General features: G+C 37.1%; 62 protein-coding genes and 3 pseudogenes (2 of these 65 only partly in view). 20 read left to right on the top strand and 45 right to left on the bottom strand.

Annotated elements, in window-relative coordinates:
• The 11 genes from AC3A54_RS18075 to AC3A54_RS18025 form a co-directional block, all read right to left on the bottom strand.
• A protein-coding gene (locus AC3A54_RS18075) for an acetaldehyde dehydrogenase (acetylating) (RefSeq protein ID WP_487655557.1) crosses the window boundary here: on the bottom strand, positions 1 to 651 show its 5' portion. Its footprint begins 246 nt before the window's first position; 651 of the gene's 897 nt are visible here — the first part of the coding sequence; the start codon lies at positions 649 to 651; the stop codon falls past the left edge of the window.
• Between the two features lie 14 nt (positions 652 to 665).
• Positions 666 to 1,439 (bottom strand): 2-keto-4-pentenoate hydratase, encoded by a 774-nt coding sequence (locus tag AC3A54_RS18070; protein ID WP_487655596.1) that lies wholly within the window; start codon positions 1,437 to 1,439, stop codon positions 666 to 668.
• Between the two features lie 270 nt (positions 1,440 to 1,709).
• Complete coding sequence (locus AC3A54_RS18065; protein WP_487655556.1) at positions 1,710 to 3,179, bottom strand: aldehyde dehydrogenase; 1,470 nt, start codon at positions 3,177 to 3,179, stop codon at positions 1,710 to 1,712.
• Complete coding sequence (locus AC3A54_RS18060; RefSeq protein WP_487655555.1) at positions 3,169 to 3,645, bottom strand: RidA family protein; 477 nt, start codon at positions 3,643 to 3,645, stop codon at positions 3,169 to 3,171. The genes AC3A54_RS18065 and AC3A54_RS18060 overlap by 11 nt, the downstream gene beginning before the upstream one ends.
• 19 nt (positions 3,646 to 3,664) lie before the next feature.
• Positions 3,665 to 4,675 (bottom strand): amidohydrolase family protein, encoded by a 1,011-nt coding sequence (locus tag AC3A54_RS18055; protein ID WP_487655554.1) that lies wholly within the window; start codon positions 4,673 to 4,675, stop codon positions 3,665 to 3,667.
• Positions 4,660 to 5,199: a 3-hydroxyanthranilate 3,4-dioxygenase gene (locus AC3A54_RS18050; protein WP_487655553.1), complete on the bottom strand. Its 540-nt coding sequence runs from the start codon at positions 5,197 to 5,199 to the stop codon at positions 4,660 to 4,662. The genes AC3A54_RS18055 and AC3A54_RS18050 overlap by 16 nt, the downstream gene beginning before the upstream one ends.
• 16 nt (positions 5,200 to 5,215) lie before the next feature.
• Positions 5,216 to 5,410 carry a tautomerase family protein gene (locus tag AC3A54_RS18045; protein WP_487655552.1) on the bottom strand — a complete coding sequence of 65 codons (195 nt, stop codon included), beginning with the start codon at positions 5,408 to 5,410 and terminating at the stop codon, positions 5,216 to 5,218.
• Between the two features lie 4 nt (positions 5,411 to 5,414).
• Entirely contained in the window at positions 5,415 to 5,981 is a 567-nt protein-coding gene (locus tag AC3A54_RS18040; protein WP_487655551.1) for an NADPH-dependent FMN reductase, read from the bottom strand.
• Between the two features lie 24 nt (positions 5,982 to 6,005).
• Complete coding sequence (locus AC3A54_RS18035; RefSeq protein ID WP_487655595.1) at positions 6,006 to 6,569, bottom strand: FAD synthetase; 564 nt, start codon at positions 6,567 to 6,569, stop codon at positions 6,006 to 6,008.
• 31 nt (positions 6,570 to 6,600) lie between these two features.
• Complete coding sequence (locus AC3A54_RS18030; protein WP_487655550.1) at positions 6,601 to 8,079, bottom strand: 4-hydroxyphenylacetate 3-hydroxylase family protein; 1,479 nt, start codon at positions 8,077 to 8,079, stop codon at positions 6,601 to 6,603.
• Positions 8,080 to 8,452: 373 nt separating this feature from the next.
• A complete protein-coding gene (locus AC3A54_RS18025; protein WP_487655549.1) occupies positions 8,453 to 9,817 on the bottom strand; it encodes an MFS transporter in 1,365 nt (454 codons plus the stop codon).
• A gap of 427 nt (positions 9,818 to 10,244) precedes the next feature.
• Here AC3A54_RS18025 and AC3A54_RS18020 point away from each other — a divergent pair, with 427 nt between their 5' ends.
• Complete coding sequence (locus AC3A54_RS18020; protein WP_487655548.1) at positions 10,245 to 10,838, top strand: Crp/Fnr family transcriptional regulator; 594 nt, start codon at positions 10,245 to 10,247, stop codon at positions 10,836 to 10,838.
• Positions 10,835 to 11,491 (top strand): Crp/Fnr family transcriptional regulator, encoded by a 657-nt coding sequence (locus AC3A54_RS18015; RefSeq protein WP_487655547.1) that lies wholly within the window; start codon positions 10,835 to 10,837, stop codon positions 11,489 to 11,491. Before AC3A54_RS18020 ends, AC3A54_RS18015 begins: the two co-directional genes overlap by 4 nt.
• Before the next feature lie 58 nt (positions 11,492 to 11,549).
• On the opposite strand, the gene AC3A54_RS18010 is transcribed toward AC3A54_RS18015, so the two are convergent.
• Positions 11,550 to 12,356 (bottom strand): rhamnogalacturonan acetylesterase, encoded by an 807-nt coding sequence (locus tag AC3A54_RS18010; protein WP_487655546.1) that lies wholly within the window; start codon positions 12,354 to 12,356, stop codon positions 11,550 to 11,552.
• A gap of 14 nt (positions 12,357 to 12,370) precedes the next feature.
• Between AC3A54_RS18010 and AC3A54_RS18005 the strand changes: the two genes are divergently transcribed.
• Positions 12,371 to 12,778, top strand: coding sequence for a YczF family membrane protein (locus AC3A54_RS18005; protein WP_487655545.1), 408 nt, complete (start codon positions 12,371 to 12,373; stop codon positions 12,776 to 12,778).
• On the opposite strand, the gene AC3A54_RS18000 is transcribed toward AC3A54_RS18005, so the two are convergent.
• From AC3A54_RS18000 to AC3A54_RS17955, 10 genes are all read right to left on the bottom strand, one after another.
• On the bottom strand, positions 12,679 to 13,749 hold the full coding sequence (locus AC3A54_RS18000) for a GerAB/ArcD/ProY family transporter (RefSeq protein WP_487655544.1): 1,071 nt from the start codon (positions 13,747 to 13,749) through the stop codon (positions 12,679 to 12,681). The genes AC3A54_RS18005 and AC3A54_RS18000 overlap by 100 nt on opposite strands.
• Before the next feature lie 62 nt (positions 13,750 to 13,811).
• The gene (locus AC3A54_RS17995; protein ID WP_487655543.1) at positions 13,812 to 14,996 is read right to left on the bottom strand and encodes a Ger(x)C family spore germination protein; all 1,185 of its coding nucleotides are present in this window, start codon (positions 14,994 to 14,996) and stop codon (positions 13,812 to 13,814) included.
• On the bottom strand, positions 14,986 to 16,524 hold the full coding sequence (locus AC3A54_RS17990; RefSeq protein WP_487655542.1) for a spore germination protein: 1,539 nt from the start codon (positions 16,522 to 16,524) through the stop codon (positions 14,986 to 14,988). Before AC3A54_RS17990 ends, AC3A54_RS17995 begins: the two co-directional genes overlap by 11 nt.
• A 165-nt stretch (positions 16,525 to 16,689) precedes the next feature.
• A complete protein-coding gene (locus AC3A54_RS17985) occupies positions 16,690 to 16,854 on the bottom strand; it encodes a hypothetical protein (protein WP_487655541.1) in 165 nt (54 codons plus the stop codon).
• Between the two features lie 73 nt (positions 16,855 to 16,927).
• The gene (locus AC3A54_RS17980) at positions 16,928 to 17,164 is read right to left on the bottom strand and encodes a hypothetical protein (RefSeq protein WP_487655540.1); all 237 of its coding nucleotides are present in this window, start codon (positions 17,162 to 17,164) and stop codon (positions 16,928 to 16,930) included.
• A gap of 198 nt (positions 17,165 to 17,362) precedes the next feature.
• Entirely contained in the window at positions 17,363 to 18,067 is a 705-nt protein-coding gene (gene chbG, locus AC3A54_RS17975; RefSeq protein WP_487655539.1) for a chitin disaccharide deacetylase, read from the bottom strand.
• Complete coding sequence (locus tag AC3A54_RS17970; RefSeq protein WP_487655538.1) at positions 18,060 to 18,374, bottom strand: PTS lactose/cellobiose transporter subunit IIA; 315 nt, start codon at positions 18,372 to 18,374, stop codon at positions 18,060 to 18,062. The genes chbG and AC3A54_RS17970 overlap by 8 nt, the downstream gene beginning before the upstream one ends.
• Before the next feature lie 22 nt (positions 18,375 to 18,396).
• On the bottom strand, positions 18,397 to 19,710 hold the full coding sequence (locus tag AC3A54_RS17965; RefSeq protein ID WP_487655537.1) for a 6-phospho-beta-glucosidase: 1,314 nt from the start codon (positions 19,708 to 19,710) through the stop codon (positions 18,397 to 18,399).
• Between the two features lie 27 nt (positions 19,711 to 19,737).
• Positions 19,738 to 21,108, bottom strand: coding sequence for a PTS sugar transporter subunit IIC (locus AC3A54_RS17960; RefSeq protein ID WP_487655536.1), 1,371 nt, complete (start codon positions 21,106 to 21,108; stop codon positions 19,738 to 19,740).
• A 5-nt stretch (positions 21,109 to 21,113) separates the two neighbouring features.
• Positions 21,114 to 21,422 (bottom strand): PTS sugar transporter subunit IIB, encoded by a 309-nt coding sequence (locus tag AC3A54_RS17955; protein ID WP_487655535.1) that lies wholly within the window; start codon positions 21,420 to 21,422, stop codon positions 21,114 to 21,116.
• A 303-nt stretch (positions 21,423 to 21,725) separates the two neighbouring features.
• Here AC3A54_RS17955 and AC3A54_RS17950 point away from each other — a divergent pair, with 303 nt between their 5' ends.
• Positions 21,726 to 22,454 (top strand): GntR family transcriptional regulator, encoded by a 729-nt coding sequence (locus tag AC3A54_RS17950; protein ID WP_487655534.1) that lies wholly within the window; start codon positions 21,726 to 21,728, stop codon positions 22,452 to 22,454.
• A 98-nt stretch (positions 22,455 to 22,552) separates the two neighbouring features.
• On the opposite strand, the gene hpt is transcribed toward AC3A54_RS17950, so the two are convergent.
• Positions 22,553 to 23,080 (bottom strand): hypoxanthine phosphoribosyltransferase, encoded by a 528-nt coding sequence (gene hpt / locus AC3A54_RS17945; protein WP_487655533.1) that lies wholly within the window; start codon positions 23,078 to 23,080, stop codon positions 22,553 to 22,555.
• A 360-nt stretch (positions 23,081 to 23,440) separates the two neighbouring features.
• Positions 23,441 to 25,819 (bottom strand): polyprenyl synthetase family protein, encoded by a 2,379-nt coding sequence (locus AC3A54_RS17940; protein WP_487655532.1) that lies wholly within the window; start codon positions 25,817 to 25,819, stop codon positions 23,441 to 23,443.
• A gap of 175 nt (positions 25,820 to 25,994) precedes the next feature.
• On the opposite strand from AC3A54_RS17940, the pseudogene AC3A54_RS17935 reads away from it, so the two are divergent.
• Both AC3A54_RS17935 and AC3A54_RS17930 read left to right on the top strand, forming a co-directional pair.
• Positions 25,995 to 26,237 (top strand): annotated as a pseudogene (locus AC3A54_RS17935) (NIPSNAP family protein); the annotation flags it as partial.
• Positions 26,238 to 26,318: 81 nt separating this feature from the next.
• A complete protein-coding gene (locus AC3A54_RS17930) occupies positions 26,319 to 26,768 on the top strand; it encodes an NUDIX hydrolase (protein WP_487655594.1) in 450 nt (149 codons plus the stop codon).
• A gap of 69 nt (positions 26,769 to 26,837) precedes the next feature.
• Here AC3A54_RS17930 and AC3A54_RS17925 read toward each other — a convergent pair whose 3' ends face one another.
• The 6 genes from AC3A54_RS17925 to AC3A54_RS17900 all read right to left on the bottom strand — a co-directional run bounded on the left by AC3A54_RS17925 (position 26,838) and on the right by AC3A54_RS17900 (position 32,824).
• Positions 26,838 to 27,143, bottom strand: coding sequence for a Dabb family protein (locus AC3A54_RS17925; RefSeq protein WP_487655531.1), 306 nt, complete (start codon positions 27,141 to 27,143; stop codon positions 26,838 to 26,840).
• A gap of 22 nt (positions 27,144 to 27,165) precedes the next feature.
• Positions 27,166 to 28,113, bottom strand: a complete 948-nt coding sequence (locus AC3A54_RS17920; protein WP_487655530.1) for an aldo/keto reductase — start codon at positions 28,111 to 28,113, stop codon at positions 27,166 to 27,168.
• A 238-nt stretch (positions 28,114 to 28,351) separates the two neighbouring features.
• Positions 28,352 to 29,275, bottom strand: a complete 924-nt coding sequence (locus AC3A54_RS17915; protein WP_487655529.1) for a phytanoyl-CoA dioxygenase family protein — start codon at positions 29,273 to 29,275, stop codon at positions 28,352 to 28,354.
• Positions 29,276 to 29,322: 47 nt separating this feature from the next.
• The gene (locus AC3A54_RS17910) at positions 29,323 to 30,273 is read right to left on the bottom strand and encodes a substrate-binding domain-containing protein (protein ID WP_487655528.1); all 951 of its coding nucleotides are present in this window, start codon (positions 30,271 to 30,273) and stop codon (positions 29,323 to 29,325) included.
• A 20-nt stretch (positions 30,274 to 30,293) separates the two neighbouring features.
• Positions 30,294 to 31,304: an ABC transporter permease gene (locus tag AC3A54_RS17905; protein ID WP_487655527.1), complete on the bottom strand. Its 1,011-nt coding sequence runs from the start codon at positions 31,302 to 31,304 to the stop codon at positions 30,294 to 30,296.
• Complete coding sequence (locus tag AC3A54_RS17900; protein WP_487655526.1) at positions 31,301 to 32,824, bottom strand: sugar ABC transporter ATP-binding protein; 1,524 nt, start codon at positions 32,822 to 32,824, stop codon at positions 31,301 to 31,303. Before AC3A54_RS17900 ends, AC3A54_RS17905 begins: the two co-directional genes overlap by 4 nt.
• Positions 32,825 to 33,198: 374 nt before the next feature.
• On the opposite strand from AC3A54_RS17900, the gene AC3A54_RS17895 reads away from it, so the two are divergent.
• Positions 33,199 to 34,083 carry an AraC family transcriptional regulator gene (locus AC3A54_RS17895; RefSeq protein WP_487655525.1) on the top strand — a complete coding sequence of 295 codons (885 nt, stop codon included), beginning with the start codon at positions 33,199 to 33,201 and terminating at the stop codon, positions 34,081 to 34,083.
• Positions 34,084 to 34,129: 46 nt separating this feature from the next.
• Here the strand turns inward: AC3A54_RS17895 and AC3A54_RS17890 are convergent, their stop codons facing one another.
• On the bottom strand, positions 34,130 to 34,477 hold the full coding sequence (locus AC3A54_RS17890; RefSeq protein ID WP_487655524.1) for a hypothetical protein: 348 nt from the start codon (positions 34,475 to 34,477) through the stop codon (positions 34,130 to 34,132).
• A gap of 174 nt (positions 34,478 to 34,651) precedes the next feature.
• Between AC3A54_RS17890 and AC3A54_RS17885 the strand changes: the two genes are divergently transcribed.
• Positions 34,652 to 34,906, top strand: a complete 255-nt coding sequence (locus AC3A54_RS17885) for a hypothetical protein (protein ID WP_487655523.1) — start codon at positions 34,652 to 34,654, stop codon at positions 34,904 to 34,906.
• Between the two features lie 110 nt (positions 34,907 to 35,016).
• On the top strand, positions 35,017 to 35,316 hold the full coding sequence (locus AC3A54_RS17880; RefSeq protein ID WP_487655522.1) for a DUF3243 domain-containing protein: 300 nt from the start codon (positions 35,017 to 35,019) through the stop codon (positions 35,314 to 35,316).
• Between the two features lie 60 nt (positions 35,317 to 35,376).
• On the opposite strand, the gene AC3A54_RS17875 is transcribed toward AC3A54_RS17880, so the two are convergent.
• Positions 35,377 to 35,616 carry a hypothetical protein gene (locus AC3A54_RS17875; RefSeq protein ID WP_487655521.1) on the bottom strand — a complete coding sequence of 80 codons (240 nt, stop codon included), beginning with the start codon at positions 35,614 to 35,616 and terminating at the stop codon, positions 35,377 to 35,379.
• Positions 35,617 to 35,983: 367 nt separating this feature from the next.
• Between AC3A54_RS17875 and AC3A54_RS17870 the strand changes: the two genes are divergently transcribed.
• Both AC3A54_RS17870 and AC3A54_RS17865 read left to right on the top strand, forming a co-directional pair.
• On the top strand, positions 35,984 to 36,919 hold the full coding sequence (locus tag AC3A54_RS17870) for a DMT family transporter (RefSeq protein ID WP_487655593.1): 936 nt from the start codon (positions 35,984 to 35,986) through the stop codon (positions 36,917 to 36,919).
• Positions 36,920 to 36,934: 15 nt separating this feature from the next.
• Positions 36,935 to 37,507, top strand: a complete 573-nt coding sequence (locus tag AC3A54_RS17865; protein WP_487655520.1) for a cysteine dioxygenase — start codon at positions 36,935 to 36,937, stop codon at positions 37,505 to 37,507.
• Between the two features lie 54 nt (positions 37,508 to 37,561).
• On the opposite strand, the gene AC3A54_RS17860 is transcribed toward AC3A54_RS17865, so the two are convergent.
• The 5 genes from AC3A54_RS17860 to AC3A54_RS17840 all read right to left on the bottom strand — a co-directional run bounded on the left by AC3A54_RS17860 (position 37,562) and on the right by AC3A54_RS17840 (position 42,487).
• Positions 37,562 to 39,172, bottom strand: a complete 1,611-nt coding sequence (locus tag AC3A54_RS17860; protein ID WP_487655519.1) for a DUF4352 domain-containing protein — start codon at positions 39,170 to 39,172, stop codon at positions 37,562 to 37,564.
• Positions 39,169 to 40,038, bottom strand: coding sequence for an ABC transporter permease subunit (locus tag AC3A54_RS17855; RefSeq protein ID WP_487655518.1), 870 nt, complete (start codon positions 40,036 to 40,038; stop codon positions 39,169 to 39,171). The genes AC3A54_RS17860 and AC3A54_RS17855 overlap by 4 nt, the downstream gene beginning before the upstream one ends.
• A 194-nt stretch (positions 40,039 to 40,232) precedes the next feature.
• The gene (locus AC3A54_RS17850) at positions 40,233 to 40,904 is read right to left on the bottom strand and encodes a GNAT family N-acetyltransferase (RefSeq protein WP_487655517.1); all 672 of its coding nucleotides are present in this window, start codon (positions 40,902 to 40,904) and stop codon (positions 40,233 to 40,235) included.
• 16 nt (positions 40,905 to 40,920) lie between these two features.
• Complete coding sequence (locus tag AC3A54_RS17845; RefSeq protein WP_487655516.1) at positions 40,921 to 41,592, bottom strand: GNAT family N-acetyltransferase; 672 nt, start codon at positions 41,590 to 41,592, stop codon at positions 40,921 to 40,923.
• A gap of 31 nt (positions 41,593 to 41,623) precedes the next feature.
• Positions 41,624 to 42,487 carry a carbon-nitrogen hydrolase family protein gene (locus AC3A54_RS17840; RefSeq protein ID WP_487655515.1) on the bottom strand — a complete coding sequence of 288 codons (864 nt, stop codon included), beginning with the start codon at positions 42,485 to 42,487 and terminating at the stop codon, positions 41,624 to 41,626.
• A 244-nt stretch (positions 42,488 to 42,731) separates the two neighbouring features.
• Between AC3A54_RS17840 and AC3A54_RS17835 the strand changes: the two genes are divergently transcribed.
• Genes AC3A54_RS17835 through AC3A54_RS17825 form a run of 3 tightly spaced genes read left to right on the top strand, consistent with a single transcriptional unit; the run spans position 42,732 to position 46,430 of the window.
• A complete protein-coding gene (locus AC3A54_RS17835; protein ID WP_487655514.1) occupies positions 42,732 to 44,213 on the top strand; it encodes a spore germination protein in 1,482 nt (493 codons plus the stop codon).
• Between the two features lie 7 nt (positions 44,214 to 44,220).
• Entirely contained in the window at positions 44,221 to 45,342 is a 1,122-nt protein-coding gene (locus tag AC3A54_RS17830; protein ID WP_487655513.1) for a GerAB/ArcD/ProY family transporter, read from the top strand.
• Positions 45,339 to 46,430 (top strand): Ger(x)C family spore germination protein, encoded by a 1,092-nt coding sequence (locus AC3A54_RS17825; RefSeq protein ID WP_487655512.1) that lies wholly within the window; start codon positions 45,339 to 45,341, stop codon positions 46,428 to 46,430. Before AC3A54_RS17830 ends, AC3A54_RS17825 begins: the two co-directional genes overlap by 4 nt.
• A 61-nt stretch (positions 46,431 to 46,491) precedes the next feature.
• Here AC3A54_RS17825 and hxlR read toward each other — a convergent pair whose 3' ends face one another.
• A complete protein-coding gene (gene hxlR / locus AC3A54_RS17820; protein WP_108669074.1) occupies positions 46,492 to 46,857 on the bottom strand; it encodes a transcriptional activator HxlR in 366 nt (121 codons plus the stop codon).
• Positions 46,858 to 47,007: 150 nt separating this feature from the next.
• Here hxlR and AC3A54_RS17815 point away from each other — a divergent pair, with 150 nt between their 5' ends.
• Entirely contained in the window at positions 47,008 to 47,997 is a 990-nt protein-coding gene (locus AC3A54_RS17815; protein ID WP_487655511.1) for an NADPH:quinone oxidoreductase family protein, read from the top strand.
• Between the two features lie 42 nt (positions 47,998 to 48,039).
• Here the strand turns inward: AC3A54_RS17815 and rpiA are convergent, their stop codons facing one another.
• From rpiA to AC3A54_RS17795, 4 genes and pseudogenes are all read right to left on the bottom strand, one after another.
• Entirely contained in the window at positions 48,040 to 48,708 is a 669-nt protein-coding gene (gene rpiA, locus AC3A54_RS17810) for a ribose-5-phosphate isomerase RpiA (RefSeq protein WP_487655510.1), read from the bottom strand.
• A gap of 57 nt (positions 48,709 to 48,765) precedes the next feature.
• Positions 48,766 to 49,773: a DUF3231 family protein gene (locus tag AC3A54_RS17805; protein WP_487655509.1), complete on the bottom strand. Its 1,008-nt coding sequence runs from the start codon at positions 49,771 to 49,773 to the stop codon at positions 48,766 to 48,768.
• A gap of 279 nt (positions 49,774 to 50,052) precedes the next feature.
• Positions 50,053 to 50,535, bottom strand: a complete 483-nt coding sequence (locus AC3A54_RS17800; protein WP_487655508.1) for a hypothetical protein — start codon at positions 50,533 to 50,535, stop codon at positions 50,053 to 50,055.
• Positions 50,536 to 50,660: 125 nt separating this feature from the next.
• Positions 50,661 to 50,807, bottom strand: a pseudogene (locus AC3A54_RS17795) (phosphogluconate dehydrogenase (NAD(+)-dependent, decarboxylating)); the annotation flags it as partial.
• A gap of 256 nt (positions 50,808 to 51,063) precedes the next feature.
• Here AC3A54_RS17795 and hxlA point away from each other — a divergent pair.
• The 4 genes from hxlA (at position 51,064) to AC3A54_RS17775 (ending at position 53,713) form a co-directional block, all read left to right on the top strand.
• Entirely contained in the window at positions 51,064 to 51,696 is a 633-nt protein-coding gene (gene hxlA / locus AC3A54_RS17790; protein ID WP_487655507.1) for a 3-hexulose-6-phosphate synthase, read from the top strand.
• Positions 51,697 to 51,704: 8 nt separating this feature from the next.
• Positions 51,705 to 52,262 carry a 6-phospho-3-hexuloisomerase gene (gene hxlB, locus AC3A54_RS17785; RefSeq protein ID WP_487655506.1) on the top strand — a complete coding sequence of 186 codons (558 nt, stop codon included), beginning with the start codon at positions 51,705 to 51,707 and terminating at the stop codon, positions 52,260 to 52,262.
• Positions 52,263 to 52,376: 114 nt separating this feature from the next.
• Positions 52,377 to 53,096: a 3-ketoacyl-ACP reductase gene (locus AC3A54_RS17780; RefSeq protein WP_487655505.1), complete on the top strand. Its 720-nt coding sequence runs from the start codon at positions 52,377 to 52,379 to the stop codon at positions 53,094 to 53,096.
• A 188-nt stretch (positions 53,097 to 53,284) separates the two neighbouring features.
• On the top strand, positions 53,285 to 53,713 hold the full coding sequence (locus tag AC3A54_RS17775; RefSeq protein WP_487655504.1) for a cell wall hydrolase: 429 nt from the start codon (positions 53,285 to 53,287) through the stop codon (positions 53,711 to 53,713).
• A 90-nt stretch (positions 53,714 to 53,803) separates the two neighbouring features.
• Here AC3A54_RS17775 and AC3A54_RS17770 read toward each other — a convergent pair whose 3' ends face one another.
• The 3 genes and pseudogenes from AC3A54_RS17770 to AC3A54_RS17760 all read right to left on the bottom strand — a co-directional run.
• Entirely contained in the window at positions 53,804 to 53,962 is a 159-nt protein-coding gene (locus tag AC3A54_RS17770) for a YuzK family famiily protein (protein ID WP_487655503.1), read from the bottom strand.
• A gap of 242 nt (positions 53,963 to 54,204) precedes the next feature.
• Positions 54,205 to 55,416, bottom strand: a complete 1,212-nt coding sequence (locus tag AC3A54_RS17765) for a GNAT family N-acetyltransferase (protein ID WP_487655502.1) — start codon at positions 55,414 to 55,416, stop codon at positions 54,205 to 54,207.
• Positions 55,417 to 55,559: 143 nt separating this feature from the next.
• Positions 55,560 to 56,156 (bottom strand): annotated as a pseudogene (locus AC3A54_RS17760) (DNA-3-methyladenine glycosylase); the annotation flags it as partial.
• Between the two features lie 181 nt (positions 56,157 to 56,337).
• On the opposite strand from AC3A54_RS17760, the gene AC3A54_RS17755 reads away from it, so the two are divergent.
• Positions 56,338 to 57,010: the 5' portion of a peptidylprolyl isomerase gene (locus AC3A54_RS17755; protein ID WP_487655501.1), read on the top strand. It continues 188 nt past the right edge of the window; the window shows 673 of its 861 coding nt (coding positions 1-673); the start codon lies at positions 56,338 to 56,340; its stop codon lies off the right edge, out of view.

Raw genomic sequence — 57,010 nt, 5'->3', positions numbered from 1 at the left:
AATGCGGTCCTTTTCCAAATGTTTCACTTCGCAAAAAACAGTATCACGCATAATTACAGGCGGTTCAGCTGGATTTAAAATAATAATTGCTTTCCCTTGATCAGCTCCCCCAACCTCTTCAATCCCTCTTCGGGTAGTAATGGTAAACTCATCGATATTTGCCCTAGTTCCCGGTCCTGCGCTCTTGCTGGAAATGGTAGCTATGATTTCTGCATATGTAACATCTGCCACACGGTTAATAGCATGAACGATCGGAATTGTCGCTTGACCGCCACATGTGATCATATTTACATTTGATTCATTTAGATTACTATCAATATTTACAGCAGGGCATACAAATGGACCTCTAGCAGAAGGAGTAAGGTCAATGGCATGTTTCCCTAATTCTTTTAATATTTTGGCATGTCTAACATGTGTTTTAGCAGAAGTAGCATCAAAAACGATGTCTGCAAGATCAGGTGAATCTACTAATGCCTGAATTCCATTTGAAAAGACTTGAAGTCCTCGGTCCTTTGCACGTTTCAAGCCATCCGATTCTCTGTCAATCCCAATCATGGCCGTTAATCCTATCCAATTACTTTTTTCAAGCTTATACATAAGATCCGTACCAATGTTACCAGAACCAATAATTGCCGCTTTTATTTTTTCCATGATTAATACCTCCCCTACTCAAATGTGACTGAAACGGTTCCCATTGGGCCAAATTTTGCGGTAATCGTATCGCCAGCGTTTACTGCAATGGCACCAGAAAGCGCCCCAGGAAGAATGAGCTCACCTGCTTTTAGGTGAATACCAAATTCATGCAACTTATTTGCTAACCAGGCCACTGCTTGTGCTGGATGGCCAAGTGCAGCTGTTCCGGACCCGGTAGCCACAAGCTCTTCATTTTTATAAAGAACCATTCCTTGCGTTCGTAAATCCAGGCCTTCAATCGTGGTTAACTTATTTCCGACGACAACTCTTGCTGATGATCCATTGTCTGCCACTGTATCAACCAATTTAATTTTCCAATCTGTTATTCTACTATCAATAATTTCTATAGTAGGCACCACATATTTTGTAGCCATTAATACATCGAGATAATTTACATTTGGTCCTACTAAGTCGTGTTCTAGAATAAAACCAATTTCTGCTTCCACCTTAGGACTTATGAATTCAGCTATTTTCACCGTTTCACCATCTGCTATTTTCATATCATTTAATAGATGGCCGTAATCTGGTTCGTTAACACCAAGCATTTGCTGCATCGCTGCACTTGTAAGACCTACCTTCTTCCCAATAACCTCGTGCCCTTCTTTTATCTTTTTATCAATCACTTCGAGCTGAATACGATAAGCATCCTCCACATTCAACTCAGGAAAGCGCTGTGTTAATGGAGCTACTGAATATTGATGATTTTCTGCATCAAGTAATTCATGAGAGATCGATTCTACTAAAATTTCCAATTGAACTGCACCTGCCTTTGCTATATTTATAGATAAGCTTTGTTAAATTTGTCTGTTGATTTCCGCTCCAGGCACTTCGCTTTCCGTGGGCGTTTCGGCGAGCCTCCTCGGCGCAAGCGCCTGCGGGGTCTCCCCTGACCCGTACTCCCACAGGAGTCTTCGTGCCTTCCGCTCCAATCAACAGGTTAGAAAAATCAACACTGTTCTTAAACACAACCTATATATAAAAAGTGGCCAATATTAGCCACCTTATCACTTTCCATCTTATAATTTCATTGTTATGGTCTTGGCCTCTGTATAAAACTCAAAGCTGTGGCGGCCGCCTTCCCTTCCAATCCCGCTAGCCTTTGAACCTCCAAATGGAGTTCTTAAATCCCGATAATACCAACAATTGATCCAGAACAAGCCTGAATTAATTTGGGCAGCTACACGATGGGCACGTCTTAAATCATTTGACCAAACCACGCCCGCTAGGCCGTAGATAGAATCATTAGCTATTTGAATAGCCTCTTCTTCCGTTTTAAACGGAATGACTACTAAAACTGGGCCAAAAATTTCTTCTTGAGCTACTCTCATTTTATTATTCACATCATAGAGTACCGTCGGCTCGTAAAAATTCCCCTGCGTTAATCCATCTACTCGCTTGCCGCCAATTGCAAGCTTTGCACCTTCTGCAATTCCAATTTGCACATAATCGTCAACAGTTTCTAAATGGCTTTTGGATATAACCGCCCCCATATCGGTACTCTCATCCAATGGGTCACCTACTCTGATTTTCTTAACAGCTGCTACAAATTTTTCGAGGAATTTATCATAAACGGATTCCTGCACTAACAATCGTGAACCAGCTAAACAGATTTCTCCTTGATTTCTAAAAATTGCCTCAATGGAGCCCGCAACCGCTTCGTCTAAATCTGCATCTTCAAATACAATATTGGCCGATTTTCCACCTAATTCTAATGATACGGGGATTAACTGTGAGGCTGCATTTCTCATAACCGTTTTACCCGTTGAACTTTCCCCAACAAAGGAAATTCTACGAACGTTAGGATGAGTAGTCATTGCGGTACCTACTGTTCCACCTGGTCCTGTAAGTATATTCAACACTCCTGGCGGTAATCCTGCTTCATTGGCAATTTCACCTAACATGACTGCACTTAGGGGAGTATAGCTTGCCGGCTTTACAATTACCGTATTTCCTGCAGCTAAGGCAGCAGAAGCTTTCCATGTCATTTGCATAAAAGGTAAATTCCAAGGAATGATTAAACTTGTTACACCAGCAGGAGCATATTTTGTATAGCTCATATGCTTGGATTGTTCATAATGCTCATGATGAATATATTTAGCCATTTCAGCGAAAAATCGTAAATTGGATGCTGCTCTAGGAATATCAAAATCTCTGCTTTCTTTAATTGGTTTGCCTACGTCTAAGGTTTCGATTAAAGCTAGCTCATCTACACGTTCCATCACTAGATCAGACATACGGCAGAGAATTTTTGCTCGCTCTTCAACTGGCATTTGACTCCAAATACCACTTTCATATGTTCGTTGTGCAACTTGTATAGCTCTTTCTACATCCTGTTCACTTGCACTTGCGACTGAAGCTAACTTTTGATTGGTTGCTGGATTAATAGTGTCAAAGGTTTCTCCTGAAATGGCATTAACGTATTCCCCATTAATAAACAGCTTTGCGTCATTAATTTGTAGTTGTTTTTCAAGCAATTTACTCATCATGTTCACCATCCTCGACCTCTAGAATCATCTCAACCTCAACTGTGTTATTGTGGGGCAACTGTGCCATCCCTACAGCAGATCTCGCATGCCTGCCCTTTTCTCCAAACACTTCAACCAATAAATCGGAGGAGCCGTTCATTACTTTAGGCTGAGCTGTAAAATCAGGAGTACTGTTGACAAACCCAAGAATTTTGACAACCCGTTTTACTTTGCTGAGATCACCCAGTTCATGTTTAACAACTGCTAAAAGATTAAGCATGCACTGTCTCGCGGCCTGATACCCAACCTCTATAGATACATCTTCACCAAGTTTTCCACGGTATTCATCTGTACCCTGACCTGAGGTGAAAATAAGATTCCCTGTCCGAACACAGCTTACATAATTTCCAGAAGCGGGACGAAGAGGCGGCAACTTCAAACCAAGACTTGCTAATTTCTCTTCTGGTGTCATCACTTTTTCTACCATCTTCTCATCTCTTTTCCTGCTAGATTAGTTGATTAACCGGTAAGTTTAAGAATCGTAATGCGTTTTCACCTAACATCGCTCTTTTCTGAGCTTCGGTAAGTGTTAAGGTATCATCTATGATCTTCCCTGGTGGAGTTTCTCTGAGTAAGAATGGATAGTCTGAACCCATAATGACTTGTTCTGCTCCAAATTTTTCAACTAAAAATTTAATATTCACCGGGTTATTGACGATTGAATCATAGAAAAACTTCTTAGCATAAAAACTTGGAGGCTTTTCCGTCATCTGCAAGTGCGGCCAAACATTCCAACCATGATCAAGTCGTGGAAGGATGTATGGCAGTGAACCGCCGCCATGAGAAAAACAAATTTTTAGTCCTGGAAATTTCTCAATAACTCCACCGAGGATGAGACTTGCAGCCGCTAAAGCCGTCTCACTTGGCATTCCTACTGTATACATTAAGTTGTGGGAAGATAAGCGATCTCTACCCAGTGTTTCCCATGGATGAACAAATATCGGTACATTCCATTTATCACACATGGCAAAGAAGTCTATTAACGATTCATCATCTAAATTTTTTCCGTTTATGTTGGAACCAATCTCAATCCCTTTTAAACCAAGCTCATGAATACAGCGGTCCAATTCACGATTAGCTGCCTCCACATTTTGCAAAGGAACTGTTCCCAAACCAATAAACTTCGTTGGATGCTGTGAAACTGTCTTTGCGATAAAATCATTTTGAAATCGAGCCATGGCTACTGCTTCTTCTAGTGGGGCCCAATAAGAAAAGGTAACAGGAATAGGCGATAAAACTTGAATGTCTACATTTTCTTTTTCCATATCACTAATTCGTTTGTCTGGGCTCCACACTTGATCAGTCACTTCTCGAAAAACTTTGCCAGCTACCATAATATTGGCACCACAAGAACAGGTTGGCTGAAGTACAGGCCATCTATCATTTTGGTACTTAGTTGCAAAGTCCGGAAAATTTTCAGGGATAATATGTGTATGAAAATCTACTCGCATTTCCATTCACTCGCTTCTTCTGGCATGATATGTCCACAGTTCTTACATGTACGAAGTTCTAGACTTCCATTAAAACCGTTGATCGCTTCTTTCACTTGAACCTCAATATTCGTCAATTGAACGGTAACTCGGTGCACTTCATGGTCACATTCATCACAGAACCAAACAAAATCCTCTAATTCTCCTGTAGCTCTGTCTCTTTCGATAACAATACCGATTGTATCAGCCACGCGATGTGGGGAATGTGGTACATTCGCTGGCAGGTGGAAAACTTCTCCTTCTTTGACGGTAATGACTTCTCGCTTTCCCTCGTTATTAATAATCTCAACGTAGCAGTCACCCTTTAATTGATAAAAAATCTCTTCTGAAGGGTCCACATGAAAATCACGTCGTTTGTTCGGGCCACCGATTACCATAAACATTAACTCTGAATCCTTCCAAACGACTTTGTTATTAACTGGCGGCTTTAGTAAGTCCTTATTTTCTTCAATAAATCCCCATAGGTTAATTGGTTTTAATGTTTTTGACATGAATGATCGTCTCCTCTCAATTTTCAGGTGAGCTAGATTTAGGGATTCCCCCAACTATCCAATTTTCTGATGGAATTTCATATAAAAGAATTCGGATTTTGTCATGTGGAACACTAAGATTCTCTGCTATGACATCGGTGATATCTTTCACTAGCTTCTCTTTAATTTTTGGTTCTCTGCCTTCTAATATTTTCAGTTCTACTATTGGCATAGTCTTAGTGAAATACCCCTGTTAATTTTTCTTCTGACGATTTTAATGCCTCCTGCATGAAGACCACTTCTTTGGCTAAGCCTGAAATTCTTGATAGAACATCAGAATCAATGATTTCATTTTCTTTGTTAAAATGATCATTATTAACGTAAACATACCCAGGTGCTACAAACGCCCGAAAAAATCCTGCAATTGGTTTCAATTGATTTTCGATCACAAGGTAGTGCTGATACGTTCCGCCGGTTGCAACAAACCCCATTACTTTATTGCGAAAATCCTTTGGATTAATCAAATCAAATAAATTCTTGAGAGGACCTGATAAAGATCCTTGGAAAATCGGTGTACCGATAATATAAAAATCAGCCGAATGAATGGCTTCAAGAACTTTTTTTGTGTCATCGTTGTAGGATGAGGGATTTCTCCCATCACAGAATTGGACGTCATAATCTCTTAAATCCAAGAGTTCGACTTCAACATAAGGATTGTATTTCTTTGCTTCCTCAAGTACCTTTTGGACAACAATACTTGTCTTCGCCCCAATAATAGTGCCTGAAATTCCTAGTAGTTTCATATAGTAAAAACCCCCGTTTAATACTTAGCAGTTATTACGTAGTATTTGTTTTTCTATTCCTGCTTGCCAACCCAGCAATGAGTAGGACTGCTGAAAATCTCCTTCAGAAATAAGCTGGCGGATTCTTGTAGATGAAATAAGTTTGCCGCTATTACAGAAGACAGGTGACGCTACATTTATCGAAAAATACTTTTGTAAAAGACTAACATCACCTTTTCTATCTTTACCAAAATGAAAATCGGAACCAACCGTAATTTCAATTGGATTAAGTTTTGATAATTCACAGATAAAATCCTCAGGTGGGCGAGTGGCGTACCATTCATCAAAGCTGGCAACAACCACATAATCTACACCTAACATCGAGATCCTACCCAACTTTTCCTCAATAGGAGTTAAGGTTTGAACGCTCTTAAAAAAATGTCGAGGAGGCGGATCGAATGTATACACTACACTGGGAACATGAGAAATCCGGCTTTTTTTCACCGCCTGCTTAATCACAGCTTGATGTCCTTTGTGGACCCCATCAAATGCACCTATGGCAATAACAGAACCTGATAGTGTCAGGACTCCATCTTTTAGCGTTTGAATCGTTCACACCCCCTCGTAAAATTTATAAGTTTTATAAGCTTGGAACTTCATTTTTTCGTTCAAATATTTTCATAGCTTCATCAACAAGCTCAAAAGAATTTTTCCTTTTATGGTTGTTATAGAAAATCGCTCTTTTACGAATTGGGTCCCCAGTATAATAGCGTTCATATTGAAGAAGCCTTTGACCAAATGCCTCGCCGCATAAATCCCACGCAAGTTTAAAGAGATGAACGCGCACTTCCGCAGAAACTCCTTCTCTTCCAAGATAATACTTCTCTAAATCCTCCCGTAATTCTGGATTCTGGAAATCGGCATCTGTAGGAGACATCAATAAACCTCCCGCACCAATAATTTGCATGACCTCAATGGCACGTGGATACATTTTTGGCAGCAGCCCTCTGATGGTTTCAAGTGGTGCATAGGCTGGCATGACCTCGCCAGATGGCAACACTTCATATTCATATTCTGCAATCCGAAGCAAAGCCCTAATGGTTTCAACCGATTGAACTAATTCTCCTAAATCATTTTGAACATTTAGGTATCCATCTACGCCAATAGAGTCAGCTATCTTACAAGCCACCTCAGTAGCAAATTGAAGCTTAATTAAGCCTCTAACACCCGACTGATGTGCTGGTTGCTGCCCAATTCCAGTCTTTGGATAAAGTAGATTAGCAGCTTCAACATTGTTATAAAGAAATACTCGATCCCATGGGACTAAAACATCGTTAAATACTAGGACTGCATCCATTTCTTCGAATCTCGATGCTAATGGATGGTCGTAAACGGATCGTTTACCGTCTTGCATGGCTTCACGACATAAAATGCGAAGACCTGGTGTATCAAGTGGAAGAGCAAAGGCAAGCGCATACCGCTCATCCCCTGGTTTAAACCCAGGAAAGGAATAAACAATCACTTCGTCAGTTATCGGGGCAAGAGTTGCTAACATTTTGGCTCCTCTGACAACTAAACCATCTGGAGTTTCTTTCACTGCACCTAAGTGGGTAAACATATCCTGTTGCTCATGCGAAGATTTACTCCTGTCATTTTGAGGGTTAATAATCGCATGAGTTAAAAACAAGTCATGATCGCGAACATGCTTGAAATAGGCTCGAATGTTTTTCCCCCATTCAGGATTATATTTATCCAAGAACTCTGAATTGCTCGCCATGGAAGTAACCACGACATTTAGGAAATCAGGCGTTCTTCCCATTAAACCAAATGTTGCTTTGGCAAATACCTCAAACGTTTTTCTTCGAGCATCTAAATCTTGATAACTTCTAGGCACCAAGAATGCATTCGAGATTCTTTCACCAGTTTCTTCACAAATATGAGTAATGTCCTCTTGATATTGAGAATCATGCTGTAAATCATACAGCTTTGCCATTTCAAGAATAGGTTGATTGAAAACAGGCTCTTCAAAGACATTATTAATTCTTTTTCCCGATAACCAAACTTCTGGATTTCGGGCTTTTAGTGCTTCAATATACTGTGCTCCCGTGCGAATTCCCATAAACATCCTCCTCTAATTTCATATTTTCATTATAAAACTGACCATTTAGTCGAATTGTAGTCTAATTAACATTTTTCTGAATAAATTTAATTTTTTATTTTTTTGAATGACAATGTTAAATTTGTCTGTTGATTTCCGCTCCAGGCGCTTCGCTTTCCGTGGGCGTTTCGGCGAGCCTCCTCGGCGCTTGCGCCTGCGGGGTCTCCCCTGAACCGTACTCCCACAGGAGTCTTCGCGCCTTCCGCTCCTATCAACAGGGTATAAAACTCAACAACGTTCTTTAACACAGACTATTTTTAAATAATAAAAAGCACCTCATTCTCCTCTTGAAAAAAGGAATGAGGTACTGGTGTAAAATATGTGTAAATTGTCCCTAGATTTTCATTTCACCTTTTTTAGGGATGAACATGATGGTAATAGATGCCAAGACTCCCGCAACAGCAAAGAGATAGAAATTAAGGGAGAAATCGAAATTTGAGCTCATAAAAAAGCCAATAAGAATTGGGCCTGAAATAGCTCCGATTCGGCCAAATCCTAATGCCCATCCTAATGCAGTGGCACGGTTTTCTGCTTCGAAATATTTTGAAATATAGGCATTTAAAATAAGTGTCGTCCCGATTGTTCCAAAACCTGCAACTCCCACTAAGCCATACACTAATAACATCGAAGATTTTATACTTAATAATGCTATTGAAACACCTGCTAAGAAATACGAAAGACTGATAATCTTTTTTGAACCAAAGCGGTCTGCAGCAGTTCCAGCTATTAGAGCACCAATTGCTGCAGAAAGGTTTAACATAAGTAAAAATCCTAAGCTTGGGCCAAGTGGATATCCAGCTTCTCTCATCATTTTCGGAAGCCATGTACTTAAACCATAGATCATTAATAATCCTAAAAAGAAGGTTACCCAAAAAAACATAGTGGCTCGGATATTCTTTCGTGTAAAAAGACTTGCAATTGCCGCAAATTTTTCCGTTGTTCCTTTACTCTCAACCCTCATATTGTTTTGAATAAAATCATTTGGAAGATGAAATTTTTGGGCTATACTTTCAGCAGCAGCAAATTTTTTCTTTGCATGTAAGAAACTGATTGACTCTGGAAGATATTTAATAACAAAAGGTATAACCAATATTGGAGTGACACCGATCCAAAACATTAATCTCCAACCATAATCCTCTAAGAAGAACATTGAGAATAATGCACCAAGAACGCCCCCAATTGGATAACCTGTATACATAATTGCATACAGCTTGGAGCGATGTTGTACAGGAGAATACTCGATTGTTAAAGCGGATGCCGTTGGTATAACCCCCCCCAGACCAAGACCGCCTATAAAACGAAAGATCCCAAACATTTCTGGTGAAGTAGAAAGAGCAACTAAACACATTGAAAGGGAAAATAACCCAATACAAAAGATTAAAGTTAGCTTGCGGCCGATCATATCTGTAAGTGTACCAACAAATATTGCACCGATCAGCATTCCCATAAGTGCATAGCTTCCGATCGCTCCAGCTTGAGCAGGGGTCATACTCCATTCTTTGTACTCCATTAATGATGGTAAGACAGCACCATAAATTCCTAAATCATATCCATCTGCTAACATCGCAAACCAGCATAAAACAACGACAAGGAACGTTGCTCTAGGTATACTCTTAAGTGTAAGTTTCGTAGTGTTTTTCCCTAGTTGTTGTTCATTCTTTAAATTTTCAGTAACTACTGACTGTACTTCCTGGTTCATCCAACCATCCCCTTTTTGAATTTAATCACATAGTCACTTATGCTTATTCTAGGTTGAACAAACTTACGGTTTAGCCCCCTTTTTATCTAATTTCAATTCTAGTTTTTTTCTCCCATCCATTGTTTAACAAAAGGAATGGAAGGAGATTGATATAGCTGAATATTTAGAATTCAACCAAATCTATATTGATTTTATATTTTAATTCTTTTACACTATTGTTAAGCTGTTAACATTAAAAAACTTTTTTTCTACCAATTGTTATGAGATTTTAACAATACAAACCAAGTAATCTATAATAAAATGTAAGCGTTAACAAAAAAAAAAAAAACAATCTAAACTGATTTTCTCTACCTAAGCAATTAAATTACACTTAGGAGTTGATTTGGTGGCAATCCTGTTTGACAGTGATATAAATTGGGAGTCATGTTTGAATTTAGGTACAAGGAAATTTTTTAAAGAAAAAACTTGTATTTACGAGCAGGGCACAACAGGGGACGGATTTTATTTTATACAACAGGGATTAATTAAAGTAACGACAACAACTGCAATTGGAAAAGAGCGCTTGTTAAACATCGGCATACCTGGACAGCTATTAGGTGTTCAAGCAATGGACCATCAGCCCCACTTTACAACGGCTACAGCTGTTAATGACTCTATTCTCTATTTCTTTTCATGTGAGCATTTTCAAAAACTAATAAAATACCAACCCTCCATATTAAATATGTTTATCAAAACCGTCATTCATAAAATGCACATTCTTGCTGATAAAATATATTTAGACACTCTTTTACCTGAACAACAACTCTCTGTCATCCTTCTGAATATTTGTTATGAATTTAAGAATTTTGAAGTTCCCCTCACACAACAAGACCTGACGAAGTGTACAGGATTAACAAGAATCACCATATATAAAATATTAAAACAATGGAAAGAAGAAGAAATAATAGAGATACATGGTAAGAAATTCATTATAAAAAAACCAAACGAATTAAAAAAACTGCTCGGGAAGGTGATGATATGAAAAACCTTAGATATGCATGGAGTCCGTATATAAAATATGGAAAAAAACTTCAGACAGAGGAAAATTCAGTCGTTTACCACCAGGGAAGTGTAGGGCGAGGATTTTTTTTCTTGTCTTCTGGGGGAATCAAAATCACACTTCTATCTCAAGAAGGAGTGGAACGAACAGTTAATTATGTTCCAGAAGGGATGTTGTTTGGTGAGCATGGGGCTAGAAAGGAAAATTATTTAACTTCTGCGATCACAACCTGTCCATCTGTAATCTATCATTTTTCGGATGAAGCATTAGTAACTATTTGTACCGAGCACCCTGAAGCCGCATGTATTTTTACCAATTCACTAATCTATAAATTTAGGATATTAGCAGAAATTATCTCCTTTCTTAACTCTCCTGTTGAACAACAGATGGCCCATTATCTATTAAAGCTAATTAACGAAAATGGGAGTTTTTCTATTGACCAAACCTCATTTGCCCGATACATAGGTACCTCAAGAATCACAGTAAATAAAATACTGAACAAGTGGAAAAATCAAAAGCTCATCCGATTATCCAATCGAACGATAGACATTCTGGATATTAATCATTTAAAAAACATTCGAGACTCAGGTGCCACTCACATTTCGAATTTGGATATTTTAATGTTAACAATGTAGCGATTAAGAAAAGGCAGACTCATAGTTATATGGTCTGCCCTCTTTATTTTAGTCAAGCTTACTTCTTTAAGATGTGGTTACTAAGTGGCACAAGCATTGATTCTTCAATTCCATTGACCACCAGACGTGCAATTTTCTTAGCACCATTTTCCTGAAAATGGGTATTATCCTTGACACCATTGGGATAATTCATATTCTCTTGGGCATCCAGCCATAAAAAGACATCCTTCGTTTTTTCTGGTCCAAGCTTTTGGAACAAAGCATGGCTTTTTGAAGTAAGGTCGATGACTGGTACATGTTCTTCTAATCCGAGTTCCTTCATCGCAGCCGGATATTCACCGTGTGTACTGCTTAGCACGCCTTTTTCTGTAAAATATCTTCGTTCAACTGGTGTCACAAGGACAGGAATAGCCTGTTTGGCACGGGCAGCATCAATATATTGTTTTAAATAGTTTTTATAGGTTGAATTGGGCTCTGTATAACGGGAAGGATCCTTTATTTTTTCATCATTATGTCCGAATTGAATAAAGAGGTAATCTCCTTTTTCAATCTGATTAAGAATCTGTTTAAGTCGCCCTTCATCAATAAAACTTTTGGAGCTCCTGCCAGGTGTTGCTTCATTTAATACAACCACTTGATTATCGAAGTGTTTTTCAAGGACCTGTCCCCACCCCGCCCTTGGTGTTAACGAACTTGAGTAATTAGAAACAGTCGAATCCCCTGCTAGAAAAATCCTTATTTGCTTTTTATCCGAGTTTACTTTCTCTGCCGATTTAGATTTAGCAAAATTGTTTCCAAAGATCAAACTGATAACTAAGAATAACAATGAAAACAGCACCAAATTTCCCTTAAAATTTTTCTTCATGATACTCCTCCTAGATGCAAAACTTCTTATATTTTCCCCAACGTGTCTTATCTGGGATAAATTTGGTAGGTTGTCAAATAATAATAAAAAATATTAGATTGGTGATCACTTTGAAAAAAACATTCATTTCCTTGCTTTTATTTTTCCTCGTAATTGCCCTCGCAATTTTAATGGATATGATTCAAGGTCTTGGTTTTAATGAAATTTTACATTCATTTATTAAAATTGGCCAGCAAATATCTGGAGAAGATTATGTAATCCTGTTAATTTTTTCCTTCCAGTTATTTTTTCGAAGGTTTTTAATTACATTAAAAAGCAACCATTATGAAGAAATGTCCATCTTTGCTTTTAGTTTTCCTTTTAAAAAGGCAATGACTAATAAAAAGATAGGTATTACTATCTGCAAAGGAAGATGTAAGTAATACGGTACAACCATTAAGCCTTCTTCAATGTGCTCAATATAACCATGTGCGATGATTTGCGAACTAATTAAAACCATCATTCCGATAGGATAGATCATTTTTTTTTGTTGTTTAATATCAAACAGATCCGCAGCACCGAGCAAAGCGCAGAAGAAGAAAACAGTTATTTTTACAAATCCTAATATGACCATACTAATAATCACCAAAATATCTAACCTCTGTACGAAACCAGCAATATTAATATAACTTACAGCTGTTAGGATAGGAAAGGCAGAACGTTCCATAATATTTGAACCAACGATGGCAATATTCATAAATGTAAATAAAGTTAAAACCATACCACTAAGAAAAATAGCAGTAATTCCAATTTTTCTAGCGCTATTTTGTTTATTTAAGTAAGGCAAGAGCATAGTAAAAGCAACCATTTCACCGAAAGGGAAGGTCATAGTAGTTGGAAAAAGTGTTTTAAATATAGGGCGCCATCCATATTCTAATATAGGACGAATATGGTTTAACTCGACAATTCCACTTGCAATTTCAAATAAAATGAGGAGAAGAAACATAATTACGATAATGAATAGGCAAAGCTCAGAAATGCGAAAAAATACTTCCAATCCTTTGTAGGCTGCATACATCACACATAAAACCATGATGATACCGACTGTCAATAGGGTACTTTGCCTGTAAGCGGTTATCACTAATAGTGCTTCAAAATCACGCAATACGCGAGAAGCTATGTAAATAAAATATACCACATACAATAGTCCTATGAACCAACCTAAGTAGCCGCCGAGGATTTTTCGAAGATAACTTGTCAGTGGTAACGAAGGATATAAGTGAAAAAGCTTACTATAAACAAGATATAGAATACAGCCGAAGACAATGCCAAATAAAACAGTTATCCATGCATCCTGCTTTGATTGTCTAGCCAATCCTAGAAGAATGGCACTGCCTAATTCGAATAAAAACATGACACTAAACAACTAAAATCCGTTAATCTTCATCTGTCTCATCTTGTATTTCAGCTCCTTGATCAATAAGGGTAAGGCTTGATTCTCATACCGGTCCTTTCTATATCCACTTTTACAGTTACATTTACTTTTGCTTCTGAGAACAACTCTTTCCATTGCCGCTTAGATTTGTTCCATTTCTTAACATTTGAATAATGTAAGATTTCACCAAAACCGAACACATCACTTTTCACTTTTTGGGCAGAAATAATCCCTTCTTTTATTTCCTTTTGCAACTCCCTTTCAGCTTTATGCTCATATTCTCTCAGCACTTTATGTTTACTTATATCCTTGTTACATAACAATTCGGTTATAGAACCTGAAGCATCTACGTCAATTGTGATAATAGCTTGATTATTTATTATGTCTACATTAGAATGACTTTTCAAGCGGTTTATAACAATGGTGTTATACCGTTTTTCATCACAGTGAATTCTCAAGTTCGTACTTTTTATCTTGTTTTGAATGACCTGAATAGATTTTGTCTTTTTTCCATCCAACCATCCTACAAGTTTTCCTTTTCTAAACATAGCTACCCCATTAAGTGTTACGTATGCCTTTTGCATATCTTCTAAATTGGCTTTTGTCGTACCCTTTTTCTTGTTCCCTCTAACACTAATCCCATTTATGGCTGGTTCTGAGCCCAAATTGGATAGGTTTTCAATTACTTTGTAAATTCTTGTTTCACCGTATTCCCCAGTAGTATCAAAGGCATTCTTCACTTTTCCAACAATCGTTCTCACTGGAACTTTATCATTTGAAGGTAGTATATCCATGGTAGTTTTTACATTTGCGTCACGTGCAATTAGGACAGGGACATTCACTCGGACTCCTGCATCTCGCTCAAATACGTCGAATATAAAGTTTAAACTTTCCTTTTTTGCCAATTGTTCTCCAATAATAACTACCTCAATGTGAGAATTAATATTCTTTCTAGAAAATAGTCTTGACGTATTGTATGCAGCTTCAGAAAGGGTTTTCCCTGTAGAAATATAGCTGGTAACTGGTGTAGCACCAGAACCTGACGATTGGGCAACATTTTCACTTGGATTAATGGATTGGTAAGTGATCTCGTATTGTTTTTTACCTGGAATATAGTCGATTCCCAATCCAACAACTATGGATATTTCATTTATTTCTTTGTAATTAGAGCACCCTGTTAGAGTACCAAATAAGAAAATGATAAGGAGCCACAATTTATTTCTCACCTGGATCACCCTCTATAATCTTCATTCTGACTTTGTTCCCTTTTTTTGAAGGAGATGGTCTGTTAACCATATTTCGTATCGAAAAGCGAAAGAATACATCCTTTTGTTCTGTGAGTTTGAATGGTGCGATTGGAGAAAGGTATGGAAGTCCAAAAGATTTCAAGCTACACATATGCATCCCAATGATAAGAGAAGCTATTAGCAAACCATACAGCCCCGCATACGAAGAAATGATTAATAACAGAAATCGAAGAACTCTTGCTGCAATACCGAGACTGTAGTTTGGAAGTGCGAAACTAGCAATTGCGGTAACAGAAACAATAATAACCATAGCAGCAGAGACAAAGCCTGCCTGTACAGCAGCTTGTCCTAATATCAAAGCACCTACAATAGAAAGGGCTGGGCCAACAGCCCTGGGCATACGAATTCCCGCTTCCCTTAGGACTTCGAAGGTCATTTCCATGAGGAAGGCTTCGATTATTGCAGGAAAAGGAACTGCCTCCCGTTGCGCTGCAATACTTACCAGTAGAACCGTTGGTACAAGTGCCTGATGGTGTGTAATCATGGCAACATACAATCCAGGTGCATAAAGAGCTAAGAAAAAAGCACCAAAACGTAAAATCCGTAAAAAGCTACCAATGTACTGATTTTGATAATAATCCTCTGGTGACTGGAATAATTGTGTAAAAGTTACAGGGACGATTAGAACATATGGTGTACCTCCGATAAAAATAGCCACACGCCCTTCAAGTAAATTGCCTACTACCACATCTGGGCGTTCTGTATTTTGTACAGTCGGAAACAGTGAAGGCTGTTTGTCCTGAATAAAGCCTTCAATATACGATGATTCCAGAATGCCATCTATTTTAATTTTTTGAAGGCGTTTTTTGACTTCAATAACAATTGATTCCTCTGCAATGTTTTTGATATACATAATTTCCACTGCTGTCTGAGTCACTTCTCCAATTTCAAACGCTACTAAGCGTAAATTCGGACTTTGAACCCTGGCTCTTATCAGTGAAGTATTTGTGCGGAGATTCTCTGTAAAGCAGTCTTTTGGTCCCCGTATGACTGTTTGGGTTGACGGTTCACTAATACTGCGTGATTGAATTTCTTTTGTATCAAATATGAGAGCATTGGTATCATCGTCAATTAATATAACTGTGTTTCCAGAAGTGATCGAGTTAAGGATGTCCCCAAAAATGTGTTTTACTTTAATATTTGAGATGGAGATGGTTTGTTCCAACTCATCTCTTAATACTTCAAAATCCAGTTTGGCTTTATAGGATAAGAGAGGTTCTATTATATGTTCATTTATATCTTGTGTATTTGATATGCCGTCAATATAAATGACACCAAATACATGAACCCCTTTATGCTTAATTAATCGAACGATTAAGTCAGAGGCTTGACCTAACTCTTCTTTTATTCGAGAAACATTTACATTAAGGTCGTTAACTAAAGGCTCGTCGGAAGACATTGAATTACTATAGCTAAGTTGCTGTTTCATGCGGGCTTTTTTCCACATGGTCTCTCTTCCTCCACTTCCTTTAGATTTTTTATTTATTTACCAATTAACCCTAATTTATGTAATATGTACCCAACAAAAATAAACCTGTCCTTTAAATGAAGAGACAGGTTTTACTAGTTTAATAATTTTTATTTTTACTGAACTCCTAAATCTTTTTTGATATCAGATTTTTCCTTCGCTATCTTGGATGGTTACATTGGAACCGATTTTTGTAAAGTCTGTCTTAATCAAAGTTCCATCTGGATTTGAGAAAGATTCCGGATGGATATAGCTGATGACACTTGAGAAGTTTGTCAGAATACTAATAGGCGCAAAATAACAAATCATGATGATCCATCTGAAATGTATCAAGTTCCATTTGACACCAACTTTGCATTTACCAACGATGATAATAATCCGATTAGCTCAAAGGCTGTATATAAACAATATACCCTTCATAAATGCCTTTTTCAGCTGTTGCTGAAATCAAAAGAGATACGTTTCTAGTAACATGACTGTTTGCTGGTACTTTAACAGACAAATCGGTTTTTATTTCAACACCATTCTGTAAAGCATCTTTTGCCCCTCTTATTCCTGTTTGAAAATTTATCTTAACATTAAAGTTTTTTGCTTCTTCTCCCTTGTTCTCAATTGTCACTTCTAGGGAATCGTTAATATTTTTCCCGTTAAAAGCAATATTGCCGAAGCTAATTGCCCCCGTATCTTCCTTCGAAAAAAAATACTATACGAATTGTACATGATTAAAAGACAAAAAACCCCCTTACCTTAATGGATGCCCATAAGTAAGGAGGCTATAATGTTCTCCATAAACCACCATCTGTTAATATCCTGTTAGTTATACCAACATTATGTTTTCTGGTAAAGTAACTGATTGAAGAATTTCTAACTCTGTTAATCTTTGAAAAGTATAGGATGATCCAGTTAATAGGGTATTATCCAAGTATGCTGGGTGACACATCACTTCAACTGTTAATCCATCATTCATACGGTCATTCAGCTTTGCAAAATAATCTGCCGAAACACCATCAGAATAAAAGTCGAATAAAGCTATGTCTGAAAAAGAGTCCACTCCTTCAATAGCCAGGCTTCCGTTCTTCCTTACTGGCAGCCCGTATTTATTTGATAAACTTTTTACCACTGGAACCAATTCTTTTAAGGTATGAACATGATGATGACTATCCAAATGTGATGGTTTAAGACCTGAATGGATCATTCGGTCTATTTGTGCAGTCCACTCTCTTTCCAGTTCACCTAGCGAAATATCCAATGGATTTAGGGCAGAATAGGACTTAAAAACCCCATTATCATCAACCAATGATGGTACATTTTGTGCTAGTGGTTTCCCACATGTTATTACTAGATGAATACCTACACGCAATTTTGGATATCTCTTGGCCAATTGAATCGCATGTTCTGTCCCATCCATGTTCATCATCATCGTGGTAGAATTGACAATCCCATACAAATAGCTGTCAATGATTCCATAGTTCACTCCGTTACTTAAACCAAAATCATCTGCGTTAACAATTAATTTAATCATGATGTATTCGACTGTATAGCTCCACTACCTCTGTAGCTAATTCCTTCATGGTTATTGCATTCATTAAATGATCCTGTGCATGGACCATTAAAAGAGACATCTCTGTTTTATCGCCTCTAATCTCTCCTTGAATGAGTGTAGTTTGGATATGATGTGCTTCATTCAAGGATTGGTCTGCTTCGCCTAGTTTCTCTCTCGCACCCACAAAGTCCCCTTGTTTGGCTGACTGAATGGCCTCCATCGCCGCACTCCTGCCATTTCCCCCATGCAGAATAATTTGAAAGATTACTTGCTCTATATTCTCCATTCTCTTCCCTCTTTTTTGATTATTAATGAAACTGCGGTAGGTAATCCTTATGTGCCTCAAGCATTTCATCTAAAATGACTTTTGCTACCCGGTCACTTGGTACGAGAGGATTAATTGTCAGTGCCAGTAATGCTTTATCATAATCCCCACTAATGGCCGCTTCAATGGCTACCCTTTCAAAGGATTTCATTTGTTGAACAAGTCCGCGGATTTGAATTGGTAACTCTCCCACTGCAATTGGCTTAGGCCCATTCTTCGTAATCATACAACTGAGTTCTACAGCAGAATCATATGGGAGACTTGTAATAGCACCCTTGTTTAATGTATTAACAGCCTGTATGTCACGTTTATCTGTATACATCGAGTGGATTAACCTAACAGCTGCATCACTATAATAGGCACCACCTCTTTTCTCTAATTGAGGAGGCTTAATTGCTAACTGTGGGTCTTTATATAACTCAAACAGCTCTTCTTCCAGCTTTTTGACAACCTCTGCCCGAATGGTGCCTTCTTTAAAATTTTTCAATTCTTTTTCCAGCATATCTCCAGATTTATAATAGTAGTTGTGATATGGACACGGAAACACATCTAACGCCTTCAAAAACTCTGGCTCCCAGCCCATCGAATGAATATTTTGCATGGTTATACTTTTTTCGGGGTCATTTATTAACGAAATCACTTGATCCTTAACGGATTCCCCATCAACAAACACATCTAGTCCGTACACCATGTGGTTTAATCCCGCAAAATCAATTCTGACTCTACTATGTTCCACTCCTAATAATTTCGCTACGCCCATTTCCATTCCAATAGGTACATTACACAGTCCTACTACTCTATTAATATTGCTGTAACGCAGTACTGCCTCCGTAATCATACCAGCTGGATTGGTAAAGTTAATAAGCCATGCATTCGGACAAAGCTCCTCCATTTCCCGGCAAATATCTAGAATAACAGGTATGGTTCGAAGTGCTTTAAATAAACCGCCTGGCCCATTAGTCTCCTGCCCTAATACTCCATACTTTAAAGGGATACCCTCATCCTTTTTACGTGCCTCTAGCAAACCCACTCGAAATTGAGTGGTTACGAAATCCGCAGACTTTAATGCTTCATTTCGATCTAACGTTAAATATATTTTTATCGGAACACCTGCCTTTTCCACCATTCTTTTTGCAAGGTTCCCTACTATTTCAAGCTTTTCTCTTCCTTCTTCTACATCAACCAACCATAATTCACGCACGGGTAATTCGTGATAATATTTGATAAATCCTTCTATTAACTCAGGGGTATAGCTCGAGCCACCACCTATGGTAACTATCTTTAAACCATCATTCATTTTTTACACCTCTGATTGAGATTTCATTTAGACATTTAGCGTATCAGTAGGTTTGGATGATACCTCACCCATTTCTCTCCTCGCATCCATTCGTCCTTGAGCGATGACAAAAGGAAGGTAAATAACGATAGAAATACATAAATTCACTGCCGCTAATATTGCACCAGAAATATGCCCACCAGTTGCAAGTAAACCTCCAACGATTGCAGGGGTCACCCAAGGAATATCAGCAACGACTGGATGTACTAAACCTAAGCTTATTGATGTATACGCTACAATTGTCATGATGATTGGTCCCAGTATAAATGGAATGAACCAAATTGGATTCAATACAATCGGCAATCCAAAAAGAATAGGTTCATTGATTTGGAAAATCCCTGGGGGAGTCCCTAACGCAATGAGCTGTTTATTACGTTTTCGCCCTGCGATAATCATCGCTACTATTAAACCTAAAGTGGCACCAGACCCACCAAGATACACAAATGCATCTAAGAAAGAACCAGATAGGATATGGTATTTGCTTACATCATGAACACCTTGTGCATACATATTTACATTTTCTTGACCTAGTTTCGTCATTAATGGAGTGGTAATTCCTCCAAGTATATTAGGCCCGTGAAGACCAAGAATCCAAAATCCATGTACCAGGGATACTATTAAAATAGCAAACCACATTGAATCAACTGCGCCAGTAAGCGGTGATACCAGTACTTTATTGATCCAGTCGTTTAAATAAGCTCCATCACTAATAAATTTACGTAAAATAAGGCCAAATAATCCAAGAGTAAAAATGGTTGCCATCCCCGGAAGCAGCTTGGCAAATGAACGAGCAACAGCTGGTGGAACTCCATCAGGCAATTTAATGACTAGATACTTTATTTTTGCTAAACGAACAAAAATTTCAGTGGCTACAATTGCAACAATGATACCGGTAAATAGCGCGGTCGCATTGAAATAATTCCAGCCAATAAAACCCCACACCCCACCTGAAACTGCCTCTTCACCCTCAGGAGTAATCGAGACATTAGCCACTTGTGGAATCAGTATAAAAAAGGAAGCACCCGCAACCAACATCGCTTCGAAACCATCGTCCCCGTAAGACTTTGCCAACTTATGAGCAATACCGAAAACGGCAAATATGGTCATGAAGGCAAGCGTTCCCCACCAGATATCTCCCCCTAACGTTTTCCATGTCTCACCGAAAATCGAGACCATGAGTTTTTCATAATATTTTCCGATACCGGGTACGGAACCTAAGTTATTTAAAAGCACAGCTAACGAACCAATCATCGTGATGGCAATCATGCCGACTAAAGCATCACGAATAGCAAGAAGATGCCTGTTGTTACCAAGCTTATTTGCGAAAGGCATAATAAATTTATCAATAAAATTCATCATGTTTCCTACTCCCCTTTTATTAAATTGATTGCCTGCCTTAATACTTCCTCTCCGTTGCATAGACCATAGTGTCTAGGATTAATAGTATCTACCGGTACACCATGCTTTTCTCCTTCTTTTTTTAGCTGTGTTAGTAAATATCGTACTTGCGGACCAAGAAGCAGGACGTCTGCTTTGTTAATCTCGTTATATATCTCCGTTGATCCTACTGCCCAAATTTCACAATCAATCTCTTTTGATTTTGCGCAAACTTCCATCTTAGAAACCAGTAGACTTGTAGACATACCTGCGGAACAGCATAATAAGATTTTCATAAATACCCCCTAAAAGAAAGCGATTTCAAAATTTAATTGAAAATGATTTCAATGTCCAACAAAGAAAACGTTAAGATGATTTTCCTCCTTTCTTTAGAAGTAAGCATGTATCCTATTTCGATGTATAGTACAACGTTTGTTATAATTCATTGTAATGACAATTCAGAATATTTACAATACAATTTTTATTAATTTGTTATTATTTTTATAATTTGTAATAACAAATTTTTAGAATTGTATTTTTAAGGGTACAAATATTATCTATTTTTTGGTAATCTATAAATAATGAGGGGGAATACCAATATGGTAGAAGAAGCGAAAGATGGAAGTGCTCTGCACCTTAAAGTAAAAGATGCCATCATTCAATTAATTAATGATGGGGAATATAAACCAAACTCACAACTGCCAACTGAGGCTGAATTTTGTGAAAAATATAGTGTTAGTCGAACCACTGTCAGAACTGCTCTACAACAATTAACAACAGAAGGGTATGTTTATCGTAAACGTGGAAGTGGAACCTTTGTATCTGGAAACAAAGTAAAACAAATTTTAACCACAACCGTCGATCACTTTTCAAGTCAAATTTCCATGCAAGGAAAAAAGCCCTTAATCAAGGTAGTTAAATTAGAAGTGATTCCTGCAGATGAGTTTTTATGCGAGCAATTAAAGCTCCAAGAAGGCGAGCCTGTGAATATGCTTGAGAGAATTCGCTTTGTTAATGATGAACCCATTCAGTTTGAAACTGCTTATTTACCCTGGTATAAAACACCTGCACTTCATAAACAAGGCTGTGAAAAGTCTCTATATAGCCAATTGGAAACTCAATTTGGGTTAAAAATAAATAGGACGATTGAAACTTTGGAATTATTTATCGCTGATCAGGAGGCTGCAGAAAAGCTGAACATCGAGGTTGGAGACCCCTGCTTTTCACTTGATACTCTAGCTTATCTTTTTGATGAGTCAATCATTGAATATTCACGAACCATTTATCGCGGAGATTTGGCCCATTTTGTCATTGAAAGAAATTATTAGATTTTAAAAATATTCGACTCCAATAGAGGATGTTGGCTCAAAGGGTTCAGCCCCCATGAGCCAACATTCAGAAAGAAAAAAACCTGCCGCAGCAGGTCTTATACTTCTTTTACAGTTGCAACATACGGCAGATTTCTGTAATGCTCTGCATAATCAATTCCATATCCGATAACAAATTTATCAGGAATAACGAATCCTACATAATCTGCTTTTAAATCGACTTTTCGGCGTTCAGGTTTATCAAGTAGTGTACAGATCTTCATGGATTTCGGTTTATGAAGCTGGAAATGCTCTTTTAAGAAACTTAATGTTAGCCCAGAATCAATAATATCCTCGACAAGCACTACATTTTTTCCTGTTATGTTCACATCTATATCTTTTAACAAGCGAACTTTTCCCGTAGTCTCCGTTTGATTTCCATAACTTGAAGCGGCGACAAAATCAACGGTCACGTTTCCTCCAAGCTCTCGAACTAAATCAGCCGCAAAAACAAAAGCACCCTTTAATACAACAATAAAAACAATCGATTCATTTTGTAAATCCTGCATCATTGCAGCGCCTAGTTCTTTCACTTTTTGCTTCAGTTGTTCTTCTGATATTAAAATACTATCGATTTCGTATCCCATAATCTCACCTTTCATTCTTGTATAGAATCCACAATGACTCTATTCTATACAATTTGTTGTCATTTATCATCTATGTAATAGTGAGATATTTAATTGAATTCTCCAAAATAGCTAAACGGATCAATTTCACTTTTACTTCCTTACTAAGTGAGAGCCATTCAGATTTATCGATTCTCAATTGATATCCCTCCATTTATTATTCTTGCTTTATAGTTCACATTATTCCTATCTTATAAGAAATTCCATTACAGTAATCCTTTTCCCGTATATTTATCTGTTCTAACCTCTTTTTCATTTCCATTTTTCTACATAATCTGCGGCATACAAATAAGCCTTGGCAAGTTCCAAGGCTTATCGTTTTTAATGATCACGGTTAACAATATAGTTCAATAAGTGCTTCAGAAACGTGGTTTTGCGCGGTACCTCATTTAATGCCTCCATGGCGAGACAGTAATGTTCCCACATCTCTTTTTTTGCACCCTCAATCCCGAGGATAGATACAAATGTGGAATTGTTATTATCGGCATCTTTACCAATACATTTACCCAGCAAAGTACTGTCCCCTTCTACATCAAGCAGGTCATCCTTTATCTGAAACGCAATCCCGGCATGATAAGCAAATTGCTTTAGAACTTTCATTTCATAATCATCTGCTTGTGCAAGAATAGCTGGCATAATTAAGGATGCTTCGAAGGCAATTCCCGTTTTATAAAAGCACATAGAATTCAATTGTTCGAGTGTTAGCGGCTTACCTTTGGATCCTAGGTCCATCGCCTGACCCTTACACATGACTTCGGTTACTTGTGTTGAATATTGAATTAATGTAAGCACTGTCTTCGAATCAAACTGATCAAGAGATGCTTGTTCCTCAATCGCTTTTTGAGTTAAAAAAAGGCCAGTTAATTCAGCTGTTGCAATATTATATTGTTGATGTAGTGTTGCACGCCCTCTTCGGAGAGAAGCATTATCCTGCGATGGTAAATCATCGAAAATTAGTGAGGCGGTGTGCATGTATTCCAAGGATCTCAGTAATGGAACAATGGCAGTCTGATTTAAACCATACTCGTTAACCCCCATGACCCAGGTCATAATGGGCCTCAGTCGCTTTCCATCTCCATCGAGACTATAGTTGGCTGCATCGACGATTGTTTCATTTATTTGAGAGGAATCGAGTTTTTGGATTTCTAAGATGCTGTTAATCTGAGTTCGAACGGTTTCAACAGTATCTATAAATTCATCCTGTTCTTTCCGTTGGTTCTTAATGGTGGTAATAATCTGGTCACGAAGAAGTTTATCAAAGAAATCCACATCATCCGCTCTTCGAACCATCGTTTGGATGACACGATTGAATTCTGGATTTGCAGAAGCAAATAATTTCATCACTTCAGAATATTTTTCCATCCCTATTCTTGCTTTGAATCGTTTGAGTCCATTAATTGCTCGATCAAGAATGACCTCACAGGTTAGTATATCCGAGTCATACACCTTATGGATTAAATGGCTAATCACCGCCCAATATAATTCAAATGGATTTATTAAATCTGGTCGCAACTTATGATATTTCAAATAATAGGTATATGGAGTGACTGCCCCATCATTTAAGTCATCAAACATATCGGCAAAATCATCTGCCAATTGGTTGTAAATCCCATAAAAGAATGCTCTATTGTCAAAACCTTCATCTTCAGAAGCACTAATGACTGATCGAACGATTAAGCGGGATGAAGAGGATTTTAATATTACTGGTATATAAAGTTCTTCATTTGTGTAGCTGGGATTAGAGAGATCTTTAATGCGGTCCACTTCCTGTGACTGAAAAAACACGTAGGATTGTTCAAAGAATGTATTCAATGACTCAGCGTGCTGATGACCTTTAATATATTCGTAGGCCTCCCGTAGTTCAGAATGGATAAATTGAATTAGCTTCAAGTTATCGCCGCTCCAATTACCCAATTCTGGAACAAATCCAGTGATAAGTGTGGTTCGTATCAAATCTGTATATTGTTGTTTCTCCTGAGTAGACAAGACGTTAGAATCTAGAAGATCATCAATAAAAGGATAGGTCAAACCATAAGAGTATCCGAGTCTAATCGCTTCATTTAGTTTCGCCGTACGTTCAATTGGTGATAGGGTATTGTCCAGCTCTTCTATCACGTGCATCCATACTCCGGCAATGATTTTGATTAGCTTTCGCTGGGCATGTTCCGCGTCCATCCCCTCCGGAATATTGGAGGCTACTGTCTTTAGTTTGTCCATCAGCCAGATGAAACTAGATTCAATTCCTTCCTTCTGTGCCCATCTGTACAATCCTGCCATGCTGATTAGTTCCGATTTGTTTCCTTGATCAGAGGCAGTTAGATGATCTTTCAAACTGTTTACAACATGTTGGATTCTAGTCTGTGTGTCGGGTGATTGAAGTGATTTCCCTAAATCCCTCATATAAATATAAGAAATACTTCGAAATAGATACGAATCTAATTTCCCTGTTACATCCAACCAACGGATGTAATTGGAATAATCTTTAGTATTCGGTTTATTTTTTCTTGATCCCAATAACGATAACAATGGATGTCGCACATGGTTCTTTTTCCACACTTGAAAATCATTCGTTAAGGTTGGTATATAGGTTCTTTTTATTACCAGATCATACAGCGACTGAAAATAATGAGCCGCTCTTTGCTCAGCCAGTTGATAGCATTCATCGATTTTCTTTGTGTTTTCCACATTAATACTATTCATACATTACCTCTACTTAATAGTGTCAGATCCAGAACAACATGAATATGCATTTTTTTAAAACTAACAAAATATTATTATGTATAATCGATCGCTAACAACTTTATAACTAAAATTTCCACTTATACTACTATTTTACTAGAATTGACAAAATGAGCCAACAGAAAGTAGGGTCATCATGTACTACAAAAGAGAAATATATACGATCACTCCTGGAAGAAAATCTGAGTTTAATCAATTCTTTGATAAGTACTTGAAGGCTAATCAGCTAAAAAACGGGGCAATTCTTGTAGGATGTTGGAATACAGAGGGGCAGAATGAGATGTTGGTCATATGGCAATATCCAAGCTACGAGGACTATGTAAACATTCAAAAGAGAGTTAAAAAAGATGTCCTGTATCAGCAAACACAAAAACAACTATTCAAATTAGGACAGCTTTATTTAGACTTTCATCAAGATACTTTAACTTCAACTGAGGACCACCAAGCCCCAAAACAAACTGTGACGGTAAGCGGGTATATTACAAATGAAAAGAAAGAAACGTTACTGGTTAAGACCTTTTGGCGAGCAGATACCTGGGAGCTTCCTGGCGGCGGAGTTGAATGTGGAGAAACATTAGATCTTGCACTATGTAGAGAAATTTTCGAAGAAACTGGAATCACGGTTAAGTTACTTGGCGTAACCGGCGTTTATTCAAATGGCAGCACGGTTTCCATCGTTTTCCATGGTAAAAGTACAGGAGGAGTTTTAAGAACATCAGAAGAAACACAAGATGTTCGCTTTGTGAAACTTGATTCATCCAATGTTCATCAATATATAAAACGAGGAAAATTTATTCCAAGAGTTCTAGATGCCATGAAGGGGCACTCCATTCCATTTGAAGCGTTTAAAGTTCGCCCCTATAAATTATTGCAAAGGTTAGAAGGTATATCTGTCAGAGATGAATCTTAACAGCAAAATAGAGAGCTATACGATTCTTGTAAAATCGTCATAACTCTCTATTTATGCAGTTATGGTTTACTAGATTTCAAAATCGACTACGGCTACGCCATCAACTAAATCTCCAACGAATTGAACTGCATTCAAGTGATTAGGGTGAAGCTGATATGCCGCTAACATTTCTCGACTCTCAAAAAGCATTCTCATTCCAAACTGAAAGTTAGCAAACTCTACCTCAACTGTAGTATTTAAACCGACAGACACTGATTCAAGTCCAGGTATGTTACCTTCAAGGGATCGAAACCGATTTACCAGTTCATCTTTATCTATATTCTGAATACCTTCTTTAAATTTAAAGAAGACAAGATGCTCAATTCGCTGCTTCATTTTATTCCTCCTTTATTTGCATTTAACAGGCTCCTACTGATTCACTAAAAAGTGCATTTATATAATTTACATCATCACTCGTGAGATGGATGCCTGAGCCCAAACAGCTTTCTGCAATTTGTCCTGGTCGCCTCGCTCCGATAATGACTGAGGGTACATGTTCCCACCGTAAAGACCATGCTATAACCAGTTGACTAACTGTGCACCTGTAATCGGCAGCAATTGGCTTTAACTTTTCAACAAGTTCTAGAGTTTGAAGTAGTCGGTCCTTTTGAAAAATTTCTTCCTCACTTCTCCAGTCCCCTTTCTCAAAACGAGGTACTTCTTTTAATTTACCGGTCAGTATTCCCCTTCCCAACACTTTATAAGGAAGGATAGATGTTCCTTCACGTTCTGCATAAGGAATAATTTCTTTTTCTACCTTTCTATCTAATAAACTGTATTCCACTTGATTGGTGACGATGGGTAGATACTGACTTGCTTCTACCATCTGCTCAATAGAAAAATTAGACACTCCCACGTAACGAACCTTTCCCGATTCAACAAGCAAACTTAAGGCTTCCATTGTTTCACTCATAGGAGTATCTGGATCCGGCCAGTGCAATTGATAGAGATCAATCTGATCCACTTTAAGTCTCTTCAAACTATCTTCACAAGCTCGAATGACATAGTCCGCTTTCAAATTGTTCCTTAGATTTCCTGCTAGGTCCCATTCCAACCCTACCTTCGTAGCTATGACAATGTCTTCCTTTTTGGAACCCAACGTCTTTCCTAATAGTTCCTCCGCATAGCCAAAGCCATACATATCAGCAGTATCGAAAAAATTAACTCCTAAATCTACCGCACGGTAAATAGTTTGTCTTGCATCTTCCTCATTTACCTTCCCCATCCCGTGCCCAGAAATCGGCCACGTACCGAAACAGATTTCTGAAACTTTCAGCTCAGTTTTTTGTATTTTACTGTACCTCATATTTGCCTCCCTCTTATTAGATTGCATTTATTCATTCTTCATCGTATGTTTCGTTCATTTCGCTACTACAATCCCAACATACAGATCTATTTCTTTCCATTTTCGCTAACTCACTACCACAACAAATGCACACATCCGTCATTTTATTATCCTCCTCATTCATTTTGGGTAAAAAAAAACAGGAGAGCCGTCAATATTTTTTATATGGCTCTTCTGTTTTCAAACTATTAATTTTGAATTACCACTTTTTTAGTCCTAATAGTTTCTCACCTAATTCGGTAAGTTCCGCTCGATTATATTTTACTTGTTCCCAATTACGCGGATCCCCTGGAAAAGCGAATCCCTCAGGCTTAATTCTTTCGCTCCAAGATTGGATTCTTGTTTCTCTTAAGCTCTCATTATTTTCTTGTGCTGGAAACATGGAAATATATTGCGCAATTCGTGCCTTTTCAGAGTAGTTAGGGCGAATACCATGTGGCTGCATGCTATTAAAAATAAGCAAATCCCCAGCTTTAGTCACTACTTTTGTTGGAGTAAATCCTGTCGTGTCTGGCTTATATGGATCTCTATCGGCAGGCTGTGTTTTTACCCAATCATCAAACGTTCTATAGAGCTCAGGAATACACTGGAAACCACCCATATCCACATCTGTATCGACTAGGGATAATACCCCTTGCACATTAACTGGAATTGGATCTAAGGAAGTATCTACATCCCAATGAATGAATCCCTTATAATCATGACCTGGTTTCATTGGTAGATTCAGATTACAGCGGTCAATACTCACCCAAAGCTTTTCAGTGCCCCAAATATCTACAAACGCATTATATATTTTCTCATACATGCGGTTATCCCATAGATACTGATGGTTATATAGTTCAACCATTCCAGTGTTCATTAGCTCCTTCATTGCCATTTCACGGCGTGGAGCTGTGTACCATGTAGATGAATCATTAGCATCCTTTTCTTCGAATTCCCAAATTAACGTTACTAAACGTTCAATATGATCTTGCGGAATCGCATTACGAATAATGACATAGCCGTTTTCCTTCCAAAACTTCCAATCCTCTTCACTTAATACCCTTAATGGTTCATTGTTTTTGCGTTCATTCAATGGGATTTCTATTTCAAGGATATTATTTAGCTTTTTTTCTGCTTTCATAATTTACTTCCTCCTCATTTATCTTTGATTTATTAATAAGCAAATGCTTATTTACTAGTAAATTTATCTACATTTTCTTTTGTTACCAGTTGGAAAGGAATCATGTTGTCTTTGTCTACTTTTTCACCCTTTGCTGCTTTTTTTGCAACCTCAACCGCCATTTTCCCTTGTGCATCTACATCCTGAAAAACAGTTGCTGAAAGTTCTCCTGATTTAACTGAATTCAAAGCATCAGGAATGGCATCAATTCCAATTACCTTAATATCCTTTAGTTTCCCTGCTGCACTCAATGCTTTTATAGCACCCAATGCCATTTCGTCATTTTGCGCAACGATTGCATCAAGCTTCTGTGATTGAAGCCAGTTTTCTGTTAACGAAAGGGCTTCTTCACGTGACCAATTGGCTGTTTGTTCGGCAGCAACTTTTATGTTTGGGAAATCTTTTAACACTTTTTTATTTCCTTCTGTTCGGTTTACTTCAGCTGAATTGCCATTTGGTCCATGGATAATGCCAATTTTCCCTTTTCCGCCTAACAAGTCTGCAATTTGCTTCATCTCTATTTTTCCAGCTTCTACATCGTCCGATCCCACATGCGCTGTTGCTTTGTCTTCATTCGAGACAACTGCGAGCACAGTAATAATCGGAATATTTGCTGCTACAGCCTGCTCAACAACTGGAGCACTACCATCCTTGTCAGCTGGATTTAAAATAATCGCATCCACTTTCTGGTTAATGAGATTTTCAACTTGACTAATTTGATTTTCTGCTTTGCCTTCTCCATCCGATTCGATCAATTGGACATCAGTGGATTTTGCATATTTACGTATGGAATCTTGTAAATTAACAATATATTCATTTTGCAAATTCTGGTACAAAACACCTATTTTGAGCTTTCCTTTTGCAGTTCCACTTGCTTTTTCTTCGGCTTTTCCTGAACATCCACTTATAATTCCTAGAACGATTAATAGTGCTGCAGCTAATACCTTCCACTTTTTCATACACTCACTCCTAATATTTTTTATTGGTGATTCTTTTTATCAAGTAGAACGGCAATGACGATGATGGCTCCTTTTAAAATTTGTTGATAGTATGAGGAAACATTTAAAAGATCTAGACCATTGTTCATTACTCCAATAATCAACACCCCAACCAATGTACCAACTAAACTCCCTATTCCGCCAAATAAACTAGTTCCTCCAATGACTACTGCTGCAATAGCATCAAGCTCATATCCCTGACCGAGAACAGGTGAACCTGACATAATTCTTGAGGAAAGAACCATCCCCCCAATTCCAGCTAATAATCCGGATATGGCGTAGACCCCAATTTTGACAGAGCTCGTGTGAATGCCTGATAGTTTAGCAGATTGTTCATTTCCGCCAGTTGCAAACACATGCCTACCATAAACAGTAAAATTGAGAATAAATATTCCTACTAAAACAATCACCAAGAAAGCAACCACAGGAATAGGAAATCCTAAGATATAGCCGCTGCCAATATTGTTATAACTAGTACTTAAGCCAATAACAGGGCGGCCATCCGTATAGACCATGGCTAGTCCTCTAGCCGCAGTCATCATCCCTAAAGTCGCAATAAATGGGGCAACCTTCCATTTTGCGACTAAAACACCATTAATGAGTCCACAAGCTAACCCAACAGTGATTCCAGTGATAATTGGAATGATAATGGAATAACTGCTGTCTGCTTTGGCGAAGCTTGCAGCAACAACGGCTGAAAGAGCCATAATCGATCCGACAGAAAGGTCAATACCCCCAGTAATGATTACGAATGACATACCAATTGCTACAATACCGATGATCGATACTTGTCGCAAAATATTGATAATATTGGTAGATGTTAAAAACGATTCAGATGTAATGGATAAGATGATAAACAAGATGGCAAAAGCAAAATAAATCCCATATTTCGCAAAGAGCTTTCCTGTACCCCCCGTTTTTATTACCGTTTGAGAATTTACTAAATCCATTAGACTAAATTTCGCTACTTCTTCTTTTTGAGGGTTCATCATCCGATTTTTTCTCCTTTCCTAATACCTGCACAACATGCCATCACTTTTTCCTGATCAAAATCCTCTCTGGTGAATTCTCCAGTCAATGTGCCTTCACTCATGACAATAATCCGGTCACAGATTCCAAACAATTCAGGCATCTCTGAGGAAATTACAACAACAGATTTACCCACACTTGCAAAATCATGGATAATCTTATAGATTTCTGCTTTTGCACCAATATCGATTCCTCTAGTAGGTTCGTCTAGAATTAAGATGTCAGGATGGTTTAATAGCCATTTAGCAATGACAATTTTTTGCTGATTACCCCCGCTTAAATTTTTCACTAACATATTTCGATTTGGTGTTTTAATCTTTAAAGAAGTTATTTGCTGGTCTACTGCACTGTTTTCTTTTTTTCGAGAAATGATATTTTTAAATGCAGCAAACTTCCTTAAATTAACTATGCTTATGTTATCTCTCACTGTTCCTGTTAAATTTAAGCCAGTTTGTTTTCTATCCTCAGTTACTAAGGCAATCCCATGTTTTATTGCATGCTTTGGGTGTTTATGGACCACCTTATTTTGATTGATATAGATTTCACCACTATGGGGAGGATTTACACCGAAAATACTCTCGACCACTTCGGTTCTCCCTGCACCTACCAGTCCTGCAATTCCAATCACCTCTCCTTGATGGACGGAGAACGAGATATTTTCAAAGTAACCTTTTCGCGTGAGATTTTTCACCTCCATGAAGACGTTTTCAGTTTTCGTTGTTTTTGTTTGATACACTTCTTTAAGCTCTCTACCGACCATTAAGGAAATAAGCAAATCTTGATTTAACTCTGCTGCTTTTTTACTGTCAATATAACAACCATCCCTTAATACGGTTATTTCATCTGCAATTTTAAAAATCTCATCCATTTTGTGAGAGATATAAATAATAGACTTGCCTTGAGAGGTTAGCATTTTAATAATTTCAAACAGTTTTCCCACTTCTCTATCCGTGATTGCAGAAGTTGGTTCATCCATCACGATAATATCCGCTTGATTCGAAACCGCTTTCACAATTTCGACCATTTGTTTATCTGATACAGAAAGGGATGACATTTTTTTATCTGGGTCCAATTCAATTTTCAATTGCTGAAATAGCTTTAGTGCCCTCTCCCTTTGTTCCTTCTTCTTGATTACCCTACTCCTTCCAATGGTAGGTTCTCTGCCAAGAAAGATATTATCTGAAACAGTCATCTCAGCTACAAAACTTAACTCTTGATGGATCATACTAACCCCACTGCGTAAAGCATCGCGAGGATTATTAAGCTCTACTTTTTCCCCTTTTAAAAAAAGTTCACCTTTATCTGGTTTATAGATTCCGGCAAGTATTTTCATTAGCGTAGATTTCCCTGCTCCATTTTCTCCCATGAGTGCATGGACAGTCCCCTTTTTTACAAAGAGGGAAACCTCATCAAGTGCCCTCACTCCTGGAAATGATTTTGAGATTTTTTTCATCTCGAGTGCGTACAGATTTTTCTTTTCCAACAGATTTTTCACCCCTTCTTATCAAAATCTGATTAGTTAGAATATTACTATCGCCATAGTGTTAATACAATTAACTATCGTGCTAAGCTCAAAACAAAAACTATAATATATTGCTATTCTCCTTTTTACTTCCTTTTTATTTCCTATTCATTTTTCCAATAGTTCATTAGTAACAATTCAAAATCCAGGTACAAATCATAAAAATTCGGGTGTTTTTATTTAAATTTTTGTTATAGAATAAAAAAAAGACATCATAATTCTACATATCTTGAAATTTAGTAATCTAAAGTATGTTGTTTTCGCTCAGTAAAAAACTATACTATCTTGCGGTTGATGAATTATACTGCTAAAGCAACTAATTGGAGGATGCGATGATGGAAAACTCTATAAACAAAGTTTTCAATGAGGAATATGTAGATACACCTTTGAAATTTATTACACCCCCAGTCCTTGCCTATTCCGGGCAGGTCGGAGGAAATCCCAACTGGAATTTTCCAAGTCACAAGCACGATGATTTAAGTGAGATAATTTATATTTGTGAGGGAGAAGGAACCTTTATTATCAATAATAAAAGTTATACTGCAAAAGAAGGCGACATTCTCATATACAATTCGGGGGTCATCCATGAAGAATATTCCAATCCAATTAACCCGCTCAAAACCTTTTATTGCGGTGTCTCTAATCTCGCTATTGACCAGTTGAACGATCTTGATATTATTCCTTCAAATCTAGAACCAGTGATCCGGAAGAATGAATATTCAGAGCAAATCGGAATCTATTTAGAACATATATTTGAAGAATCCTCCCTGCTAGCAGCGGGTTATGAAATGATATGCCAGGGCTTGTTAACCTCTTCCATTGCATTAATTCATAGAGCTATTAAGCTGCAACATTGTAAAAGTGAAACAAAAGAAGCCCATACCCTAGCCCATCGGATAAAAGAATATATTGATAAAAATTATAAAAAAAATATAAAGCTTGAGGACATTGCAGATGAATTATTTATCAATAAATACTATCTATCCCATGTTTTTAAGGAACAGATGCAATTGACACCGATCAATTACTTAATTAATCGAAGAATGGGAGAAGCAAAACACTTGTTAGTATCAACAGAGTTAAAAATCGGGGAAATAGCAAGAATCACGGGGTACGATAATCCAAACTACTTTACGCTACTATTTAAAAAGATAACAGGAGAAACACCTAAACAATTTAAGGAAAGCCATCGAAAAAATCTATATTATCATAATAATTAATGCCAAAAAAAGAGGAGATCTTTTAATTAAAATAAGTTCTCCTCTGTCATTTATTAAAGGATAAGCTAAGGTTTTTTAATGTATGGATTCTTGCCGTAAGAAGGAATACATCATCGTAATTATTTTGTACGTATTCATCGATAATGCTCATCCCTTGACGAAACTGGTCAAGCAGATAATAGGTGTACTTCCCGTCCCAGTCGAACTGATTGATTCTAAGTAATTCATCTGCAATGATTTGAAACTTATACTCCTCTGTTAGAAGCTTTATTTGAAACAATTTATCCGCTTGAACCCTGAAATTATTTTTATTTTCATGTTTCTGCTTAAGGAATTTTATAAAGCTATTGATATTTTCAGCAAGAAGAATTGCTTTATTCCTTTCGTGTATCATCTCTTCCTCTCCTCTCTTTTAAAACTAGACCTTTATGAAAAGTGTATGTATTGAACCGTTATTCTACCATTCTATGTCTATCTAAAATAATCTAGACTAGTGTAATAACCCTTGCCATTTTCTATTATTTTCATATTTTATAGTAGGTCCTATTGGAAAGGGGGGAATGTCAAGATGGATTTAACCTTTGAGCGTGCACAACAATTAAAGCTAGTTGGAAAAATGGTACGTTTTCGCAATGCGAATGGCGATTGGGTTGTAGGTAAAGTAACAAATATTAATAAAAATGGACTAGAAATTGAGGAATATGGAAATCGCAGTTCCAGTGACGGCTATGGATTTGGTTTCTTTGGTCCATCACGTTTTTTTGGATGCCCTCGCTTTGTTCCTTTTATTAATGTATCGCTTTTCAGTTTCTTTTTCTTTTAATTGGATGAGATTTTATAATTGTTTACTAGGTTTCATTTTGGAGTACACAGGGAATGTATAGGATAGGAACATTGATTCACTGTTATACATCCAAAATAGGAGTGATTTGCATGGACAAGCAGGTAAATGAGCAAACAATTGAAAACCAGATTTACAAAAACGGTGATTCCTTAACAAGCTTTGATGATTTCAGGGAACTTCTAAGTGGTAAAGTTAGATTAGGAGAAAAACTAGGGATGGACGAAGAGCAATTAGCCAACTCAGCACAGAAAGTAGCAGATTACCTAGCAGCTAAAGAGCCGCCTAAGAATTCCGAAGAGCGATTATTGCAGGAACTCTGGAACGTTGGTACTGAAGAAGAGCAGCATAAACTGGCACATATGCTTGTCCGTTTAGTTCAAAAAGATTAAGAAAATATAAAAACAGGTTTGGTTTGCTAATAAACCAAGCCTGTTTTTATGCCGACACAATTAAAGCACCAACAAATATTGAATATGGTTCGGTGGGATTGGAGTAATTGCCATAATATGATAACCGATACTTAAGAATTGTGCTAAAGTTTCTGCACAGTTATGCCTTGGAGGCTCGATTGGTGCGTGAAAACTTTTATATAGATTGATCAATTGATTGTCTGTTGTACAGTGAAGTAAGACAACATGCCTGCCGGTCCAAGGTTGACCAATGATAGGTTGTGGATGTATTTCCCTCATATTGAACACCTTCGTTAATTGATACATTATATTATGAAAAACCACTCGTCCATAGTTCTTGAGGAAAAATTATGGTTGAATTTTCTTTAAGATACTTTGATAATTTTCTTCACTAATAATCCCCAACCATTTACACAAGTAGGAATTTATTAAAATTTTCCTCTTCACTCTTCTAGATATATACATTATGAACAACTCCGCTTTTTCTACATTGTATGTAATTGAAGCAAAAAAGTTTCCTTAGGTAAAAAAAATTATCCTAACCCAAAAATACTAGCAGAACAAAATAATGTGTAAAAGAATATCACCTCGAACATTTTCTCGTAGGACAAGCATAAAATTGAATAACAATCATTTGCTGAAGGGAATGCTCATCGTGACTACTAGCAAATCCAGGTTATCTGCTTCAATGTACGCGACCATGTCAATCAGTTTTTGGGGAGTTTCATTTGTATCTACCAAGGCAGTATTAGGAAAGCTTGATCCTTATTCGTTGCTTGTCCTTCGATTTGGGATAGGCTCTTTATTTTTACTTCTGTTGTTACTTGTGTTGCGTACCCGACTATTCATTTCTTTAAAACATCTGCCACATTTAATGATTTTGGGCATTCTTGGAGTGTTCGTTCATCAAGTGCTTCAAGCAACAGCTTTGTTAACGATTCATGCTTCTTCTGCTGGATGGCTCATTTCGTTTTCACCCATCTTTACAGTCATCCTCTCTCTTTTCTTTTTACATGAAAAAATAAGTTTTATTAAGGTGGCAGGAATGGTCCTTGCAATGACTGGAGTACTTCTAGTCACAACGACAAGGAGTGGACACTCCTTCCAACTAGCTATGAATATTGGCTTTTTTCTCATGATGCTGAGCACGTTAAACTGGGCTGTTTATTCAGTGCTGTTAAGAAGCTTAAAGCTCCCTTATCCTCCCCTTCTAGTGACTTTTTATATGAGTTTACTAGGCTTAATTCTCACAACACCTTTTATCATAAGGAACAGAGGATGGGAATCTCTTTCCCTTTTAACCCATACGGAGTGGGCTCACTTGTTGTTTCTAGGTATATTTGTTTCAGGTATCGCTTATTGGTATTGGGGAAAAGCGCTAGAAGTTCTCGAAGCTTCAAAGGTCTCGATGTTTTTATATTTAGAGCCACTTACCACCTTAATTGCTGCGATATTGCTTTTAAAGGAGAAAATTTTACTCATAAGTGTTGCTGGAGGAATCATAATTATTATTGGAGTCATCATTGTTAACGGACATCTGATGCCTATGTTGTTCAATTTCTTTAAGAAAAAACGACTATAGGAGGAGAAAAGCTTCATGACTTTGACAAATAGGATTAAGAAGGTTTTGGATTCGTTAAGAAGCCCATCAAAGGATGAATTAAAAGAGGCACTATCAAGGCTTAATATAAAAAACGATGAACTTGCTGTCTTGCCAGAACCTTCAAAGGGTAAACCATACAATCGAAGACTTCTTTATAAAAACGATGAAGTTGAATTGCTTGTGATGAACTGGTCCCAATTAGAGTGTGCCCCACATGACCATGGCAATTCCCATGGTTGGATCCAAGTTCTATCCGGTACTTCGCTTAATTCAGTTTATGAGGTAAAAGAGAACGGTTTGCCCACTGAATTATTTCAACAATACCATCATAAAGGAAAATATTTTTATGCACCGAAGAAAGCTATTCATAAAATGCAAGCTTCGCATAGTTCGGATTTAGTCACACTCCATCTATACTCCCCTCCCATCACCGGTATGATTGTCTATGACCTACAAAAATGTGCTGCCTGTGTGGTATCCGATGATTGCGGAGCGTGGTGGCCGGATGAACAATATCAGAAGGTGAAAGAGATACAACTAAAAAGGGCTGAAATTATTGAAGAATAATAGCTTGAAAAAACCCTCTACAATTATTGTAGAGGGATACTCACTATTAAAAATCTATTGTAAATCAATAATTGGGCCATTTACTTGCTGATAGGGGACGAATTCAAGCTGGAACTTCCCCCCCATTGGTAATTCATAGGCAAGAGTACCAGTGACACTACTGCCGGGTGCTAGTTCACCTGACGAGAGAGTTGTGTCAATATCAATCATCAAGAATGGCTGAATATAAAGTTTCCCCTTGCTATCGGTAACACTGAAGAAATGAGGTGCAAACCGCACTTTCTCGTTACCCGTATTTTTAAGTTCAACTGTTATGATGAAAAACTCATTCCCTGCCTTTGGCTTTTCTTTAGGACTTCCTTGTGATTTTTCTACCTTTGATACCCTCAATGTTGCATTAGTCAGTTTAATTTCTTCACCAACCACATATGGTTTCTGTATCACTGGGGTGGAAGTCTCTTGTGCTAGCGGCGAATTGGAAGTAACCGGCTTTGTGTATGTAGATTTTTTATTGGCACTAGTCGGCTCCGGAATTTTGGCCTTCCCTCCTGGTTCATATACAGTCACAACCCCTATTAAAATTACCACTAACCCCCATATCAAACCTTTACTGTTTATATATCTTTTCTTAAATTCTTTACCAACCTTCTCCGAATATCCATTTGGTTGTTGTTCTTTTACCACAAACTCAAAATGATGCTTCTCCAGTTGAATTGTTGAAGGAAACACTGCTTCTTTTTTATCCTTCTCCCCTTTCAGTACTAGCGTTCCATTCATCTGCTCTTCTAGTTCTTTTCTCATCATATTCACAATTAAAATAACTACGAAGAACCCTAAAATAGGAACAAAGATCATCCATGGTGCTCTCATAAAGTCATGAAAATTCTGGCCAATTAATCCAGCCCACTCATTGGTTAAAGAAGCATCTTTCGGCGGTTCTTCATACCCAAACGTCCCCCCAATTGTCTTGCCGCCAAGAAAAAACGAAAAAATCCCTAAATGCATCGTGATCTGCAGGGCGCTTAGTAACTGCTGGAAAGTAAATAAAACTCCGTAAGATCGAAAATAGGGCATCAAGTGTCTTCGGATAATATGAAACTTACTGGCCCCCATCAAATACGAACTCTTCACAAAGGATGTTCTGACCAATTCATCTGTAATCTCAGATGCAAAAATAGTAACCGACGGGAAACCAAGAAAGACTAACATCAAAATCTGATATGTAACAACCGAGGACATGGGGCTTTCAAACGAGCCATTCACCGGCAACATTAATACAATTCCTATGAATATGGTCGGAATATATCTAAAAATAACGAAAAAGTCCTTAAAATACTTTTTCAAGTATGGTGCATATAGGGATAAGAAAACGCCCATTGCACCTCCAAACACAACTCTTAAGAGCGCAACAACAAGTGCAGTAACTAGGGTATACTTTGCGCCATACAACATAAGCAAATGCATATCCTGTCCGTTACGATCCGTTCCCATAATATGTTTAGATGACGGTGGAAACGGAGCTCTTCCATGAACATTGCCCTTCTCATCGGTAACTAAGATTTGTTTATTAAAATCCATTGGTCCGTAAAGGGGGTATAAATAACTTGCTAGAAAAAGAAGAAGGAGGAGTACTACTCCGATCGTTGTTTTTTTATACTTCCTCATAAACTAACACTCTCCTTCCCTTTAAAAAACGTAAGCACCAAGAGACTTATGGCTTCTATGATCAAAAGAGGCAATGTAAACAGTAAAAGACATAAGACCAGTAATAAAAACTCTCCCATTCCCATCGCGACCGGAAAAGTTTTCGTAAAACCATTAATGTTAAACATGAACTCCAAAAGATAAAGATTGGAGAGAATAATCCAAATACTTGTTCTTAGCTGAATGATTAATAATGGTAAGAGGTTACGGATCATATGTACAATTAATATCCTACTTTTCCTAATTCCTTTAGCCTTTAGGTATAAAACATAATCCCTAGACTCTTCCCCCTCCAGGGCTTTAATAAGAAATTGCATAAAAAACAGGGTTGGAAGGAAAGAGATCGTTACAATAGGAACAAAATAGGGCATGTGACCAAAGATGCCATACAACTGTAAAAACTTAAGTCCCGTAGATTTATAGAGCGTGATTACGAAAAACATAAAGAGAAAAATAACAAGTAAATCCGGAACAGACTCAAAAAAATCAGTCACTTTCCTAAACAGCTTCCCTATTTTTTTAGATGCCATTTGCACCATTACCGCTCCCAGAATGCCAATAATAATAACTACCAATAAGGATGCGATTACAATGGTCATCGAATAACGATAGCTTTCAGCCATATGCATTTGTTCAATCAAGTCACTAACTTGAGGATTGTTAATTTGAGTCAATTTTTGAATATTAACCTCAACAAATTTCCAAAACGGTTTAAAGTTAATCGAAAGTGTATTCCCTATTCCAATTAAAGTTGGCAATGCAAATACAAAAAGGATTCCTGAAACCATGAGAAATACCCTAAGGGGCAGATCCAAATATTTTTTCATTTTTTACCTCACTCACATTTATATTGTCCGATATAGATAACCAACCCTCTAAAGGAATTAGACGTGACTGAATTGGGTTTTTGTTCACATTTTTGTAAAAAAAATGAACTTTTTTTCATATTTCTCTTTTTTTACAAAAAAAGCTTGCCGACTTTAGTCTAAACTTCGACTTAATCAGCAAGCTTTTTCAATCATTAAAAATATAATAATGCCACTTTCTCTTTTGCTTCTAAGTTTTCAATCATTGCGTACCAAGATTCTGGTTTATTTGATAATACGGTATAATAGCGTTTCAAAAATTTGACTATTAAATCTGTATGCAGCTCATTCATTTCTCCATCCATTTGGAGAAAACAAAGGTCCAAACCTGATACAGCTTCACCATCATTGTTCCAAGATGGGTGAACATATGTGAAATCAAGACGCTTGTAGCCAAGATGTGACAACACTTCACGACGAACATAAGGATCCATCGGCTTAACACCGCCAAATTCATAATGATCGACACGATATGGATCATAGATTTCAGCAAACATACCCATTAATTTCTTCCCATTCGCTACTGCTAATTCATTCAGGTCTTCTAATCTTTTATTTGCTAAAAATGGCCCGATCCCCAAGCCTGCTTGACCAATGATGGTAAAGTCAGTCATAGCGACATTAAAATCTTCATAATAACGGTACTCAGTCGCACCCACTACTTTTCCATCATGAACAGCTACAAAAACACGGATACCCGGATCTTCTAACGGTTCTTTCCAAAGATCAAATTCTAGTACTTCTTCTGGAGGAAAAACATCTTGCATTAATTGATGCATTTGTTTAAATAACGGGTCATTGATATTATTAATTCTAGTAAATTCCATTGGATCATCTCCTTTATTATTTTGAACTGGAAAACGGATTTTTCCATTCCATTAGCGTCCCATAATTATAGGACTCTTTATCTTCTAAATAATTCGCCACTACTTTTACTGGGGTACGTCCGCAACGGAGGAGAAAAGTAATAACTGGATCCTTCAACTCTCCTTTTACCACGGCTTCAATATATTGTTCTGGTGTCATATCATTTGCATGTTTGTGATACCCTGGCATTCTACCTCCACCAAGCAATCTTTCCATCCCCAAATGAACAACCACATCATACATAGAAAACATCAACCACTTTCCTAATCCCAATTTCCGAAAAGCTGGACGGACACCTATATCTACAACGTATAAGGTACTCCCTTTAGGATTGTGGTTCCGGATATAACCATTATCCGTTATTTCTTCCCAGGAATGTTCTGGATGTTGAGAATCAAATTCGACAAGAAGTCCGGTCATAGACCCAGCTATTTCACCATCCACTTCGATACATAAAGCTCCTTGTGGAAAAAGAGTCACATGGTTTTTCAATTGCTCTTCATTCCACCATAATTCAGATGGAAATGGAGGAGGAAAGCTTTCCTGTTGAATACGAATTAAGTCAGGAAAGTCCTTCTTTTCATAATTTCGGATGACAACTGGAACAGGTTTGTCTTGGTCGAAAACGAAAAATTCTTTTCGATACATGAGGATTCCCCCATTTCATTGTATAAATCAGCTATTTTGTTTCCCAATCAGGGTAAAGATCTGTACGTCGATCACGCCATGTAGTAACAGAACCCTTTTCACGAACTTGGTATAATAGCTCTAAATTCAAGTCAGCTGTAACGATCATATCCTGATTAATCTCACCTTCTACCAAAATCCCTTTTGGAGGGAATGGAATGTCATTTGGTGTGATAACGACTGCCTGCCCAAAATTGGCCCGCATGAAATCGACGGTCGGCAGCGAGCCGATCGTACCCGTAGTGACAACATAGACTTGATTTTCGATAGCTCTAGCATGACTTGTGTAACGGACACGATGAAAGCCGTGGCGATCGTCTGTACATGATGGGCAGAAAATAACATCTGCCCCTTTTGCCTTTGCCATACGAACGATTTCAGGAAATTCAATGTCATAACAAGTTAACATGGCAATGGTCCCTTTTTCTGTTTCAAAAACCTCTAACCCTTCACCTGGACTCATATTCCACTCATTTACTTCTGTTGGTGTAATATGAAGCTTAGCTTGTTCTGCCACACGTCCATCTGGATAAAACATATGTGCAACGTTATAAAGGCGATCACCTTTACGAATTACATGAGTTCCACCAATTATGTGCATCTTATATTGTTTTGCAAGCTCGATAAATAATGACCGGTATTGATCGGTATAATCAGGTAGTTCTTGAATGGTTAATACTTCCCCTTTATCGTTGCCAATTGACATTAACTGTGTAGTAAAAAATTCAGGGAAAATGATAAAATCAGATCCGAATTCTTCTGCTGTTTTTATATAATGCTCCACTTGATCTGCAAACTCTTTAAAAGAGCTAATGGTGTGTAGATGATATTGAACTGCTGATACTCTCAATTGCATTTAATCCCCTTCTTTCTATTTGTTTTAATCATTTAATCCTATTATTAGGGAAATGTAAAATTTGAACAAGTACGCACTTTTTCATTACATAGTGTAAAAAAGTATACTGTAAAATTTATATAGTTTACCCTACCTTATTTTATTAGGATAAAATAATCTTTTCTTTTTCATACTAAAAGGAAGAATTACCATTACACTTTTTCTAAAGTGAACAAATGGCAGCTTATATCAGTGGAGGATGTTTATGTTTTGGAAAAAGGGGAAAAGCATTGCTAATGATAGTAGTGACACACAACAACCTGTGCAAAGGAAGATATCACTAGACTCTCTTAAACAGGTTTTAGACAATATGGACGATGTAGAGATAATCGAACGCACTACACTTAACGATCAAAAAGTTGTCTTAATCTATTTAAGAACCTTAATTGACCAGGATCGTTTGAATGAATCGATAATAGAACCTGTTATCCAATGTCCACATGCCTTGATTTACGAAAGCATAGCCACACCTAAAGTAATGAAGATCCAATCACTTGAAGAGGCACAGAGATTACTCCTCACCGGTGCTGTACTTCTGAATGATTGTATCCAAGAACAATGGTTGGTCATTCCTCTTCCTAACGAATTAAGTAGGGGGATTGAAACCTCTGAAACAGAAACAATTTTATACGGTGCAAAAGATAGTTTCACTGAACAATTAGATCCAAATATCACCCTTATACGCAGAAGACTTCCTATTACTGAATTAAAAACAGAGAAATATAAAGTAGGTTCATTAAGTGAAACAACGGTTGTCCTAATGTACATTGACGGGTTGACCAATCCTGAATATATATCAATAGCAAGAAAGAAAATCTCTGAAATTAACTTTGATTTATTTTTCGATTCATCTCAGGTAGCGGCATTTATGGAGGAACATCATCACAGTATTTTTCCACAATTCCAACAAACTGACCGCCCAGATGTTTGTGCTTATTCCTTAGGGCTCGGTAAATTAACTATCTTGGTAGAGAACACACCGTTTGTATTAATTGCACCAATCACCTTTTTTCACCTTTTCCAATCACCTGAGGATTATATTAATCGTTGGCCGGTTGCAAGTTTTTTAAGACTTATTCGATATTTAAGCTTTTTTCTGTCCGTCACACTGATACCATTTTATGTTGCACTAACAACCCACCATTATCAAATGATTCCCTTTCAAATACTATTTGTTATAGTGGAATCTAGAAGTAAACTACCTTTTACACCCTTTTGGGAAGCAATAGTGATGTTAACTATTCTTGAAATCATAAAAGAAGCGAGTTTACGGATGCCGACCAAATCAAGTCAAACCTTAGGGGTGATTGGTGGTATAGTTATCGGTCAAGCAGCGGTTCAAGCGGGTTTTGCGAGCAAAGTATTAATTGTATTAGTTTGTATTTCAACCATCTCCTCATTTTTAGTACCAAACTATTTGATGACGAAGGCAAATACACTTATTCAATTTGGTTTTCTTCTCCTTTCATCCTTTTTGGGTGTTTTTGGCATTGCCATGGGAGCAGTTGCCATTTTGGCACATCTAAATGGTCTTACTTCCTTAAAACAACCCTATTTTTCACCAATCGCTCCATTTTACTGGAAGGACTGGATCGATCTCTTTATTAGAGGGCCTTTAATAAACATGAAATCCCGTCCGGATCATTTACACCCTTTACAGAAATGGAGATACAAACGAAGGATGTGATTCAAAGTTGACCACATTTTCCTTATTTGATAAATCATCTAAATTTGACGGAATCTATGCCTTTTTCATCGTCAACCGTTTCCAAATGCTTTACCTATTTTTTTTAATGCCTACCTACTTATTACACCCTTTTATGATTTGGGGCATTGTTGCAATGGCAATCTTTTCCCAACTCAATATAATGCTGTTATGCAAATGGCTAGAATCAAATTATGCTAAAAAGGGATATCAAGGTTTTGTAGAGCTTTTTGGTGTTCGAATGGTAAGGCTTTTGACTTTTATAGGCCTTATATTGATACTAATCAAAATAACGGTGATCACACTCGGATACTTAGAAGTCATTCATGATTTTATTTTCCCATCAATGAATTCAAATTGGATTATTTTTTTCATTCTTCTTACGAGCTTCTATGTTGCTTCACTAGGAATGAAAAATACCATACGGTTTGTGGTAATTGTTTTTTTATGTGTTTTTTGGATAATTTTTTTATATTTTCCCTTTTTTATTCCACCAATCGCTGCATTACATGATTTGTATCCCTTGATACCAACAAATTGGACAACTGATTCATGGAAAGGATTGTTACTCATTTGGTCTTCTTATTCAGGACCAGAGTATTTAATCTGTTTAATTCCTTGGATCAAACCACAACAAAAAATGAGTAAATATTTAACCTATGCGAATGCTCTTTCTACTTCAGAGTATTTGCTATTGTTTATTGCGAGTTTATTCTTTTTCGGTTCAAATTATTTAAGTAAAAGTAAATACCCTATTATTCATATGATTCGATACTTACAATCTCCCATGTTTGAACGACTGGATATTATCCTGATTTCACTTCATATGTTTTTATTGGTGTTTGCTATATCAATTTTCTTGTTATGTATATATGGGGCTACAAGAATCATCCTAAAAAAAACAAGTACCCAACCTTCACGTATGGGTTTAACTGTCACTTGTATTATGTTATTTCTCTGCTTTGTAATTGTGAATAATTGGATTTGGTCCATTGAAACCAAACAGAATATTCTCCTGAATATTCAAATATGGTTAAGTGGAATAACTTACTCTATCGTCCCAACATTCTTGCTCCTATTGACAAAGCTAAAAGGGCGTGTAAAAGCATGAGACGGCAGAAAATGCTTTTAGTTTGGGGAATCTTTGTTTCATTAGTCATGATTCCAGGATGTGCCCCATTTGTTGAGAACAACACAATTGAAGATATTGCCCCTGTCACTTTTTGGTCAATTAGTAAAGGCGAAAAAGGAAAAATAAAAATGAGTACAATAGTCCCTCCATTAGTAAATGAGCCAAAAAGCTTATTAACACTAGATGTTGATCTCCTTAAACAGGGAGGAAAAGACTTTAATTTAAGATATTATCGTGAATTGAAGGTTGGACAACTCCGTTTGTTTTTAATTCATGAGGAATTAGCGAAACAAGGGATTATTCAGTTGATTAACACGCTTTTGACAGACTATGATGTTTCGCAACGAATGTATTTAGTAATCGTTAAAGGTAATTTTGACGAATATATTAACAGACAAGAAAAGAAGCAAAGAAACCTTGATTATTATCTGTATCGGATGCTAAGACACTATGAGAGGAAAAAACAAGGTGAAATGACCATTGTCAATTTGCATGAATATAAAAATAAGCTGTTTTCACCATTTTCAGATCCCGTTCTTCCTGTTTTCAAAGTAGCGAAAGATAACTTTACTTACGTGGGGACTGCTTTTTTTAGCAATGATAAATTAATAGAAACGGTCACAAGTACCGAAGATCAAATATTTCAACTTCTTGACAACGATCACTATTTGAAGTTTTTTCCAATACCTAAATTAGATGTGGTTATTGGACGTCCACGCTCAAGAGTAAATGTGGATTTAGATAAAAATCTTTCCCTAGTTACAATAAACGTGAAACTAAATGGAAGAATTGAGGAATATCAAGGTAAAAAAAATATCCTCAACGGAAATGAACTGATGCAGCTTCAGAAGGAAATTGAAACTGAATTAGAAATGAAAACTACGGACCTCATAAAAAAAATGCAAGACCTGAAGGTGGATCCTCTTCAAATCGGGGCACACACCCTTAGCCCCTTTTCCAAATCCATCAGCGAAAAGGTATGGTTATCCGCTTGGGGAAAAATGAAAATAAAAGTTAATTATCAGCTTTATTTTGAGGCATTACAAAATACTAAAAATAATTATTAAATTATCATGAAAAGAGGTTGACCTCCTTGGCCGGAGTCAACCTTAGATTACCAGTTAAAATTCACCTAATCGACTCTTGTCTTACTAAAGGATTCAACCCAGCAGTTTCCATATAATCTTTTCCCCAGTTATACATAGCATCGAGAATCGGCATCAAGCTTCTTCCTTGTTCAGTAAGGGAGTATTCTACTTTTGGAGGAACCACGGGATAGACTTCGCGTTTTACAATCAAGTCTTCTTCCAGTTCTCGCAATTGATTAACTAGCATTCTCTGCGTGATCCCTGGCATAAGAGCTTTCAGTTCACCAAATCGCTTTGTTCCCTCTTTTCCTAGATGCCATAGTATAAGCATCTTCCATTTACCACCGATAACGGAAAGAGTTAATTCTTTTTCACAATTAAACATCTTATCCTGCATTCGCGACATTTCACATCACCTCCATATTTATTATACCCCACAGTATACTTTTTTCACTATATAAAATAAAAGTCTGTACTTGTAATATCCTTCCATACATTATATATTAGCAATGAAAATATAATTCTATTCTGCTGTTCAAGAAAGGAGTTAAAGAAAATGGAACAATTTAAAGCATTGATGATTGATAAAAATGAAAACGATTTTTCTGTTCAAGTCAAAAATATTACCTTAAATGAGTTACCTCAAGGTGATGTTTTAATCAAGGTTTCTTATTCTGCGATTAACTATAAAGACGGTTTAGCTAGTATTCCGAATGGAAAAATCATCACAAACTATCCCTTTATTCCAGGTATTGATTTAGCAGGGGTAGTCGTATCCTCTCAAGACCCACGTTTCCGTGAAGGGGACGAAGTCATTGCAACAAGCTATGAAATTGGTGTTTCCCATTATGGTGGTTATAGTGAATTTGCCCGAATTCCTGGTGATTGGATTGTCCCATTACCAAAAAATTTAACATTGAAAGAATCAATGATTTTGGGGACAGCAGGTATTACTGCAGCCCTCTCCATTCAAAGGTTAGAAGATAACGGTTTAACACCAGAAAAAGGCAAAGTTCTTGTTACAGGAGCAACTGGCGGCGTAGGTAGTTTAGCTGTTTCCATGCTTTCAAAAAGAGGATACGAAGTAGTCGCTAGTACGGGTAAAAATTCCGAGTATACTTTTTTACATAAGCTTGGTGCAAAAGAGATTATCTCTCGTGAAGATGTCTTTAACGGTAAAATAAAAACTCTTGATAAACAAATTTGGGCTGCGGCGGTTGATCCAGTAGGGGGAGAGACACTTGCATCCATCTTAAGTAAAATCCAATACAATGGTTCTGTTGCGGTCAGTGGTTTAACTGGTGGAGGAAGCGTTCCTACCTCCGTGTTTCCGTTTATTTTACGTGGCATAAACCTTCTCGGTATTGATTCTGTTTATTGTCCAATGGATGTTCGGCAAGAACTATGGAATCGCTTGGCAACCGATTTAAAACCTTCTACTCTTTCTGAAATTATACAGAAAGAAATTAAACTTGAAGAATTACCTGAAAACTTGCCTACTATTTTAAAAGGACAAGCAAGAGGTAGAATCATAGTAAAGATTTAATAAAACAATAGAGAGGGACCCAAAGTCTCTCTCTAAAGGAAATTACTTTCTTAACATGACAACATTTTTTTCTAGATCCAGAGTGATAACTAAGTCAGTCATTCCAACAAACAACCCATTTTCAACGACTCCCGGTATCATGTTAAGCATTCGTTCTAACGTCTCAGGCTGAACGTGCTCAGGAATTCGGCAGTCAAAAATATAGTTTCCATTATCAGTAATAAACGGAGTTTCACCGTTTAATCGAATTTCCGGGACTAAACCAATGGCTCTAATATGTTTTTCCGTCATTTCATAACCGAACGTAATAACTTCTACAGGCAATCGAAACGCACCTAATTTCTCTACCCTTTTAGATGAATCAACTACAACAATAAATGTTTTAGCTGCTCTCGCAATGATTTTTTCTCTTAAAAGTGCGCCGCCTCCACCTTTGATCAGTTCCAATTCTGGATTGACTTCATCTGCTCCATCAATAGCAATATCTATACTTTCTATTTCCCTAAAGCTAGTAAGTGGAATGCCTAATTCTCTAGCCAATTCTTCCGTTTGAACAGAAGTTGGAATACCTTTAATGGAAAGGCCTTCCTTCACTAGCTGACCAAGCTTTTGTATGGTATAAAAAACTGTCGAACCCGTACCAAGCCCCACAACCATGCCATCTTTAACAAACTCTGCTGCTTTTTCACCGACTATTTTTTTATCAACCATTTTGACACCCATCTTAACTAGGTCCTTTCTTTTTCATAAAGCATAATTATCATTGATCTAATTCTTTGCCAAACTTTCGTGATCAGTGGCAGAGGGAGGTTGTTCCATCCATCCCTTTTCTATTAATAGATTTATACCATCTTCAGCAATTAAGGCAATTTCGGTATTCATTCGTGCGTAATCTGCCGTTAAGTCTCTTCTTTGTCCCATTGATAATGCCTCACTATAATAAGCAATTGCTGCAGAAAGCAGTGTCGCTATATGAAATAGCATAAGTTTATCTGAAAAGGGTGGAACTGTTGAATCTGTTACTTCTGTTTCAAATAACTTTGGAACATGAAGATTCTCCTCTTTTAACATTGAACTTAAAATATCAAAGTGTTTAATACAAAGCTTACGAGCACGGTCCATATAATCTCGTACCTCTTTAGATTGACAAACTTGACTGAATCCTAACTCCAATACCATTTTCACCATTGTTTTCTGCATATTAAGATGCACACCACTGATTTCAATTGCGTTAATAGGTCTACGTTTCCCGAACCAACCAGTTAAATAATTTTCCTTCCTAACAAAATCAATCTTTTGTTGATTGTTTAAAGTAGGAGGTTTGTTAATAATTCCCTTATTTAAGGAAACACTAGTTACCCTATCATATAGTTCCAATGTTTGCGAAGTACATTCAATAAAGTATTTTCTTACATCCTCTCGTATACAAACACTAGTGGCACCAGCATATCTCGTCAAACCGCGAATTGTCATAATATGTAAATAAACAATCTTAAATGTATCAGTAAATAAACTAGGAGCGTCTACTGTGACATCTTCGTCTGTAAAGCCTATTGGAATTGGAAGATTTTCTAAGGATAAGAATTGCTTCGTTTTTTCTAAATGAGTTTCTGATAATTCTAAGGCAAATTCCAGTAAATCGCGAATATCTTCATCCTTTACATCATGTAACAAATAGCGAAGAATACATCGTGACAAACTGTCATTAACATATTGTGACCAAATGACAGCATTTTCTGATGCATTAATTTTAGTATGGTGATTAACTTGTTCCATTTTATCATCCCTCCTAGCTATTACAGATTAGGATAACCATTTACCTTAATAAAATTTGTTAAATGTTCCTGGCAAGATAAATATATTATCGTTATCTTACTCATGTTTATTAGGGAATCTTATATGATTGGAAAAGTTAAACATATTTTCCTGATAGGAAGATGCATTACAAAAATAGAAGCAGAAGTTAAATAGGGAATTCATACCGTTTGAGATTCCCTATTTAACTTTTCTAAAAAACATACTCCAAAAAAATTATCTATCTGGTTATTTCGGAAACTAGTGAGATCTCTCAATATGAGCACTTAAAATGTCTTCTGTTGTGATTTCAAGTAATTTCTCCAGGAACCTTATTGTTCCTATTATATTTTCCTCCGTTTTAACGTTTTCCATTTTCTTAACAGCTATCAAATCATTAAGAACTTTTCTGAAAGCATTGCTTTTTATTAGCCACTCTCCAATCAGTTCCTTTGTTGCAGATCTTTCAAATTCATTTTTCACAGCAAATAAACTTTCTGTTTTTGTTTCTATTATAGTAATTGCATTTAAATCTGAATTCATACGCATCTTAAAATATCTCTTTTCACTATTATAATAATTTTCATTTCTTAACCGAAAATACTCTACACCTATAGTGATTTCGTAAAAAGAAGCTGTCTCTATAACATATTGAATGTCTTTCACTTCAACATTTTTCAATAGATCTAGATAAGTTTCTATACCATACTGAGTATTTATCATTTTTGCATCCAATACATTCATGAACTTCACATCCTTTTCTACCATCATATTCATTGTTTTCATTACCATTTCACAAATAATGAGCTATTTTTCTTCACCTATTTTTATTAACTCTTTTTCTATTAAATGTGACAGATGTAATTCTGTTAGTTTTTTTCAACAACATGTCCACCAAATTCGTTTCTTAATGCAGCTACCACTTTACCTGTAAAAGTATCGCTGTCTAATGAACGGTAACGCATCAAAAGAGACATTGCGATAACAGGAGTGGCTGCTTGTAAATCTAAAGCTGTTAAAGTTAATAGTAAGACTATATAAGCCGTTTGTCTTATAGTATACTTTTTAGCACTATGTAAAATAAAAATGCGTACTTTTATTGTTGTTATATACGTAGTATACTTGCAATTGTTCAGCGAGAGAACATGATATCCCTTATTGCTGGCTGGTACAGATAATGCACTATAAGGATAATATTACTGTAAAAGTATTATTTCCCTTTGGGAACATTATCACTGTACAACAATAAAAAAATTATAGGAGTGAATATAGATGGAATTACAATTAGCATTAGATTTAGTCAATATCCCAGAAGCAATTCAGTTGGTAAAAGAAGTGGAGGAACATATTGATATCGTTGAAATCGGAACACCTGTTGTTATCAATGAAGGTCTCCATGCAGTAAAGGCAGTAAAAGAAGCATTCCCTAATTTAAAAGTTTTAGCAGACCTTAAAATTATGGATGCAGCTGGTTATGAAGTAATGAAAGCTTCTGAAGCAGGTGCTGATATCGTCACAATTCTTGGAACTGCTGAAGACATGTCAATTAAAGGTGCTGTTGAAGAAGCGAAAAAACAAGGTAAAAAAATCCTTGTTGATATGATTGCTGTAAAAGATCTTGCTGGACGTGCAAAAGAAGTGGACGCTATGGGTGTTGATTATATTTGTGTTCATACTGGCTACGATCTTCAAGCAGTTGGAAAGAACTCTTTTGAAGATTTACAAACCATCAAAGGTGTTGTAAAAAATGCTAAAACTGCAATCGCAGGTGGTATTAAGTTAGAAACACTTCCAGAAGTCATCAAAGTACAACCAGACCTTGTCATTGTAGGTGGCGGGATTACTGGACAAGCTGATAAAAAAGCTGCTGCTGCCAAAATGCAACAAATGATTAATCAAGGGTAATTCAGTTCATGAATACAACTCAATACCTAGCTGATATGATAAAAGAGTTAAATCGCTCCGTAGATTTAATTTCGAATGATGAAGCTGAAAAATTAGTTAATGGGATTCTTGAATCAAAAAAAATCTTTGTTGCAGGCGCAGGTAGATCTGGATTTATGGCCAAATCATTCGCCATGCGAATGATGCACATGGGGATAGATGCCTATGTGATTGGCGAAACAGTAACCCCTAACTTTGAAAAAGATGACATCTTAATCATTGGATCAGGTTCAGGAGAAACAAAAGGTTTAGTTTCCATGGCTGAGAAAGCAAAAAGCATCGGTGGGAGAATTGCAGCTGTTACCATTTTCCCTGAGTCCACTATTGGACAATTAGCGGATATCACAATTAAGTTGCCTGGCTCACCTAAAGATCAGTCGGAGAGTGATTTTAAGACGATTCAACCAATGGGCTCATTATTTGAGCAAACACTTTTACTATTTTACGACGCTGTGATTCTTCGGTTCATGGAGAAAAAAGGTTTGGATACCAATAAAATGTACGGTAGACACGCCAACTTAGAATAAATATATTATTCCTCGAGTTCTAAATAGGAAAGATGCAAGCTGTTTCCATGCAAGATTGCGGTCTTTCTGTTAGAATGAAATACTTCAATTTGTAATAATTTTAGGAGTGATAAAATGATTTCTTTAAATGGAAAAACTGCAATAGTTACTGGCGCAGGAAGAGGCATTGGACGTGCTACTGCTATCGCCTTAGCAAAAGAAGGCGTTCATTTAGGCCTAATCGGCTTAAATATGTCTAATCTAGAAAAGGTAGCTGCTGAACTAGCACAATTTGATGTAAAGGTTTCTGCAGCAACAGCAGATGTGACCGATCTTGAATCCGTTACCCATGCTGTTGAGCATATCAAATCAGACCTAGGAGCAATTGATATCCTAATCAACAATGCTGGTGTTGCAAAATTTGGTGGGTTCCTTGATCTCACACCAGAAGAATGGGAAAAAATCATCCAAGTAAATTTGATGGGTGTGTATAATGTAACAAGAGCAGTACTGCCTGGTATGATTGAAAGAAAATCAGGTGACATTATCAACATCTCTTCATCTGCTGGCCAAAAAGGTGCGCCTGTTACAAGTGCATACAGTGCTTCTAAATTCGCTGTTTTAGGACTTACAGAATCACTCATGCTCGAAGTAAGAAAACACAATATCCGTGTTACGGCTTTAACACCAAGTACGGTCGTAACTGATTTAGCCATTGATACAAATCTGGTTAAAGGCCATGAAGAAAACGTTATGCACCCAGAAGACCTTGCCGAATTAGTCGTGGCTAGTTTAAAACTTAATCCAAGAGTTTTCGTTAAAACAGCTGGACTATGGTCAACAAATCCATCATAAAACGAAGCAGATCCACTAGGGTCTGCTTTTTTAGTTGGTACGAATTACTCTCATTTGTATCAGTTATGCTCATTTTGTTCTAAGTGTACGAGCATTTTAGTTCGGAGACATGCACGAAAATTCTCCCTATTCATAGTGTGTCTAAAAGAATGTTATGCAAGGGCATTCAAAAAATGGGGTGAAACGCAATGGCGGTTGTAAAAGCAAGAAGTTCGGATATTGATCTTTTAGCGAGGTTACTTCGAGCGGAAGCTGAAGGAGAAGGAGAAATGGGCATGCAGCTTGTTGGGAATGTAGGTATTAATCGTATACGTGCAAATTGTTCAGACTTTAAAGGACTTCGAACAATTCCACAAATGATTTACCAGCCTCATGCCTTCGAAGCTGTTCAACATGGCTATTTTTATCAAAGAGCCAGAGAACGAGAAAAACGTTTAGCTCGTCGAGCAGTTGATGGAGAGCGATTCTGGCCAGCAAAATTTAGTTTGTGGTATTTTAAGCCGCCAGGTGATTGCCCTCCAACTTGGTATAATCAACCTTTTGTAGGAAAGTTCAAAAATCACTGTTTTTATCAACCTAAAGCAGAGACCTGTGCAAACGTTTATAATACTTTTTAAAAAATGGCCATTTAAGATTAATATACTAAAAAAATACACCTTTGAATGAAAGGTGCATTTTTTTATTTAGAAATGATCTTTTACCCTAAATTATATCTTTAAGCGATTATTAAAATGAATAAGTCTATCTAATTCAGCAACCATTCTACAACACTGTAAATAATCCTTTTTACGTCGTTTTTCGACTTTCATTCTCACTGAATGATGTCTTCTGTATTCTTCATACCCTACACCATGAGAACTACGCATCGCTTTTTCCATTTCGCTCGTATAACTTAATTGTAAATGATTAATACCCAATCATTCCTTTCAGTTCTTTTCACTTGGCGAGTTGTTCTTTAACGTAGTTTTTATCTTATCACCGACTTCTAGGGAACACAAAGTCGAAAAAACGTTGTAATTTGCTGTAATTGGGAATGTCATCCGCTCACAGGAAGCTATCACTGCCATCCTTGGTTTTATATCCATATCCTTCCAAATGATACGTTTTACTAAAAATAATCCGAAAAATATGGGATTTCTCGTTCAATTAAATTCTCTAATAATTCTACAGTCTGTTCATCACTTGCAAGTCGACCGATAACTGCCAAATAAGATGGTCTCTTGTAACCAAGTAACATGGTTGTAAGTGTCTGAATGTCCAATGAAAAATCAGGTGAATTTTCACTTACAAATAGCTTTCCTTGACCTTTGTCATTTACATGAAGTGTAAATATCCCCTGATTCCACTCCAGGATTGGATCATCTAGCATAAACGTCAGTTGGGTATCCGTACTAACTGCCTTAAAAGGATATTGAGAAATAAATTGTTTAATATCAACAATACGTGCCATGTAATAAGGAGTAATTGTTTCTTTGATATCCCCATCCTCTAGCCAAAATGCTAATGGATCATTCGTGAAGGTATTTCCTTCAACTTTTGACACCATTGAGAAATGAGCACTGATAAAATTCCAGAGCCCGGTACGCGCTTCTTGATGAATATATACCATTTCTTTTACATGTAACACATCTTTTGAAATCCAATATAGTAGGTAACCCTGAGGTTGGTGCGAGCGATCATAATAAACAGCAGCCGTTAAATCATCCAAATCCCATCTCCAGTATTCATCCCAAGCCAATTCATTTCGAATCATAGCCGCATGTCGCATACTAGAAAAATTCCTATAAACCCTTTGAATATCTGGATGCTCTGTATTTAATCTCTCCACATAACCAGTAACCTTTTTCACCTTTGGCAATTGATTGTCTCTGATTTCAAAGGTCATCTTATCAGAAATAATCTCCCAGCCTTTCCGACGATAAAAAGGAATCGAATATGGAAATAAATACGAAATGGATTGCTTTCTTTGCTGCATATCTGTAAGTGCCTGCCTCATCAACTTATTCATGAGTCCCATATTGGCATATTCCGGATAGGTACTAACACCTGTCAGCCCTCCCATCTCATATGTGCTCCCAAAAATATTCACTTGAAATGGATAAACTGCTAGTTGCGAAATCAGTTTTTCACCATCAAACCATCCCAACACATCTGCTTTTTCCAAAACTGGTAGCTTGGCTAATGCGATTTCACGTTCCTCCCATCCGACCTTTTGTAGTTCTTTTTTTGTCACTTGGAATACATATCGCAATAACTCATTGAACTGTTGAAAATGTCTGGTTTCCACTTTCCCCATTCTGAGTCTATCCAATCGACTCATCCTATTCCCTCCAAAGTTCGTGCAGCTTCGTTTATATTAAGGGTATCCGCATTCTTCTTCATCTATTTATTTTGGGCATGTATTAGGTATTTATGTGCAATCGCTCCTTGTTGTTTTAGAAGTACATATTCTGACTTTTGATGCCTTGAAACATATTTATTATTAGTAACCCAAAAGCGCCATGGAAAGTCACGTGCTTCACCAGCGTTATCAATTCCAATCCTTTTTCCAACTGATATGCTTTCCGGACAAAAACCCTTGGCAATATATAAAGGAGGAGATGTAAGGGGACGGCCATAGTCCTCTTTCGTAATGCCCAATGATTTCGTCAGTTTGCCAGGTCCGTTGGTTAAACTCGTCAGTTCTTCCATTCCTCTCCTACTTTTCATTAGCCCAATGCCGTACCAAGGTTCCACGGCGCGAATCAAAACGGCTTCAGGTTTTTCCTCACCCCCGCTGGTCACATTGAAAAGGCAGTGTGTATGCATCATATAAATGTAGGCAAGGCCGGAACGTTGAAACATGACCTCTGTTCTTGCTGTCCTCCTGTTTTGATAGCTGTGTGCGGCCCTATCACTCGGACCGATGTAAGCCTCAGATTCTACAATATATCCTGCTGCAATTCCCTCATTAGTTTCTTTTACAAGAAGGCATCCAAGTAAAGACTTTGCCAGTTCAAGAGTGGGCTGTTCAAAAAATTCCTGAGATACCGGAACGATTTCTTTATAGAATTCTTCCATTTTATGCCTCCATTATATTTTAATAATTTTTCCTAATAGTCTTGATCATCTCAACTGTCTTTGAGAAAAATTGGAAGCTGTTTTGTTTTGTGTTTATTCATAGCTTGTTCATTGTTTAGTCATAATCATTATGTATTATTGGTTTTATCTTCAATAGATTATGATTTTTAGGAGTGTAAAAATGAAAAAATTGATTCTTTCAGGACTTATTATCAGTGCATTAGGATTATCTGCATGTAGTAGTGGTAGTTCCTTAGTGAAGTCCGATGCAGGAAACATCACACAAGATGAACTATATCAGGCTATGAAAACAAAGTATGGAGCCCAAACGCTTCAACAACTTCTTGTAGAAAAAGTCCTTTCAAAGGAGTATAGCGTTTCTAAATCAGATATCGATGCAGAAGTAAAAAAATCTAAAGAGCAGCTTGGTGATCAATTTCTCCCAACCATACAGCAATATGGCTATAAAACTGAGGATGATTTCCGAAAAAGTGTAAAACTAAATCTGCTAGAGAAAAAAGCGGTGCATAAAACGGTTAAAGTGACGGATAAAGAGTTGCAAGATGCCTATGCTGCCTATAAGCCAGATATTCAAGCACGTCATATTTTAGTTGAAGATGAAAAAACAGCAAATGATATTGAAGCTAAACTTAAAAAAGGCAAGAAGTTTGAAGATTTAGCGAAACAATCTTCCAAGGATACTGCGAGTGCTACAAAAGGCGGAGATCTCGGATGGTTCGGCTCAGGCGTGATGGACCCTGATTTTGAAAAAGCTGCATTTGCCTTAAAACAAAACGAAATTAGTGCTCCGGTCAAAACGCAATTTGGCTATCACATCATTCAAGTGACAGGAA

This window comes from Neobacillus sp. Soil_C_43 (assembly GCF_057656715.1).
Note: the sequence above shows the minus strand (reverse complement) of the source record. Positions and strands in the feature narration are given on the sequence as shown.

Excerpts from the sequence above, each read along its gene's own strand:
- chbG (WP_487655539.1), bottom strand. The coding sequence starts at position 18,067 with ATGATTAAATTAATTGTTAACGCAGATGATTTTGGTTTAAGTAACGGA.
- AC3A54_RS17800 (WP_487655508.1), bottom strand. The coding sequence starts at position 50,535 with ATGAATGTATTGGATGCAAAAATGATAAATACTCAGTATGGTATAGAA.
- AC3A54_RS17965 (WP_487655537.1), bottom strand. The coding sequence starts at position 19,710 with ATGAATGATGGTTTAAAGATAGTTACCATAGGTGGTGGCTCGAGCTAT.
- AC3A54_RS17950 (WP_487655534.1), top strand. The coding sequence starts at position 21,726 with ATGGTAGAAGAAGCGAAAGATGGAAGTGCTCTGCACCTTAAAGTAAAA.
- AC3A54_RS18000 (WP_487655544.1), bottom strand. The coding sequence starts at position 13,749 with ATGTTTTTATTCGAATTAGGCAGTGCCATTCTTCTAGGATTGGCTAGA.
- AC3A54_RS17825 (WP_487655512.1), top strand. The coding sequence starts at position 45,339 with ATGAGACGGCAGAAAATGCTTTTAGTTTGGGGAATCTTTGTTTCATTA.
- AC3A54_RS18060 (WP_487655555.1), bottom strand. The coding sequence starts at position 3,645 with ATGGTAGAAAAAGTGATGACACCAGAAGAGAAATTAGCAAGTCTTGGT.
- AC3A54_RS17905 (WP_487655527.1), bottom strand. The coding sequence starts at position 31,304 with ATGATGAACCCTCAAAAAGAAGAAGTAGCGAAATTTAGTCTAATGGAT.
- AC3A54_RS17815 (WP_487655511.1), top strand. The coding sequence starts at position 47,008 with ATGGAACAATTTAAAGCATTGATGATTGATAAAAATGAAAACGATTTT.
- AC3A54_RS17855 (WP_487655518.1), bottom strand. The coding sequence starts at position 40,038 with ATGAAAAAATATTTGGATCTGCCCCTTAGGGTATTTCTCATGGTTTCA.
- AC3A54_RS18025 (WP_487655549.1), bottom strand. The coding sequence starts at position 9,817 with ATGAACCAGGAAGTACAGTCAGTAGTTACTGAAAATTTAAAGAATGAA.
- AC3A54_RS17770 (WP_487655503.1), bottom strand. The coding sequence starts at position 53,962 with ATGCGTAGTTCTCATGGTGTAGGGTATGAAGAATACAGAAGACATCAT.
- AC3A54_RS18055 (WP_487655554.1), bottom strand. The coding sequence starts at position 4,675 with ATGGAAATGCGAGTAGATTTTCATACACATATTATCCCTGAAAATTTT.
- AC3A54_RS17915 (WP_487655529.1), bottom strand. The coding sequence starts at position 29,275 with ATGAAAGCAGAAAAAAAGCTAAATAATATCCTTGAAATAGAAATCCCA.
- AC3A54_RS17985 (WP_487655541.1), bottom strand. The coding sequence starts at position 16,854 with ATGATTTGTTATTTTGCGCCTATTAGTATTCTGACAAACTTCTCAAGT.
- hxlB (WP_487655506.1), top strand. The coding sequence starts at position 51,705 with ATGAATACAACTCAATACCTAGCTGATATGATAAAAGAGTTAAATCGC.
- AC3A54_RS17845 (WP_487655516.1), bottom strand. The coding sequence starts at position 41,592 with ATGTATCGAAAAGAATTTTTCGTTTTCGACCAAGACAAACCTGTTCCA.
- AC3A54_RS17805 (WP_487655509.1), bottom strand. The coding sequence starts at position 49,773 with ATGGAACAAGTTAATCACCATACTAAAATTAATGCATCAGAAAATGCT.
- AC3A54_RS17860 (WP_487655519.1), bottom strand. The coding sequence starts at position 39,172 with ATGAGGAAGTATAAAAAAACAACGATCGGAGTAGTACTCCTCCTTCTT.
- AC3A54_RS17865 (WP_487655520.1), top strand. The coding sequence starts at position 36,935 with ATGACTTTGACAAATAGGATTAAGAAGGTTTTGGATTCGTTAAGAAGC.
- hxlR (WP_108669074.1), bottom strand. The coding sequence starts at position 46,857 with ATGTCGCGAATGCAGGATAAGATGTTTAATTGTGAAAAAGAATTAACT.
- AC3A54_RS17765 (WP_487655502.1), bottom strand. The coding sequence starts at position 55,416 with ATGAGTCGATTGGATAGACTCAGAATGGGGAAAGTGGAAACCAGACAT.
- AC3A54_RS17780 (WP_487655505.1), top strand. The coding sequence starts at position 52,377 with ATGATTTCTTTAAATGGAAAAACTGCAATAGTTACTGGCGCAGGAAGA.
- AC3A54_RS17970 (WP_487655538.1), bottom strand. The coding sequence starts at position 18,374 with ATGGAGAATATAGAGCAAGTAATCTTTCAAATTATTCTGCATGGGGGA.
- AC3A54_RS18065 (WP_487655556.1), bottom strand. The coding sequence starts at position 3,179 with ATGATGAGTAAATTGCTTGAAAAACAACTACAAATTAATGACGCAAAG.
- AC3A54_RS17775 (WP_487655504.1), top strand. The coding sequence starts at position 53,285 with ATGGCGGTTGTAAAAGCAAGAAGTTCGGATATTGATCTTTTAGCGAGG.
- AC3A54_RS18050 (WP_487655553.1), bottom strand. The coding sequence starts at position 5,199 with ATGTCAAAAACATTAAAACCAATTAACCTATGGGGATTTATTGAAGAA.
- rpiA (WP_487655510.1), bottom strand. The coding sequence starts at position 48,708 with ATGGTTGATAAAAAAATAGTCGGTGAAAAAGCAGCAGAGTTTGTTAAA.
- AC3A54_RS17885 (WP_487655523.1), top strand. The coding sequence starts at position 34,652 with ATGGATTTAACCTTTGAGCGTGCACAACAATTAAAGCTAGTTGGAAAA.
- AC3A54_RS17870 (WP_487655593.1), top strand. The coding sequence starts at position 35,984 with ATGCTCATCGTGACTACTAGCAAATCCAGGTTATCTGCTTCAATGTAC.
- AC3A54_RS17940 (WP_487655532.1), bottom strand. The coding sequence starts at position 25,819 with ATGAATAGTATTAATGTGGAAAACACAAAGAAAATCGATGAATGCTAT.
- AC3A54_RS18015 (WP_487655547.1), top strand. The coding sequence starts at position 10,835 with ATGAAAAACCTTAGATATGCATGGAGTCCGTATATAAAATATGGAAAA.
- AC3A54_RS18045 (WP_487655552.1), bottom strand. The coding sequence starts at position 5,410 with ATGCCAATAGTAGAACTGAAAATATTAGAAGGCAGAGAACCAAAAATT.
- hxlA (WP_487655507.1), top strand. The coding sequence starts at position 51,064 with ATGGAATTACAATTAGCATTAGATTTAGTCAATATCCCAGAAGCAATT.
- AC3A54_RS18010 (WP_487655546.1), bottom strand. The coding sequence starts at position 12,356 with ATGAAGAAAAATTTTAAGGGAAATTTGGTGCTGTTTTCATTGTTATTC.
- AC3A54_RS17990 (WP_487655542.1), bottom strand. The coding sequence starts at position 16,524 with ATGTGGAAAAAAGCCCGCATGAAACAGCAACTTAGCTATAGTAATTCA.
- AC3A54_RS17960 (WP_487655536.1), bottom strand. The coding sequence starts at position 21,108 with ATGATGAATTTTATTGATAAATTTATTATGCCTTTCGCAAATAAGCTT.
- hpt (WP_487655533.1), bottom strand. The coding sequence starts at position 23,080 with ATGGGATACGAAATCGATAGTATTTTAATATCAGAAGAACAACTGAAG.
- AC3A54_RS17890 (WP_487655524.1), bottom strand. The coding sequence starts at position 34,477 with ATGATACACGAAAGGAATAAAGCAATTCTTCTTGCTGAAAATATCAAT.
- AC3A54_RS17920 (WP_487655530.1), bottom strand. The coding sequence starts at position 28,113 with ATGAGGTACAGTAAAATACAAAAAACTGAGCTGAAAGTTTCAGAAATC.
- AC3A54_RS17835 (WP_487655514.1), top strand. The coding sequence starts at position 42,732 with ATGTTTTGGAAAAAGGGGAAAAGCATTGCTAATGATAGTAGTGACACA.
- AC3A54_RS18040 (WP_487655551.1), bottom strand. The coding sequence starts at position 5,981 with ATGAAACTACTAGGAATTTCAGGCACTATTATTGGGGCGAAGACAAGT.
- AC3A54_RS17895 (WP_487655525.1), top strand. The coding sequence starts at position 33,199 with ATGGAAAACTCTATAAACAAAGTTTTCAATGAGGAATATGTAGATACA.
- AC3A54_RS17955 (WP_487655535.1), bottom strand. The coding sequence starts at position 21,422 with ATGAAAATCTTATTATGCTGTTCCGCAGGTATGTCTACAAGTCTACTG.
- AC3A54_RS17875 (WP_487655521.1), bottom strand. The coding sequence starts at position 35,616 with ATGAGGGAAATACATCCACAACCTATCATTGGTCAACCTTGGACCGGC.
- AC3A54_RS18030 (WP_487655550.1), bottom strand. The coding sequence starts at position 8,079 with ATGGGAATTCGCACGGGAGCACAGTATATTGAAGCACTAAAAGCCCGA.
- AC3A54_RS17925 (WP_487655531.1), bottom strand. The coding sequence starts at position 27,143 with ATGAAGCAGCGAATTGAGCATCTTGTCTTCTTTAAATTTAAAGAAGGT.
- AC3A54_RS17910 (WP_487655528.1), bottom strand. The coding sequence starts at position 30,273 with ATGAAAAAGTGGAAGGTATTAGCTGCAGCACTATTAATCGTTCTAGGA.
- AC3A54_RS17850 (WP_487655517.1), bottom strand. The coding sequence starts at position 40,904 with ATGGAATTTACTAGAATTAATAATATCAATGACCCGTTATTTAAACAA.
- AC3A54_RS18005 (WP_487655545.1), top strand. The coding sequence starts at position 12,371 with ATGCAAAACTTCTTATATTTTCCCCAACGTGTCTTATCTGGGATAAAT.
- AC3A54_RS17880 (WP_487655522.1), top strand. The coding sequence starts at position 35,017 with ATGGACAAGCAGGTAAATGAGCAAACAATTGAAAACCAGATTTACAAA.
- AC3A54_RS17840 (WP_487655515.1), bottom strand. The coding sequence starts at position 42,487 with ATGCAATTGAGAGTATCAGCAGTTCAATATCATCTACACACCATTAGC.